This window comes from Pseudomonas sp. LB-090624, from assembly GCF_003205205.1.
GTDB lineage: Bacteria > Pseudomonadota > Gammaproteobacteria > Pseudomonadales > Pseudomonadaceae > Aquipseudomonas.
On record NZ_QJRL01000035.1, the window covers coordinates 1 to 45,903 of the forward strand.

General features: G+C 62.5%; 42 protein-coding genes and 1 pseudogene. 26 read left to right on the forward strand and 17 right to left on the reverse strand.

Features of this window, described 5'->3' with window-relative positions:
* The coding region (locus DMX11_RS22650; RefSeq protein WP_146146908.1) for an integrase core domain-containing protein at nucleotides 1-78 on the forward strand (78 nt) is incomplete at its 5' end.
* A gap of 60 nt (nucleotides 79-138) precedes the next feature.
* On the opposite strand, the gene serA is transcribed toward DMX11_RS22650, so the two are convergent.
* The gene (serA, locus tag DMX11_RS22655) at nucleotides 139-1,368 is read right to left on the reverse strand and encodes a phosphoglycerate dehydrogenase (protein ID WP_110747083.1); all 1,230 of its coding nucleotides are present in this window, start codon (nucleotides 1,366-1,368) and stop codon (nucleotides 139-141) included.
* A 171-nt stretch (nucleotides 1,369-1,539) separates the two neighbouring features.
* On the opposite strand from serA, the gene DMX11_RS22660 reads away from it, so the two are divergent.
* The 4 genes from DMX11_RS22660 to DMX11_RS22675 all read left to right on the forward strand — a co-directional run bounded on the left by DMX11_RS22660 (nucleotide 1,540) and on the right by DMX11_RS22675 (nucleotide 5,661).
* Nucleotides 1,540-2,946, forward strand: a complete 1,407-nt coding sequence (locus tag DMX11_RS22660; RefSeq protein ID WP_110747086.1) for an FAD-binding oxidoreductase — start codon at nucleotides 1,540-1,542, stop codon at nucleotides 2,944-2,946.
* 15 nt (nucleotides 2,947-2,961) lie between these two features.
* Entirely contained in the window at nucleotides 2,962-3,627 is a 666-nt protein-coding gene (locus DMX11_RS22665) for a fumarylacetoacetate hydrolase family protein (RefSeq protein ID WP_110747087.1), read from the forward strand.
* A gap of 120 nt (nucleotides 3,628-3,747) precedes the next feature.
* Nucleotides 3,748-4,668, forward strand: coding sequence for an SdiA-regulated domain-containing protein (locus tag DMX11_RS22670; RefSeq protein WP_110747090.1), 921 nt, complete (start codon nucleotides 3,748-3,750; stop codon nucleotides 4,666-4,668).
* A gap of 90 nt (nucleotides 4,669-4,758) precedes the next feature.
* Nucleotides 4,759-5,661, forward strand: coding sequence for an SdiA-regulated domain-containing protein (locus DMX11_RS22675; protein WP_110747092.1), 903 nt, complete (start codon nucleotides 4,759-4,761; stop codon nucleotides 5,659-5,661).
* Between the two features lie 104 nt (nucleotides 5,662-5,765).
* On the opposite strand, the gene rpiA is transcribed toward DMX11_RS22675, so the two are convergent.
* Nucleotides 5,766-6,440, reverse strand: coding sequence for a ribose-5-phosphate isomerase RpiA (gene rpiA / locus DMX11_RS22680; RefSeq protein ID WP_110747094.1), 675 nt, complete (start codon nucleotides 6,438-6,440; stop codon nucleotides 5,766-5,768).
* A gap of 134 nt (nucleotides 6,441-6,574) precedes the next feature.
* Between rpiA and ilvA the strand changes: the two genes are divergently transcribed.
* Nucleotides 6,575-8,089, forward strand: coding sequence for a threonine ammonia-lyase, biosynthetic (ilvA, locus tag DMX11_RS22685; protein ID WP_110747097.1), 1,515 nt, complete (start codon nucleotides 6,575-6,577; stop codon nucleotides 8,087-8,089).
* A gap of 38 nt (nucleotides 8,090-8,127) precedes the next feature.
* Complete coding sequence (locus tag DMX11_RS22690) at nucleotides 8,128-8,553, forward strand: DUF2269 domain-containing protein (RefSeq protein WP_110747100.1); 426 nt, start codon at nucleotides 8,128-8,130, stop codon at nucleotides 8,551-8,553.
* Nucleotides 8,554-8,620: 67 nt separating this feature from the next.
* Here the strand turns inward: DMX11_RS22690 and DMX11_RS22695 are convergent, their stop codons facing one another.
* Nucleotides 8,621-9,277, reverse strand: coding sequence for an HAD family phosphatase (locus DMX11_RS22695; protein ID WP_110747164.1), 657 nt, complete (start codon nucleotides 9,275-9,277; stop codon nucleotides 8,621-8,623).
* Between the two features lie 141 nt (nucleotides 9,278-9,418).
* Between DMX11_RS22695 and DMX11_RS22700 the strand changes: the two genes are divergently transcribed.
* Complete coding sequence (locus tag DMX11_RS22700) at nucleotides 9,419-9,898, forward strand: RNA pyrophosphohydrolase (RefSeq protein WP_110747162.1); 480 nt, start codon at nucleotides 9,419-9,421, stop codon at nucleotides 9,896-9,898.
* 22 nt (nucleotides 9,899-9,920) lie between these two features.
* Nucleotides 9,921-12,200: a phosphoenolpyruvate--protein phosphotransferase gene (ptsP, locus tag DMX11_RS22705; protein WP_110747102.1), complete on the forward strand. Its 2,280-nt coding sequence runs from the start codon at nucleotides 9,921-9,923 to the stop codon at nucleotides 12,198-12,200.
* Between the two features lie 59 nt (nucleotides 12,201-12,259).
* On the opposite strand, the gene DMX11_RS22710 is transcribed toward ptsP, so the two are convergent.
* Entirely contained in the window at nucleotides 12,260-13,006 is a 747-nt protein-coding gene (locus DMX11_RS22710) for an NRDE family protein (RefSeq protein WP_110747105.1), read from the reverse strand.
* Nucleotides 13,007-13,135: 129 nt separating this feature from the next.
* On the opposite strand from DMX11_RS22710, the gene DMX11_RS22715 reads away from it, so the two are divergent.
* From DMX11_RS22715 to DMX11_RS22725, 3 genes are read left to right on the forward strand one after another with little or no spacing between them, the layout of a single operon-like run.
* Nucleotides 13,136-13,918: a sulfite exporter TauE/SafE family protein gene (locus tag DMX11_RS22715; RefSeq protein ID WP_110747107.1), complete on the forward strand. Its 783-nt coding sequence runs from the start codon at nucleotides 13,136-13,138 to the stop codon at nucleotides 13,916-13,918.
* A 16-nt stretch (nucleotides 13,919-13,934) separates the two neighbouring features.
* Nucleotides 13,935-14,741, forward strand: coding sequence for a prolipoprotein diacylglyceryl transferase (gene lgt, locus DMX11_RS22720; RefSeq protein WP_110747109.1), 807 nt, complete (start codon nucleotides 13,935-13,937; stop codon nucleotides 14,739-14,741).
* A 49-nt stretch (nucleotides 14,742-14,790) separates the two neighbouring features.
* Nucleotides 14,791-15,762, forward strand: coding sequence for a thymidylate synthase (locus DMX11_RS22725; RefSeq protein WP_110747111.1), 972 nt, complete (start codon nucleotides 14,791-14,793; stop codon nucleotides 15,760-15,762).
* A 56-nt stretch (nucleotides 15,763-15,818) separates the two neighbouring features.
* Here the strand turns inward: DMX11_RS22725 and cadR are convergent, their stop codons facing one another.
* Nucleotides 15,819-16,262, reverse strand: coding sequence for a cadmium resistance transcriptional regulator CadR (gene cadR / locus DMX11_RS22730; protein ID WP_010955676.1), 444 nt, complete (start codon nucleotides 16,260-16,262; stop codon nucleotides 15,819-15,821).
* Between the two features lie 83 nt (nucleotides 16,263-16,345).
* On the opposite strand from cadR, the gene DMX11_RS22735 reads away from it, so the two are divergent.
* From DMX11_RS22735 to DMX11_RS22755, 5 genes are all read left to right on the forward strand, one after another.
* Nucleotides 16,346-18,565 (forward strand): heavy metal translocating P-type ATPase, encoded by a 2,220-nt coding sequence (locus DMX11_RS22735; protein ID WP_110747113.1) that lies wholly within the window; start codon nucleotides 16,346-16,348, stop codon nucleotides 18,563-18,565.
* A gap of 9 nt (nucleotides 18,566-18,574) precedes the next feature.
* Entirely contained in the window at nucleotides 18,575-19,444 is an 870-nt protein-coding gene (locus DMX11_RS22740) for a LysR family transcriptional regulator (RefSeq protein ID WP_110747115.1), read from the forward strand.
* 146 nt (nucleotides 19,445-19,590) lie between these two features.
* A complete protein-coding gene (locus DMX11_RS22745) occupies nucleotides 19,591-20,649 on the forward strand; it encodes a putative 2-aminoethylphosphonate ABC transporter ATP-binding protein (RefSeq protein WP_110747117.1) in 1,059 nt (352 codons plus the stop codon).
* A 1-nt stretch (nucleotide 20,650) separates the two neighbouring features.
* Entirely contained in the window at nucleotides 20,651-22,375 is a 1,725-nt protein-coding gene (locus DMX11_RS22750) for a putative 2-aminoethylphosphonate ABC transporter permease subunit (protein ID WP_110747120.1), read from the forward strand.
* A gap of 18 nt (nucleotides 22,376-22,393) precedes the next feature.
* On the forward strand, nucleotides 22,394-23,419 hold the full coding sequence (locus DMX11_RS22755) for a putative 2-aminoethylphosphonate ABC transporter substrate-binding protein (protein WP_110747122.1): 1,026 nt from the start codon (nucleotides 22,394-22,396) through the stop codon (nucleotides 23,417-23,419).
* Between the two features lie 121 nt (nucleotides 23,420-23,540).
* On the opposite strand, the gene DMX11_RS22760 is transcribed toward DMX11_RS22755, so the two are convergent.
* Together DMX11_RS22760 and DMX11_RS22765 are read right to left on the reverse strand one after the other, a co-directional pair.
* The gene (locus DMX11_RS22760; RefSeq protein ID WP_110747124.1) at nucleotides 23,541-24,905 is read right to left on the reverse strand and encodes a GTPase/DUF3482 domain-containing protein; all 1,365 of its coding nucleotides are present in this window, start codon (nucleotides 24,903-24,905) and stop codon (nucleotides 23,541-23,543) included.
* Nucleotides 24,898-26,289 (reverse strand): DUF2868 domain-containing protein, encoded by a 1,392-nt coding sequence (locus DMX11_RS22765; protein WP_110747126.1) that lies wholly within the window; start codon nucleotides 26,287-26,289, stop codon nucleotides 24,898-24,900. The genes DMX11_RS22760 and DMX11_RS22765 overlap by 8 nt, the downstream gene beginning before the upstream one ends.
* A gap of 54 nt (nucleotides 26,290-26,343) precedes the next feature.
* On the opposite strand from DMX11_RS22765, the gene DMX11_RS22770 reads away from it, so the two are divergent.
* Nucleotides 26,344-26,859: a dihydrofolate reductase gene (locus tag DMX11_RS22770; RefSeq protein WP_110747128.1), complete on the forward strand. Its 516-nt coding sequence runs from the start codon at nucleotides 26,344-26,346 to the stop codon at nucleotides 26,857-26,859.
* Between the two features lie 132 nt (nucleotides 26,860-26,991).
* On the opposite strand, the gene DMX11_RS22775 is transcribed toward DMX11_RS22770, so the two are convergent.
* Entirely contained in the window at nucleotides 26,992-28,383 is a 1,392-nt protein-coding gene (locus DMX11_RS22775) for an L-cystine transporter (protein ID WP_110747131.1), read from the reverse strand.
* 244 nt (nucleotides 28,384-28,627) lie between these two features.
* Here DMX11_RS22775 and DMX11_RS22780 point away from each other — a divergent pair, with 244 nt between their 5' ends.
* From DMX11_RS22780 to DMX11_RS22790, 3 genes and pseudogenes are all read left to right on the forward strand, one after another.
* On the forward strand, nucleotides 28,628-29,683 hold the full coding sequence (locus DMX11_RS22780) for a haloacid dehalogenase-like hydrolase (protein ID WP_110747133.1): 1,056 nt from the start codon (nucleotides 28,628-28,630) through the stop codon (nucleotides 29,681-29,683).
* A gap of 115 nt (nucleotides 29,684-29,798) precedes the next feature.
* Nucleotides 29,799-30,038, forward strand: a pseudogene (locus DMX11_RS22785) (DarT ssDNA thymidine ADP-ribosyltransferase family protein); the annotation flags it as partial.
* Nucleotides 30,038-31,126: a macro domain-containing protein gene (locus tag DMX11_RS22790; protein WP_110747137.1), complete on the forward strand. Its 1,089-nt coding sequence runs from the start codon at nucleotides 30,038-30,040 to the stop codon at nucleotides 31,124-31,126. The pseudogene DMX11_RS22785 and the gene DMX11_RS22790, both read left to right, overlap by 1 nt.
* 70 nt (nucleotides 31,127-31,196) lie before the next feature.
* Here DMX11_RS22790 and ilvD read toward each other — a convergent pair whose 3' ends face one another.
* Nucleotides 31,197-33,038, reverse strand: coding sequence for a dihydroxy-acid dehydratase (gene ilvD, locus DMX11_RS22795; protein WP_060544907.1), 1,842 nt, complete (start codon nucleotides 33,036-33,038; stop codon nucleotides 31,197-31,199).
* A 478-nt stretch (nucleotides 33,039-33,516) separates the two neighbouring features.
* On the opposite strand from ilvD, the gene DMX11_RS22800 reads away from it, so the two are divergent.
* Nucleotides 33,517-34,173: a magnesium transporter gene (locus DMX11_RS22800; protein ID WP_110747139.1), complete on the forward strand. Its 657-nt coding sequence runs from the start codon at nucleotides 33,517-33,519 to the stop codon at nucleotides 34,171-34,173.
* 59 nt (nucleotides 34,174-34,232) lie between these two features.
* Here DMX11_RS22800 and DMX11_RS22805 read toward each other — a convergent pair whose 3' ends face one another.
* Entirely contained in the window at nucleotides 34,233-35,429 is a 1,197-nt protein-coding gene (locus tag DMX11_RS22805) for a class I SAM-dependent rRNA methyltransferase (RefSeq protein WP_110747141.1), read from the reverse strand.
* 180 nt (nucleotides 35,430-35,609) lie between these two features.
* On the opposite strand from DMX11_RS22805, the gene DMX11_RS22810 reads away from it, so the two are divergent.
* Nucleotides 35,610-36,428, forward strand: coding sequence for an HDOD domain-containing protein (locus DMX11_RS22810; protein WP_177410781.1), 819 nt, complete (start codon nucleotides 35,610-35,612; stop codon nucleotides 36,426-36,428).
* Between the two features lie 3 nt (nucleotides 36,429-36,431).
* A complete protein-coding gene (gene mutM, locus DMX11_RS22815) occupies nucleotides 36,432-37,244 on the forward strand; it encodes a bifunctional DNA-formamidopyrimidine glycosylase/DNA-(apurinic or apyrimidinic site) lyase (protein WP_110747145.1) in 813 nt (270 codons plus the stop codon).
* Between the two features lie 126 nt (nucleotides 37,245-37,370).
* On the opposite strand, the gene DMX11_RS22820 is transcribed toward mutM, so the two are convergent.
* The 3 genes from DMX11_RS22820 to DMX11_RS22830 all read right to left on the reverse strand — a co-directional run bounded on the left by DMX11_RS22820 (nucleotide 37,371) and on the right by DMX11_RS22830 (nucleotide 39,792).
* Complete coding sequence (locus DMX11_RS22820; protein ID WP_003249063.1) at nucleotides 37,371-37,622, reverse strand: YfhL family 4Fe-4S dicluster ferredoxin; 252 nt, start codon at nucleotides 37,620-37,622, stop codon at nucleotides 37,371-37,373.
* A 108-nt stretch (nucleotides 37,623-37,730) separates the two neighbouring features.
* Nucleotides 37,731-38,210, reverse strand: coding sequence for a pantetheine-phosphate adenylyltransferase (gene coaD / locus DMX11_RS22825; protein ID WP_016489662.1), 480 nt, complete (start codon nucleotides 38,208-38,210; stop codon nucleotides 37,731-37,733).
* A gap of 151 nt (nucleotides 38,211-38,361) precedes the next feature.
* A complete protein-coding gene (locus DMX11_RS22830) occupies nucleotides 38,362-39,792 on the reverse strand; it encodes a coniferyl aldehyde dehydrogenase (RefSeq protein WP_110747147.1) in 1,431 nt (476 codons plus the stop codon).
* Between the two features lie 151 nt (nucleotides 39,793-39,943).
* Here DMX11_RS22830 and DMX11_RS22835 point away from each other — a divergent pair, with 151 nt between their 5' ends.
* Both DMX11_RS22835 and DMX11_RS22840 read left to right on the forward strand, forming a co-directional pair.
* Complete coding sequence (locus DMX11_RS22835) at nucleotides 39,944-40,609, forward strand: TetR/AcrR family transcriptional regulator (protein ID WP_110747150.1); 666 nt, start codon at nucleotides 39,944-39,946, stop codon at nucleotides 40,607-40,609.
* 35 nt (nucleotides 40,610-40,644) lie between these two features.
* Nucleotides 40,645-41,499: a sulfurtransferase gene (locus tag DMX11_RS22840; protein WP_110747152.1), complete on the forward strand. Its 855-nt coding sequence runs from the start codon at nucleotides 40,645-40,647 to the stop codon at nucleotides 41,497-41,499.
* A gap of 12 nt (nucleotides 41,500-41,511) precedes the next feature.
* On the opposite strand, the gene DMX11_RS22845 is transcribed toward DMX11_RS22840, so the two are convergent.
* The 4 genes from DMX11_RS22845 to rsmD all read right to left on the reverse strand — a co-directional run.
* Nucleotides 41,512-42,504, reverse strand: a complete 993-nt coding sequence (locus DMX11_RS22845) for a hydrolase (protein WP_110747154.1) — start codon at nucleotides 42,502-42,504, stop codon at nucleotides 41,512-41,514.
* Between the two features lie 60 nt (nucleotides 42,505-42,564).
* The gene (locus tag DMX11_RS22850; RefSeq protein WP_110747156.1) at nucleotides 42,565-43,938 is read right to left on the reverse strand and encodes a pitrilysin family protein; all 1,374 of its coding nucleotides are present in this window, start codon (nucleotides 43,936-43,938) and stop codon (nucleotides 42,565-42,567) included.
* Complete coding sequence (locus tag DMX11_RS22855) at nucleotides 43,931-45,232, reverse strand: pitrilysin family protein (RefSeq protein ID WP_110747158.1); 1,302 nt, start codon at nucleotides 45,230-45,232, stop codon at nucleotides 43,931-43,933. Before DMX11_RS22855 ends, DMX11_RS22850 begins: the two co-directional genes overlap by 8 nt.
* A 94-nt stretch (nucleotides 45,233-45,326) precedes the next feature.
* On the reverse strand, nucleotides 45,327-45,903 hold a 577-nt coding region (gene rsmD, locus DMX11_RS22860), incomplete at its 5' end, for a 16S rRNA (guanine(966)-N(2))-methyltransferase RsmD (protein WP_110747160.1).

A 45,903-nucleotide genomic window follows, 5' to 3' on the forward strand; every position in this document is an offset into this window, starting at 1 on the left:
GTGCAGATCTACAACACAGAGCGGCCTCACATGGCCCTGAAAAACAAAACGCCCGATGCGGTGCATCGGGCGTTTTGAGGTCTATCGGGCTACCTGAACAGGTGTAAACCTATTTCAGGACTAGACATGCAAGCAAACTTAGAACAGGACGCGGGAACGGATGGTGCCCTTGACCTGTTGCAGTTTCTCTTGCGCCAGGTCGGAGTACTCGGCGTCAACGTCGATTACCACGTAACCGACTTTCTCGTTGGTCTGCAGGAACTGACCGGAGATGTTGATGCCGTTCTCGGCGAAGACCTTGTTGATCTCGCTGAGCACGCCCGGGATGTTTTCGTGGATGTGCAGCAGACGGTGCTTGCCTGGGTGAGCCGGCAGGGCCACTTCCGGGAAGTTGACCGAGGACACCGAGGTACCGTTGTCGCTGTACTTGACCAGCTTTTCGGCCACTTCCAGGCCGATGTTGGCCTGGGCTTCGGCAGTGGAGCCACCAATGTGCGGGGTCAGGATGACGTTGTCCAGGCCACGCAGCGGGCTTTCGAACTCTTCGTCGTTGGAGCGCGGCTCGACCGGGAACACATCGATGGCAGCGCCGATCAGGTGCTTGTCCTTGATGGCGGCAGCCAGGTGGTCCAGTTCGACCACGGTGCCACGGGCGGCGTTGATCAGGATTGCGCCCTTCTTCATTGCACGGATTTCCTTCTCGCCGATCATCCACTGGGTGGATGGCAGCTCAGGCACATGCAGCGAAACGATGTCGGCCAGGCCCAGCAGCTCGTTCAGGCTGGTGACCTGCACGGCGTTGCCCAGCGGCAGCTTGGTCAGTGGGTCGAAGAAGTACACCTGCATGCCCAGGTTCTCGGCCAGGACCGACAGCTGGGTACCGATCGAGCCATAGCCGACGATGCCCAGTTTCTTGCCGCGGATTTCGAACGAGTTGGCCGCGCTCTTGATCCAGCCGCCACGGTGGCAGGAGGCGTTTTTCTCAGGGATGCCGCGCAGCAGCAGGATGGCTTCGGCCAGCACCAGCTCGGCCACCGAACGGGTGTTCGAGTAAGGCGCGTTGAACACGGCGATACCGCGCTCGCGGGCAGCTGCCAGGTCAACCTGGTTGGTGCCGATGCAGAAGCAGCCCACAGCGACCAGTTTCTTGGCGCAGTCGAAGATCTCTTCGGTGAGCTGAGTGCGCGAACGGATGCCGATGAAGTGGGCATCGGCGATCTTTTCCTTCAGCTCGGCTTCCGGCAACGAACCAGTGAGGTATTCGATGTTGGTGTAGCCGGCGGCCTTGAGGGTATCGACCGCGTTCTGGTGCACACCTTCAAGAAGAAGGAACCGGATCTTGCTCTTGTCGAGAGAAGTCTTGCTCATCTGCGTAAACCTGTATCCCGGAGAAAAAATGGCGAGGGGTGATGCCAGGCGCGAGGGCAGCCTTAGCATGAACAGCGGGAGGGCTATGCTAGCATACGCGACACAATCTGAGCTTATCCCGACAGGTGAAGAGTGCTCAGGGTGACTATGAATAAGTCGAGAGTTCCAGCGATGACCCACCCCGCTGTTATTGAAGAACTGATGACCCTGGTCGACCCTGGTAAGGTCCTGACCGACGCGGCTTCTCTCGAAGCCTACGGTAAGGATTGGACCAAGCATTACCCGCCAGCCCCCAGTGCCATCGTCCTGCCCAAGACGGTCGAGCAGGTTCAGGCGATCGTCCGCTGGGCCAATACGCACAAGGTGGCACTGGTGCCGTCGGGCGGGCGCACCGGGCTTTCTGCGGGCGCCGTGGCGGCCAATGGCGAGGTTGTGGTCGCCTTCGACTATATGAACCAGATTCTCGACTTCAATGCCTTCGACCGCACCGTGGTCTGCCAGCCAGGGGTGATCACCCGTCAGCTGCAAGCCTACGCTGAAGAGCAAGGTCTGTATTACCCGGTGGACTTCGCTTCCAGCGGCTCCAGCCAGATAGGCGGCAACATCGGCACCAATGCCGGCGGGATCAAGGTGATTCGCTACGGCATGACCCGCAACTGGGTGGCCGGGCTGAAAGTGGTCACCGGCAAGGGCGAGTTGCTGGAACTGAACAAAGGCCTGATCAAGAACGCGACCGGCTACGATCTGCGCCATATGTTCATTGGCGCCGAAGGCACACTGGGCTTCGTGGTCGAGGCCACCATGCGCCTGGACCGCGCACCGCGCAACCTCACCGCCATGGTGCTGGGCACGCCGGACTTCGACTCGATCATGCCGGTGCTGCACGCTTTCCAGGGCAAGCTGGACCTCACTGCCTTCGAATTCTTCTCCGATAAAGGCCTGGCCAAGATCCTCGCGCGTGGGGACGTACCAGCGCCGTTCGCGACCGACTGTCCGTTCTATGCCCTGCTGGAGTTCGAAGCCAGCACCGAGGAAGTGGCCAACCAGGCCCTGGCAACCTTCGAGCACTGCGTCGAGCAGGGCTGGGTGCTGGACGGGGTGATGAGCCAGAGCGAAACCCAGCTGAAAAACCTGTGGAAGCTACGCGAGTACCTGTCGGAAACCATTTCGCACTGGACCCCGTACAAGAACGACATCTCCGTCACGGTATCGAAGGTACCGGCGTTCCTGCGCGATATCGATGCCATCGTCGCCGAGCATTACCCGGATTACGAAGTGGTGTGGTACGGCCATATCGGCGACGGCAACCTGCACCTGAACATCCTCAAGCCAGAGCACATGAGCAAGGACGACTTCTTCGCCTCGTGCACCAAGGTCAACAAGTGGGTATTCGAGATCGTCGAGCGCTACCACGGCTCGATCTCTGCCGAGCATGGCGTGGGCATGACCAAGCGCGACTACCTGGGCTACAGCCGCTCAGCCGAAGAAATTGCCTGCATGAAGGCAATAAAGGCCGTGTTCGACCCTAACGGCATCATGAATCCGGGTAAGATCTTCGCTCCTGAACAAAAGCAGTAATCAAAGGAGTCGGCCATGAGTTACCAGCACCAGTACGTAGACGGCACACGCATCCACTTCCCGCTGGGCAAGGTGGTGTGCATCGGCCGGAACTATGCAGAGCATGCCAAGGAACTGGATAACCCGATCCCCACCGAACCGCTGCTGTTCATCAAGCCGGGGAGCTGCGTGGTGCCGGCTGAAGGCGGTTTCAAGATCCCGGCGGACCGCGGCTCGGTGCACTACGAGGCAGAAATTGCCGTGCTGCTGGGCAAGCCGCTGTCGACCCATCCGACCGAAGAAGAGGTCCTGGACGCCATTTCCGGTTACGCCCCGGCGCTGGACCTGACCCTGCGCGACGTGCAGGCCAAGCTGAAAGAGAAGGGCCTGCCGTGGGAACTGGCCAAAAGCTTCGACGGCGCCTGCGTGTTGCCGCCATTCGTCTCGGCTGCCAGCTTCGAGGATGTGACCGACATCCCGGTGCGTCTGACCGTGAACGGCGAAGTGCGCCAGGACGGCAACAGCGCGATGATGCTCAACCCTATCGTGCCGATGATTCAGCACATGGCGGCGCATTTCTCACTGCAGGCGGGTGATGTAATCCTGACCGGTACCCCTGCGGGTGTGGGGCCGTTCAATGTCGGGGATGAGCTGGTGCTCGAGCTGCCGGGTGTGAGCCGCTTCGAAAGCCGGGTGCTTTGAGCCAAGACCGGGCAGGTCTCTTCGCGGGCAAGCCCGCGAGGAGGACGGCCCTGTTTACCGATTTTTCACACCTCATCCGGATAATGCGCGCACCTACGTCCATTTCCCCAGGATCACCGCATGCCATCCTCCTCCAGCGTCCCGGTCACCCCTAAGCGTCGTTTCTACCTGCGCTGGCCCTTCGGCCTGGCCGTGGCGGCAGTGATCGGCTATGGCGTGGCCGTGGCCATGCACTGGGATGACCGCGGTGCACTGTGGGTAAGAGAAAGCTTCGAAAGCACCGCCGAGCGTAGCGAAAGCGTGTGGTTGCCGGATTACCAGGTCGATATCAATGCCAAGGCGTTACCGGGCATGGACGATGATGAAGCTTCGGACGTGGCTTTCAATCCGCACACCCGCACCCTGTTCGCGGTGATGGGCAAGAACCCGTTTCTGGTCGAGCTGAATCTGGATGGCGATGTACTGCGCAAGATCCCGCTCAACGGCTGGAACAACCCGGAAGGCGTCGCCGTGCTGGAAGACGGTTACCTGGCCATCACCGATGAGCGCCTGCACGACCTGACCTTGGTCAAGGTGGATGCACAAACGGCTTCACTTAATCACGATGACTTCAAAAGCTACGACCTGGGCCGGTCGGTAAAGAGCAACAAGGGCTTCGAGGCTGTAGCCTGGGACCCACTGCGCCAGCGCCTGATCATCGGCGAGGAGCGCCCGCCCAAGCTGTACACCTGGAACACCGATGGCCGTAGCCCGCTCAAGGGTGACAAGCAGCCGCTGCCCAGCGATGAACTCGACCTGCGCAATCTTTCGGCGCTGGGTGTCGACCCGCGCACCGGCCACCTGCTGGTGTTGTCGGCCGACTCCAACATGCTGTTGGAACTGGACGAGCAGGGCCAGCAGGTCAGCTTCATGACCTTGCTGGGCGGCTTCAATGGCCTTGGTGACACCATTCCGCGTGCCGAGGGAGTGTCCATGGACGACAAGGGCAACCTGTACATGGTCAGCGAGCCGGCGTTGTTCTATCGCTTCAGGAAAAACTGACAGCAGTTTCAGGCTTTTCGGATGCTGGCATTAAGCTTTACTTCAGTTGTTCGTGGTTAGATTCGCCATCCTTGTGTCGAGTCTGTCTTTATGCGTCGTTGCGTTCGCTTTTTCCTTGCCGTGGCCGTTGTCGGCCTGTTCCTGCTTGGCTGGGCCGGGCAGGAGTTTCGTCTGTACGAGCGTGGTTGGTTCAACCTCAAGACCTGGTGGCAGCCTGCCGAGCAAAGCATTGGCCTGGACCGCTACCGGGTGGTGGTGGAGGCGCAGCCGATCGAAGGGCTGGATGACGACGTATCGGCGCTGACCTACGACCCCGACCGCAAGACCCTGTTCACCGTCACCAATGCCCGTTCGGAGCTGATCGAACTGTCGCTGGATGGGCGTATTTTACGCCGCGTACCGCTGACCGGCTTCGGTGACCCGGAAGCCGTGGAGTATGTAGGGCCAAACAGCTACGTGATCACCGACGAGCGCCAGCAGCGGCTGATCCGCGTGCGCCTGGACGACGATACGCTGTTTCTCGATGCCGGCGATGCCGAGCAGCTCAGCCTGGGCATTGGCCTGAACGGCAACAAAGGTTTCGAGGGGCTGGCCTATGATTCGGCTGGCAAGCGCCTTTTCGTAGCCAAGGAGCGTGACCCGATGCTGATCTACGAGGTGCACGGCTTCCCGCATGACACCCCGGAAAAACCCTACGCCGTGCATGTGGTGCAGGACCGCAAGCGCGATTCACGGCTGTTCGTGCGGGACCTGTCGAGTTTGCAGTTCGATGAGCGCAGCGGGCATTTGCTGGCATTGTCGGACGAGTCGCGGCTGGTGCTTGAGCTGGATGTCGAGGGGCGGCCGTTGAGTACCTTGTCGTTGCGCAAGGGCTTCCAGGGGTTGCAGGCGACGGTGCCGCAGGCGGAGGGGATTGCGATGGATGAGGCCGGGACCATCTATCTGGTCAGTGAGCCGAACCTGTTCTATGTGTTCAGGCAGCCGACTGATTGATCGCCTGTCAGGGCCTATTCGCGGGTAAACCCGCTCCTAGAAGGTATCGCCACGGTTCCAGGCCTGTGGGGTACCTGTGGGAGCGGGTTTACCCGCGAAGGGTTTTACTCGGCCTTCAGGCTCTTCACGCCTTCAGCGGTACCCAGCAGCAGCAGATCCGCCGGCCGCGCCGCGAACAGGCCGTTGGTCACCACGCCAACGATGGCGTTGATCTGCGCTTCCAGTTCCACCGGGTTGGTGATCTGCAGGTTGAACACGTCGAGGATCACGTTGCCGTTGTCGGTGACCACGCCCTCACGGTACACCGGGTCGCCTCCCAGCTTGACCAGCTGGCGTGCCACGTGGCTGCGGGCCATCGGGATCACTTCGACCGGCAGCGGGAAGGAACCCAGTACCGGTACCAGCTTGCTGGCGTCGGCGATGCAGATGAAGGTCTTGGCCACCGCGGCGACGATTTTCTCGCGGGTCAGGGCCGCGCCGCCGCCCTTGATCAGGTTCAGGTGCGCGTCGCTCTCGTCGGCACCGTCCACATAGAACTCCAGTTCGCTGACGCTGTTCAGCTCATAGACCGGGATGCCGTGGCCCTTCAGGCGCTGGGCAGTGGCTTCGGAGCTGGCGACGGCGCCATCGAAGGCGGTCTTGTGCTGAGCCAGGGCATCGATGAAGAAATTGGCGGTCGAACCGGTACCGACGCCGACTACGCTCTTTTCATCCAGCTTGGGCAGAATGAAGTCGACAGCGGCCTGGGCGACGGCCTGTTTGAGTTGGTCCTGGGTCATGCGGGCTCCGAAAGGGGCAGGGGCGGTTTCAAAGTTGCCTAGTATAACGGCTCGCAGGGCTTTGCTGTGGTCGCCCGACGTAGCGCTGGGGTAGACTCCCAGCCCTTGTCCCGCGGCCCAGTGATGCTTTCCCGATGCTCGAACAGTACGTCAAGAAGATCCTCACCTCGCGCGTCTATGACGTTGCCGTCGAAACCCCGTTGCAGAGCGCCGGGCAGCTGAGCAAGCGCCTCGGCAACCAGATCCTGCTAAAGCGCGAAGACCTGCAGCCGGTATTCTCGTTCAAGATCCGCGGGGCGTACAACAAGCTGGCCCAGCTGAGCCCGGAAGAACTTGCCCGCGGCGTGGTCACCGCCTCGGCCGGCAACCACGCCCAGGGCTTGGCCCTGGCGGCCCGTGAAATGGGCATCAAGGCCACCATCGTGATGCCCAAGACCACCCCGGAGATCAAGGTCGAAGGCGTGCGTTCCCGCGGCGGCAAGGTGGTGCTGCATGGCGACTCCTTCCCCGAGGCGCTGGCCTACTCGCTGAAACTGGTCGATGAAAAAGGCTTCGTCTACGTCCACCCTTATGACGATCCGCACACCATCGCCGGGCAGGGCACCGTGGCCATGGAAATCCTGCGCCAGCACCCTGGCCAACTGGATGCGATCTTCGTGCCCGTGGGCGGCGGTGGCCTGATCGCCGGTATTGCCGCCTACGTGAAGTACCTGCGCCCGGAAATCAAGGTCATCGGCGTAGAGCCGGATGACTCGAACTGCTTGCAGGCAGCGATGGCTGCCGGTGAGCGCGTGGTATTGCCGCAGGTCGGGCTGTTTGCCGACGGCGTGGCGGTGGCGCAGATCGGCCAGCATACCTTTGATATCTGCCGCCTTCATGTGGATGAGGTCGTTACCGTCAGCACCGACGAAATCTGCGCAGCCATCAAGGATATCTACGACGATACCCGCTCGATCACCGAACCTGCTGGCGCATTGGGTGTGGCTGGCATCAAGAAGTATGTCGAGCTGTACGGCGTGACCGGCCAGACCCTGGTGGCCATCGATTCTGGCGCCAACGTTAACTTCGACCGCCTGCGCCATGTGGCCGAGCGTGCCGAACTGGGTGAAAAGCGCGAAGCGATCATCGCTGTGACCATCCCCGAGCGCCCGGGCAGCTTCAAGGCCTTCTGCGAGGCTATCGGCAAGCGCCAGATCACCGAATTCAACTACCGCAAGCACACTTCGGACGAAGCACACATTTTTGTCGGTGTGCAGACCCACCCCGAAAACGACCCGCGTGCAGCGCTGGTGCAGCAACTGATCGATCAGGGCTTCCCGGTTACCGACCTGACCGACAATGAGTTGGCCAAGCTGCACATTCGCCATATGGTCGGCGGCCATTCGGCCGGCGCCAGTGACGAGATGGTGCTGCGCTTCGAATTCCCTGAGCGGCCGGGCGCGTTGTTCAACTTCCTCAACAAGCTGGGCGGGCGCTGGAATATCTCGATGTTCCATTACCGCAACCATGGCGCGGCCGACGGGCGCGTGGTGGCCGGGCTGCAGGTGCCGGAGGAGGAGCGCCACCTGGTGCCGGCGGCGCTGGCCAAAATTGGTTACCCCTATTGGGACGAAACCGAGAACCCGGCTTACAAGCTGTTCCTGGGCTGAGCGGCTACGCTTGGCTTATCGCTCAAGGATGTGACGTCATGGAACACCTGACCACGCTCAAGACCCTGCATATCATCGCCACCGCCCTGCTGCTGCTGGGCGCTCTGAGCCTGGCGATCTGGACCGTGCGCGCCCGCCGCCAGGGCGATGCCGAGGCCTATGCCAAGCTGCTGCGGCGGCCGCTGGTGTTCGTCTGGGTGCTAATGGGGCTGTGCCTGGTGAGCATGCCGTTCACTGGCTGGTGGCTGGTGCACCTTGTCGGTTGGCCGCTGGGGCAGACCTGGGTGCTGGCTTCCAGCGTCATCTATACCCTGGGCGCGTTTGCCGTCTGGTGGCTGCTGGTGCGGTTGAACCGGTTGCGCAAGTCAGAAGTGGTGGGGCTACGGTTTACCCTGGCGCTGGCAGTGTTCAGTGGGGTCTGCTTCCTGTCCATTGCCGGGCTGATGGGGGCCAAGCCGGTCTGAGCGGCCCAGGTTGCCGGCACCGGTCTCATCGCGGCTTCACCCGCGGTGAGACCGGTGCAGGAAAATCTCAATCCCTGAGCGAAACCACCGGCCACCCACGCTTATCAGCCTCCGCCCGCAAGCTCGGGTCCGGGTCCACCGCCACCGCATGCGTGACCCGCTCCAGCAGCGGCAGGTCATTCATCGAGTCGCTATAAAAGTAGCTGTCCTCAAGATCGAAGCCGTTCTCCATCATCCAGCGCTCCAGTCGCGTCACCTTGCCTTCACGGAAACACGCTATATCGGTACTACGCCCGGTATAGCGGCCATCGCGCATCTCGCATTCGGTCGCCAGCAGCACGCGTACACCCAGGCGCTTGGCGATCGGCGCGGTGACGAAGCGGTTTGTGGCGGTAATGATAACCAGCTGGTCGCCGGCCTCGCGGTGCTGCTGCAGCAAGGCCAGGGCCTTGGGCAGGATGATCGGCTCGATGCAGTCGCGCATGAAGTCGCGGTGCCATTCGTCGAGTCTGGCCACAGGCGTCGCGGCCAGAATCTCCATGGAAAAGGCCAGGTAGGCCTGCAGGTCCAGGGTGCCATTGAGGTACTCCTGGTAAAAGTCATCATTGCGCTGCTTGTAGGCGACCGGGTCAAGGATGCCACGCCCGCATAGGTAGTCACCCCAGGCATGGTCGCTGTCGCCACCGAGGAGGGTATTGTCCAGGTCGAATAAAGCCAGGCGCATCGCGGTCACTCGCATCAGCCACAAGGTAGGCCCGCAGAATACGGAGTTTTCACGCAGCTGCACATAAGCTTGGCGGGCGCGTTGCTGCGCTCGCAAGCTTTGTGGAACAATGCGGTGACATGCGTTTGCGAGGTTGCTGCCGTGATCGACCCGGATGGTTTTCGCCCCAATGTCGGGATCATTCTCACGAATGATTCCGGGCAGGTGCTATGGGCTCGACGGATCAACCAGGATGCCTGGCAATTTCCCCAGGGTGGTATCAACCCTGACGAGACGCCGGAAGATGCCCTGTACCGCGAGCTGAACGAAGAAGTTGGCCTTGAACGCGATGATGTGGAAATTCTTGCCTGCACCCGTGGCTGGTTGCGTTATCGTTTACCGCAGCGTCTGGTCCGTACCCACAGCCAGCCGCTGTGCATCGGCCAGAAGCAGAAGTGGTTCCTGCTGCGCCTGGTGAGCAACGAACAACGGGTGCGGATGGACCTGACCGGCAAGCCGGAATTCGACGGCTGGCGCTGGGTGAGCTATTGGTACCCGCTGGGCCAGGTTGTGACATTCAAGCGCGAGGTGTACCGGCGCGCCCTGAAAGAGCTAGCACCGCGTCTGCTGACGCGCGACTGACGACGGAGTTCGACCCCGAGCCATGCTCAATACGCTGCGCAAGATCGTCCAGGAAGTAAACTCCGCCAAAGATCTCAAGTCGGCGTTGGGGATCATTGTCTTGCGCGTCAAGGAGGCCATGGGCAGCCAGGTCTGCTCGGTCTACCTGCTCGACCCGGAAACCAACCGCTTCGTACTCATGGCCAGCGAAGGCCTGAACAAGCGTTCCATCGGCAAGGTCAGCATGGCCCCCAACGAAGGCCTTGTGGGCCTTGTCGGTACCCGGGAAGAGCCGCTGAACCTGGAAAACGCCGCCGACCACCCGCGTTACCGCTATTTTGCCGAAACCGGCGAAGAAAAATTCGCCTCCTTCCTGGGTGCACCGATCATTCACCACCGCCGCGTGGTCGGGGTGCTGGTCATCCAGCAGAAGGAGCGCCGCCAGTTCGACGAGGGCGAAGAGGCCTTCCTGGTCACCATGAGCGCCCAGCTCGCCGGGGTTATCGCCCACGCCGAGGCCACCGGTTCGATCCGGGGCCTGGGCCGTCAGGGCAAGGGCATCCAGGAAGCGCGCTTCGTCGGTGTGCCGGGTTCGCCAGGTGCTGCCGTGGGGCGTGCGGTGGTGATGCTGCCGCCGGCCGACCTGGAGGTGGTGCCGGACAAGACCGTCGATGATATCGACGCCGAACTGAAACTCTTCGAAAACGCCCTTGAAGGCGTGCGCGAAGACATGCGCAAGCTGTCGGCCAAGCTGGCCACCCAGCTGCGCCCGGAAGAGCGGGCGCTGTTCGATGTCTACCTGATGATGCTTGAAGATGCAGCGCTGGGTGGCGAGGTGACCGAGGTCATCAAGACCGGCCAATGGGCCCAAGGTGCCCTGCGCCAGGTGGTCGGCGAGCACGTCAACCGCTTCGAACTGATGGACGACGACTACCTGCGTGAGCGTGCTTCCGACGTGAAGGACCTGGGCCGGCGTTTGCTGGCCTACCTGCAGGAAGCCCGTTCGCAGTCGCTGGTGTATGCCGACAACACCATCCTGGTCAGTGAAGAACTGACCCCGGCCATGCTGGGCGAAGTGCCGGAAGGCAAGCTGGTCGGCCTGGTCTCGGTACTGGGCTCGGGCAACTCCCACGTCGCCATTCTTGCCCGCGCCATGGGCATCCCCACGGTGATGGGCCTGGTCGACCTGCCATACTCCAAGGTCGACGGCATCGAACTGATCGTCGACGGCTACAAGGGCGAAGTGTTCACCAACCCGAGCGAAGTGCTGCGCAAGCAGTACAGCGACGTGGTCGAGGAAGAACGCCAGTTGGCCCAGGGCCTGGATGCCCTGCGCGAACTGCCATGCGTCACCCCGGACGGCCACCGCATGCCGCTGTGGGTCAACACCGGCCTGCTCGCCGACGTGGCCCGTGCGCAGCAGCGCGGCGCCGAAGGGGTCGGCCTGTACCGCACCGAAGTGCCGTTCATGATCAATCAGCGCTTCCCCAGCGAGAAAGAGCAGCTGGCCATCTACCGCGAGCAACTGGCGGCTTTCCACCCATTGCCGGTGACCATGCGGACCCTCGACATTGGCGGTGACAAGGCGCTGTCGTACTTCCCGATCAAGGAAGAAAACCCGTTCCTCGGCTGGCGCGGCATTCGCGTCACCCTCGACCACCCGGAAATCTTCCTGGTGCAGACCCGTGCCATGCTCAAGGCCAGCGAAGGCTTGAACAACCTGCGCATTCTGCTGCCGATGATTTCAGGTATTCATGAGCTGGAAGAGGCGCTGCACCTGATTCACCGTGCGTGGGGCGAGGTGCGGGACGAAGGCACCGATGTGCCGATGCCACCGGTGGGCGTGATGGTCGAAATCCCTGCGGCGGTGTACCAGACCAAGGAGCTGGCGCGGCAAGTGGACTTCCTCTCCGTCGGCTCCAACGACCTGACCCAGTACTTGTTGGCGGTGGACCGCAACAACCCGCGGGTCGCCGACCTGTACGACTACCTGCACCCGGCGGTGCTGCAGGCGTTGAACACGGTAGTGCGCGATGCCCATGGCGAAGGCAAGCCGGTCAGTATCTGCGGCGAGATGGCGGGTGACCCGGCGGCGGCAATCCTGTTGATGGCGATGGGCTTCGATAGCTTGTCGATGAACGCCACCAACCTGCCGAAGGTGAAGTGGATGTTGCGGCAGGTGAACATGAGCAAGGCCAAGGAGTTGCTGGTCGAAGCCTTGAGCCATGACAACCCGCAGGTTATCCACAGCTCGCTGCAGCTGGCCCTGAAAAACCTCGGGTTGGCGCGGATGATCGGGCCAGGGGCCAATAAAACCCTCTGAAATTCCGGGGCCGTTCCCGCAGGAGATCACCCACTCCTGTGGGAGCGGCCACATGGGCCTCAAACCCTGAGTTCAACTTCCCCCAAGTGCCCCCCAAACGGCCCGAAACTGCGTTCGATCAGCCGTCTTTGTCCCTGATCATCCACGATCAGCACCGTACTCGCCCGTGTCCCGTAGTTCTGACTGGCGATGAATACGCTCGACAGCAATTTCTCGGTCGCCAGCCCCACGCCTGTCTCGGGCAGGTCACCATCAGCTGCCGGCTCGTTATCGGCCAGCAAATCCAGCAACCGGCGCGGTTCTGGCGTTTCCAGCAGGCCCTCAAGCCCGCTACGCGCCTTCACCAACTTCGGCCACGGCGTATCCAGCCCTGCGTTGGACAGCCCGTACACCCCAGCCTCAAGCAGGCGCGGCGCCGCGTCCCGGGCATTCAGGTAACCCAGCTGACGCTCGTCACCTACCAACAGGTTGAACCCTGAATACTGGCCACTGCGGCTGGCCACCTGGTCCAGGTACGCGTCGACCCCAAGCGCTCCCTGTAGGTATGCTGCCACCAGTTCACCCCGCGAGCGGGGCCCCGGCGGCTGGCCCGGGTCACGAATGTTGGTCAGCGCGGCGAAGCGCCCCTGGGGACCTACCCCCAGCCAGGTACCACCGGCCTCCAGGTCGCGCCCGGCATGCACCCCAGGCGTCTCCTCCCAGGCCGCCAGGGGCTGGGTAGGGCGGGCATAGAATTCGTCGCGGTTGGCCGCCACGATCAGCGGCAGGGTGTGCCCCGGCCGCCAGGCAAATACGATCAGGCACATCGGTCGGGCCTCTGTGTTTTTTGTCACTGTACCCACAGCAGCTTGGCGGATCCATCCTGACACAGAGTTCACTAGAGCCCCGAGCCCGGGTTCCGTTACCATGCCGGATTGATTTTTCGGGGAAGCCGAATGGAATTCGTGCTCTATCTGCTGTTGGGCGCCTGTGCCGGTGTGCTGGCCGGGCTGTTCGGCGTGGGCGGTGGCATCATCATCGTCCCAGTGCTGGTGTTCAGCTTCACCTTGCAGGGCTTCGACGCTTCGGTGTTGACCCACCTGGCAGTCGGTACGTCACTGGCAACCATCGTTTTCACTTCGATCAACGCCGTGCGTGAACACCACCGCAAGGGTGCCGTGCAATGGCCGATCTTCGCCTGGATGACCCTTGGCATCCTCCTCGGGGCGGGTGTCGGCGCCAAGACTGCCTCGCTGATCCAGGGGCCGCTGCTGCAAAAGATCATTGGTGTATTCGCCCTGGTCATCGCCGCGCAGATGGCGCTGGACCTCAAACCCAAGGCCAGCCGTGGCGTCCCCGGCAAGCCCGCATTGATCGGCGCAGGCAGTGTGATCGGTTGGGCCTCGGCCATTTTCGGCATCGGCGGCGGTTCACTGACCGTGCCATTCCTGACCTGGCGCAGCCTGCCCATGCAGCAGGCGGTGGCCACGTCCTCTGCCTGTGGCCTGCCGATTGCCGTGGCCAGTGCCGTCAGCTTCATGCTGCTGGGCTGGCATGAGGAGCACCTGCCGGCCCACAGCCTGGGTTACGTGTACCTGCCGGCGCTGGTCGGCATTGCCGTGACCAGCATGTTTTTTGCCCGCTTCGGCGCGCGCCTGGCGCACAAGCTGTCGCCACGTTTGTTGAAACGCCTGTTCGCAGCCCTGCTGTTCTGTGTCGGCCTCAGCTTTTTGATTTGAATCGAGAGGAAGTTCCATGCTGCCTTACCCGCAGATAGACCCCGTGGCCGTTGCCATCGGGCCGCTGAAAATCCATTGGTACGGCCTGATGTACCTGATCGGCATCGGCGGTGCCTGGCTGCTGGCCTCACGCCGGCTGAACCGCTTCGACCCCACCTGGAGCCGCGAGAAGCTGTCCGACCTGGTGTTCTGGCTGTCGATGGGGGTGATTGTCGGCGGGCGCCTGGGTTACGTGCTGTTCTACGACCTGCACGCCTACCTGGCCAACCCGACGCTGATCTTCGAGGTGTGGAAAGGGGGTATGTCGTTCCACGGCGGCTTCATCGGCGTGATGCTGGCGGCCCTGTGGTTTGGCAAGCGCAACAACAAGTCGTTCTTCGAACTGATGGACTTCGTCGCCCCGCTGGTGCCGATCGGCCTGGGTGCCGGGCGTATCGGCAACTTCATCAACGCCGAGCTGTGGGGCAAGCCCACCGACGTGCCATGGGCAATGATCTTCCCGCCGTTCAGCGACCCAGCGCAGTTGCCGCGCCATCCGTCGCAGCTGTACCAGTTTGCCCTTGAGGGCGTAGCACTGTTCGTCATCCTGTGGCTGTATTCGCGCAAGCCGCGGCCGACCATGGCGGTGTCGGGCATGTTCGCGCTGTTCTACGGCATCTTCCGTTTCATCGTCGAATTCGTTCGGGTACCGGATGCCCAGCTCGGTTACATCGCCTGGGGCTGGCTGACCATGGGTCAGATTCTGTGCGTGCCGATGATCCTGGCTGGCCTCGGCCTGATCTGGTGGGCTTATAATCGCAAGCCCACGGCGAAACCCGCCTGATTATTCCCACGGCAGGGCGATCCCCTGCCGTTTTTGCTACAGGTAAGCCATGAAACAGTATCTGGACCTGGTCCGCGACGTTATCGAAAACGGCACGCTGCAGGGCAACCGCACCGGCATTCGCACCATCAGCCTGCCGGGCGCCATGCTGCGTTTCGACCTGCAGAAGGGCTTTCCGGCCATTACCACGCGCAAGCTGGCGTTCAAGTCGGCAATCGGCGAAATGGTCGGTTTCCTCCGTGGCGTGAAGAACGCCGGTGAGTTCCGCGAGCTGGGCTGCAAGGTTTGGGACCAGAATGCCAACGAAAACGCCCAGTGGCTGGCCAACCCGTTCCGCCAGGGCCATGACGACCTGGGCGAGATCTACGGCGTGCAATGGCGCCATTGGCCGGGCTACAAGCGTATTCCGCTGAGCAACCCAGCCGCCATCGAAATGGCCGAGAAGGCAGGCTTCCGCCGTATCGCACAGGACGAAGAGGACGGCGTCGCGTTCGTCATTCTGTACAAGGCCATCGACCAGGTGCGCCAGTGCCTGGACACCATTGCCAACGACCCGGGCAGCCGCCGCATCCTGTTCCACGGCTGGAACTGCGCGCAACTGGACGAAATGGCCCTGCCGCCGTGTCACTTGCTGTATCAGTTCCACCCAAATGTAGAGACGAAGGAGATTTCCCTTACCCTCTATATTCGCTCCAACGACTTGGGCCTGGGCACACCGTTCAACCTCACCGAAGGCGCAGCGCTGCTCTCGCTGTTCGGCCGCCTCACCGGTTATACCCCACGCTGGTTCACCTATTTCATTGGCGATGCCCATGTGTATGAAAACCACCTGGACATGCTGAACGAGCAGCTCAAGCGCGAGCCGTTGGAAGCGCCGAAGCTGGTGATCAGCGACCGTGTTCCGGCATTTGCCGAGACTGGCAAGTATGAGCCGGAGTGGCTGGAGAAGATCGAGCCGAGTGATTTCTGGCTGGAAGGCTATGAGCACCATGCGCCGATGACAGCGCCGATGGCGGTCTGATAGGCCTGCATTGTTTGAACTGGCCTCTTCGCGGGTTCACCCGCGAAGATTCTGGTTCAATGCCCGTGACTTCGCCCCACATGCGAATGTTCGGTATCCGGTACCGATACCGCCCCGTTCGTCTCCAGTTGCTGCAAGATCGCGCATTCACTCCCCTGCGCGTTGCAGCGCCGCCGCAGCTCCACCAGCTGCTCCTGCAATGCCACCAAGCCATCGATCCGCGCCTGAACATGCTCGATATGCTCGTCGATCAGCGCATTGACGCTGCCGCACGCGTCGTCGGGGCTGTCGCGCAGGCGTAGCAGGCTGCGAATTTCGTCCAGGGTCATGTCCAGCGTGCGGCAGTTGCGGATGAAGGTCAGCCGCTCCACATGGGCCTGGGTGTACAACCGGTAGTTGCCCTCGCTGCGCGCCGGCTCTGGCAGGAGGTTTTCCCGCTCGTAGTAGCGAATGGTCTCCACCGCGCAGTCAGTGGCTTTGGCCAGCTCTCCGATCTTCATCACCCAATCTCCAACAAGTGGCTTGACCCTATAGTGGCTACAGGGTGTTCACTTGGCAACAGGCTCAATTTAAGGATGACCCCATGAACCAGCCTGTCAGCCACGAACACAAGCACGACCACCACGCCCACGCCCACGGTTGCTGTGGCGCTGCCGCTGCGTCCGCCACCGTGCAACTTCGCGAAAACCCCAGCAGCCATGCCCGGCTCAGCCGTTTCCGCATCGATGCCATGGACTGCCCCACCGAACAGACCTTGATCCAGGACAAGCTGGGCAAGCTGGCGGGTATCGAACAGCTGGAATTCAACCTGATCAACCGCGTGCTGGGCGTGCGCCATACCTTGAATGGCACTGCCGATATCGAACGTGCCATCGACAGCTTGGGCATGAAGGCCGAGCCTATTGGCGCCGAGGACGACGGCAGTGCCAATGCGCCGCAACCTGGCAGAACCCGCTGGTGGCCGCTGGCATTGTCAGGTATTGCCGCGATCACCGCCGAAATCGTGCACTTTTCTGCACTCGCTCCGGAGTGGATGGTGGCGGCCCTGGCGCTGGTGGCGATCCTCGGTTGCGGCCTTGGCACCTACAAGAAGGGCTGGATTGCCCTGAAAAACCGCAACCTCAACATCAACGCGCTGATGAGCATCGCCGTGACGGGTGCGGTACTGATCGGCCAGTGGCCGGAGGCGGCGATGGTGATGGTGCTGTTTACCGTTGCCGAACTGATAGAGGCACGCTCACTGGACCGCGCGCGCAATGCCATCAGTGGGCTGATGCAATTGACCCCGGACATGGCCACGGTGCAGCAGGGTGATGGCCAATGGCGCGAAGTGGAGGTGCGTGAAGTGGCCGTCGACGCGTTGGTGCGAGTGCGCCCTGGCGAGCGTATTGGCCTTGACGGTGAAGTGATCAGTGGGCAATCGAGCGTCGATCAGGCACCGATCACCGGCGAAAGCCTGCCTGTTGAGAAGGGGGTGGGCGACAAGCTGTTCGCGGGTACCATCAACCAGGCGGGGGCGCTGGAGTTTCGCGTTACCGCCACTGCCGGGCAATCGACCCTGGCGCGGATCATCAAGGCCGTCGAGCAGGCGCAAGGTGCGCGAGCGCCTACCCAGCGCTTTGTCGATCGTTTCTCGCGCATCTATACCCCGGCGGTGTTTGCCGTAGCCTTGGCGGTTGCGGTCATCCCTCCGCTGTTCATGGCCGGCGCCTGGTTCGACTGGGTTTATCGCGCCTTGGTGCTGCTGGTGGTGGCTTGCCCATGCGCCCTGGTGATTTCGACCCCGGTGACCATCGTCAGCGGCCTGGCTGCTGCCGCGCGCAAAGGCATCCTGATCAAGGGCGGCGTGTACCTGGAAGGCGGCCGTCACCTGGATTACCTGGCCCTCGACAAGACCGGCACCCTCACCCATGGCAAACCGGTACAGACGGATGCCAAGGTTCTGCAGCCGCTGTTCGAAGATCGGGCGCAGGCCTTGGCCGCCAGCCTGGGCGAGCGCTCGGATCACCCGGTATCCCGCGCCATTGCCCAGTTCGGCAAGGCGCAGGGCCTGGCCTTTAGCGAGGTTGACGACTTTGCGGCCTTGGCCGGGCGTGGCGTGCGCGGCACCATCGACGGAGAGGTCTACCACCTGGGCAATCATCGCCTGGTCGAGGAACTGGGGCTGTGCTCACCTGAGCTGGAGGCCCGCCTGGATGCGCTGGAGCGTCAGGGCAAGACCGTCGTGCTGCTGCTCGACCGCTCTGGCCCGCTGGCGCTGTTCGCCGTGGCCGACACGGTCAAGGACAGCAGCCGGCAGGCCATCGCCGAGCTGCATGAGCTGGGTATCAAGACGGTCATGTTGACCGGCGACAATCCGCATACCGCCCAGGCCATCGCTGCCGTGGTGGGTATCGATCGCGCCGAAGGCAACCTGCTGCCTGCTGACAAGCTGACAAGCATTGAGGCTTTGTATGCCCGGGGCCATCGGGTGGGCATGGTCGGTGACGGCATCAACGACGCGCCGGCGCTGGCCCGTGCCGAGATCGGCTTTGCCATGGCGGCGGCCGGTACCGATACAGCCATCGAAACTGCCGACGTGGCGCTGATGGACGACGACTTGCGGAAAATCCCTGCCTTCGTCAGGCTGTCGCGCCAAAGCGCGGCGATCCTCATGCAGAACATCGTTCTGGCGTTGGGCATCAAGGCGATATTCCTGGCGATCACCTTTGCCGGCATGGCCACCATGTGGATGGCGGTGTTCGCCGACATGGGCGTAAGCCTGCTGGTGGTGTTCAACGGCTTGCGCCTGTTGCGCAAATAGGGGACGTGCATGCTGAGTGCTGAGCTGAAAGCCTTCTACATGGTGGCCCGTCTGGGCAGCATCACCCTGGCGGCGAAGAAGCTTGGCCTCAGCCAGCCCACGGTGACCACGCAGATTCGCAACCTGGAGAGCCAGTACGCCGTGGAGCTGTTTTACCGCGGCGGGCGGCGCCTGGTGCTGAGCGAGGAGGGCGTGCGCCTGCTGCCGATGGTCAAGGCATTGTTGCAGCAGGAGGCCGACATCGAGTTTGAACTGCGTAACAGCGGCCAGGCTCAGGGCAGCCTGCGCATTGCGGCCACGGCGCCTTACTACATTCTTGACCTGGTGAAGATCTACCGCGAACGCCTGCCGCAGGTGGAAGTGGCGGTAGAGATCGGCAACTCGCAGCAAGTGCTGGAGATGCTCGAGGACTACCGGGTGGATATCGCCGCCTCGTCGCAATTGCTGGAAGACGCCCGGCTGGTGCGGCGGGTGCTGGGCATTGACCCGTTGGTGGTGGCGGTGCACCGCAATCATCCGCTGGCGCGTCGGCAAGCGGTGTCGATCGAAGTGGTGGCCGGGCATTGCCTGCTGATGCGCGAGAAAGGCTCGACCACGCGCAAGCTGACTGAGCAGATGTTGCAGGCGGCCGGGGTCGAGGCAGGGACTGTGCTGGAAATTGGCAGCCGCGAGTCGATCCGCGAGGCGGTACTGCGCAACATCGGCATCAGCGTGATAGCCCGGCATGAAGTGCCGCACAACCCGGAGCTGCGGGTGCTGGCGCTGGAGAATGCACCGGTGATGCACGAGTACCTGTATTGCCTGAAAGAACGACGCCAAGCCCGGTTACCGGCGGCATTTCTGGGGGTGGCGCAGGAAGTGGCCGGTTCGCACCTCTGACAGCCCCAGCGTGACTGCCGGCGATCGTGCCCACCAAGGCCAATACAAAATCTGCCTATACCACTATCACCCGCTTTTGCCTTTACGCCACAGAACGTTCGCACAGCCTTCCTAGCATGGGCCCATCTCTTCGATGAGGCCTTGCCATGCACTCCACCACCTCCGGCGCACCGATGAAAGTGCGCAATATCCACAAGCGCTTCGGTGCTTTCACTGCGCTCAACGATGTCTCGCTGGACATCGCCGCCGGCGAACTGGTGTGCCTGCTCGGCCCATCCGGCTGTGGCAAGACCACGCTGCTGCGCTGCATCGCCGGCCTGGAGCGTCAGGACCGCGGCACGCTGTATATCGGTGAGCGGGATATCTCCGAGCTGCCGCCCCAGGCGCGTGACTACGGCATCCTGTTTCAGTCCTATGCGCTGTTTCCCAACCTGACGGTCGAGGCCAACATCGCCTACGGCCTGACCGGCAGGGGCCGCGAGCAGGCCCGCCAGCGGGTGGCGGAAATGCTCGAACTGGTAGGTCTTTGCGGTAGCGAAAAGAAATACCCGGGCCAGCTTTCCGGCGGCCAGCAGCAGCGCGTGGCCCTGGCCCGGGCATTGGCGCCGGCACCTTCGCTGCTGCTGCTCGACGAGCCGATGTCGGCGCTTGACGCCCGGGTGCGTGAGCATTTGTGCAGCGAACTGCGTCAGCTGCAACGCCAGTTGGGCATTACCACGCTGATGGTGACCCATAACCAGGACGAGGCGATGCTGATGGCCGACCGCATTGCGGTGATGAACAACGGCCAGGTCGAGCAGTACGCCACCCCGCAGGAAATCTACGACCAGCCAGCCACGCCGTTCGTGGCCGAGTTCGTCGGCCAAGGCAACTGGCTGCCGTTCCAGCGCAGCGGTGACAGCCATGCCCTGGTCGGCGGCCTGAACATGCGCCTGGCCCCGGACTCGGCCCAGGCCAGCAGCGGGAGGCTGTTCTGCCGCCCGGAGGCAATCACGGTCAACCCGGCGGTGCACGAAGAAAACCTGTTCCCGGCCAAGGTCCGCGAGATTACCTTCCTGGGTAACCGCTGCCGCATGAGCTTCGAACTCAAGGCCCTGCCAGGCCATTCCCTGATGGCCGAGCTGTCCCCCGAGGCAATGCCGCGCCTGGGCTCGCAGGATATCTGGGTGGTGCTGCCGCCGCAGAGCCTCCAGGTGTTTGCCTGAGATGGCCGCGCCAATGTCCCTGCCGTTGAGCCAGGCCAAAGCCACGCCGCGTGCTGGCGTCGCCCTGGGTGACCAGTTGTTCGTCGTCGGCGGCAAGAGCCTGCTGCTGATTCTTCTGGTGCTGGCAGTGTTGCTGCCGCTGTTGGCGATCTTCTGGCGAGGCTTCAGTGCTGAAGCAGGGCAGGGCGGCGGCCTGCTGGCGGCCCGTGAACTGTTCGCCAGCGACACTTTCCACTGGTTGCTCGGCAACAGCCTGTCGGTGGCCCTCACCGTCGCGGCCATCGTGGTGCCGCTGGCCTACCTGTTTGCCTATGCCCTGCAACGTACGCTGATCCCGGCCAAAGGCCTGTGGCGGGGGATATCGCTGCTGCCGCTGCTGGCGCCGTCGATGCTGCCGGCCATTGCCCTGGTCTATTTGTTCGGCAACCAGGGGCTGTTGCGTGGCTTGTTCAGCGACAACATCTACGGCTTCTGGGGCATCGTGCTGGGCGAGGCCATCTACACCTTCCCGCATGCGCTGATGATCCTGCTGTCGGCGCTGTCGCTGGCGGATGCCCGGCTGTTCGATGCAGCTTCCAGCATGGGGGCTGGGCCAGGCCGGGCGTTCACCAGCATTACCTGGCCAGCCACGCGCCAGGCGGTGTTCGCCGCATTCTGCCTGGTCTTCACCCTGACCATCACCGATTTCGGGGTCCCGGTTGTGGTCGGTGGCGACTATCAGGTGCTGGCACTGGAAGCCTACAAGGCGGTGGTCGGCCAGCAACAGTTCGGGCGTGGTGCGCTGATCGGCATGGTGCTGTTGATCCCGGCACTGTTCAGCTTCAGCGTCGATGCCTGGCTGCGTCGGCGCCAGGGCGAGGCCATGAGCGGACGCGCCCAGGTGTTCGAGCCCAAGCCGTCGCGCGGCCGTGATGCCTGCTTCCTGGCGATTGTGCTGCTGGTGTGTGCGGCGCTGCTGCTGGTGATTGGCATGGCCGTGTATTCCTCGCTGGTCACTTTCTGGCCCTATAACCTTTCATTGTCGCTGCGCCATTACCTGTTCGAGGACACCGCAGGCGGCGGCTGGCTGGCTTATCGCAACAGCGTGACCATGGCAATCTGCACCGCGCTGATCGGCAGTATCCTGATCTTCACCGGTGCCTACCTGATGGAGAAGACCCAAGGCCAGCGGCTGCTCAACCAGGCATTGCGCCTGCTCAGCTTCATCCCCATGGCCGTGCCTGGGCTGGTGCTGGGGCTGGGTTACGTTTTTTTCTTCAACCTCAACGGTAATCCGTTGCATGTGCTGTACGGCGGCATGGGGCTTTTGGTGGTGTGCACCGTCGCCCACTACCTGACAACCGCGCAGATGACCGCAACCACCGCGCTGCGCCAGCTCGACGGCGAGTTCGAGGCCGCCGCCCTGTCGCTGAAGGCGCCGTTGTACAAGCATTTTTTGCGGGTGACCTTGCCGATCTGCCTGCCGGCCCTGCTGGACATCATCCGCTACCTGTTCGTCTCGGCGATGACCACCGTGTCGGCAGCGATTTTCCTGTATAGCCCCGACACCCTCCTGGCCGCCGTTGCCGTGCTGAACATGGACGACGCCGGCAACGTTGGGGGTGCCGCAGCCATGTCCACCTTGATCCTGCTGACCAGTGCCGGCGCTTCACTGCTGCTGGCCGCAGCCTCACGCGGCCTGTTGCGCCGCTCCCAAGCCTGGCGCCAACGCGCCGCGACCGTCTGACCTGTAAGGAATCTACCCATGTACAAGCACCTTGCACTTGCCGCTGCCGCTTCCGCCGTGTTCAGCCTGCAGGCGTCGGCCGCCGATACCCAGCTGACGGTCTACACCGCGCTGGAAGCCGAACAGCTGAAGACCTACAAGCAGGCCTTCGAGAAGGCCAACCCGGATATCGAGATCAAGTGGGTACGTGATTCCACCGGCATCATCACCGCCAAGCTGCTGGCAGAAAAAGAGCGCCCGCAGGCCGATGCGGTGTGGGGCCTGGCGGCATCCAGCCTGGCCATCCTTGACCAGGGCGGCATGCTCGAAGCCTATGCACCCAAGGACTTGGGCAAGATCGCGCCCAATTACCGCGATGCTGCCAACCCGCCGGCCTGGGTCGGTATGGACGTCTGGGCCGCGACCATCTGCTTCAACACCATCGAGGCCGAAAAGCAGGGCCTGAGCAAGCCGGTGAGCTGGCAGGACCTGACCAAGCCCGAGTACAAGGGCAAGATCGTCATGCCCAACCCGGCCTCATCGGGTACCGGCTTCCTGGATGTAAGTGCCTGGTTGCAGACCTTTGGCGAGCCGCAGGGTTGGGCGTACATGGATGCGCTGCACCAGAACATCGGCCAGTACGTACACTCGGGCTCCAAGCCGTGCAAGCTGGCGGCGGCGGGCGAGTTCCCGATCGGTATTTCGTTCGAATACCCGGCCGTGCAGCTCAAGCGCCAGGGTGCGCCGCTGGATATCGTGCTGCCCAAGGAAGGCCTGGGTTGGGAGATCGAAGCGACTGCCGTGATCAAAGGGTCGCCCAAGGCGGATGCGGCCAAGCGCCTGGCGGATTTCTCGGCCAGCCCGGCGGCCATGGAGTTGTACAAGCAAAACTTCGCGGTATTGGCTGCGCCGGGGGTTGCCAAGCCACAGACCGAGTTGCCGGCGGACTATGAGCAGCGGTTGATCAAGAATGACTTTGCCTGGGCCTCGAAGAACCGTGACCAGATCCTGGCCGAGTGGCGCAAGCGCTATGACGGCAAGTCGGAGAAGGTGGCAGCGCAGTGATTGGGTGAGGCTGGTGTGTGTCCGCCTTGAGGTTTTTGTCGCCTGTTAGATCGAGCGCCGCCCGCGCGGCGCTCGATCTCACAGGTGACACCTCCTTCAAGGCATGCACCTCGCATCCCCCTCAAATCTGCGAAACCAGTGCCTCCAGCTGTTCCTGTCGCTCAGCCTGATTCAGCTTCGCCCCAGGATTCAGGGTGGACCACTGCGGATGCGCCCGCGCTTTGACCAGCGCCTCTGGCAACTTGCCCTCGCGCCAGGTCTTTTCATCCAGCTCACCCAGCCTGATGCTGTCCTGCGCCGCATGCCCGCGGCTATCCAGCGCCACCATCAACTGCTGCTGACGCAACGCCAGCAAGCGCAATACGGTGTCGTCAACGGTCAGTTCCCGCTTGCCCTTGAGCTTGCCCATCAACCGCGCGCCATAATTGCGTGCTGTTTGCAGCGCGCCACCGGCTATTGCCCCCGCCAGCGCTGCCGCGCCCAAGGTAAGCCCTCCAACCAGCAGATCGACCCCGGCCCCGGCCGCAGCCCCCGCCGCCACGCCGCTGCCCAGGCGCACGCCCAGCAGTTTCAAGGTCTCGGGATTGAACAGGTCATCGCCCCAGCGGCCATCCAGCAATGGCAGGTCGTTGGCATGAGCATCCTCGCGGCGGAAGGCATAGAGCTTGAGCAAGGCTTCGACGCAACGCTGTTCACGGTGGCGTATGTCTTGGCGCAACGCTTCGATCGCCCGGGCTTCGGCAACTGGCTCGGCCTCGACGCTACGCCGGCAGGCGGCGCAGTCCAGCAACAGCTCGGCAATCAGGCGCTTGCCGCTGTGCTGGCGGGCCAGGCGCTGCGCCTGTTGGTCGTCGATCAGCCGCTGCAGCGCAGGGCGGGCGTTTTCCAGCAGCAGGGCCAGGCTTTCGTACAAGCGGCGCTCGCCATCCTCTGGCGGGGCCACGCTGTCGAACCGCACCAATGCGTGAAGCCCAAGCCGTGCAAGGGCTTCACGCCATTGCGGCTCGCGGTGCTGGTGGCTGGCGACGAAGTTGAGCACTGGTAACAATGGCTTGCCGCAACTGGCCAGCACTTCCAGTTCGTCACGATATTTGGCCAGCACCGGCTCGCGTGCATCGATCACATACAAGCCGGCATCGCTGGCCAGCAACTGGCGCAGCACTTTGGCCTCCTGTTCGAATCGCTGGCGCGCTTCGCTGCCCTGCAAAAAACGCTCGAGACGGGCCGGACCGTCCAGGCGCTCGCCCGGGCGCTCCAGGCGTTCGAGGTAGTCGAGCAGGGCAATGGCGTCCTCCAGGCCCGGCGTGTCGTAAAGCTCCAGCAAGGGTTCGCCGTCCACTGAAAGCCGCGCGCCTTCGACATGGCGAGTGGTACTGGGGCGGTGGGATACTTCGCCAAAGCCGACGTCGCGGGTCAGGGTGCGCAGCAGCGAGGTCTTGCCGACGTTGGTGTGGCCGACCACGGCCAGTTTCAGTGGCTCAGTCATGGCCATGCTCCAGCCAGGTCAACGGTGAGGTGTCGGCATGCTGCAGGCCAAGCCGGTCGAGGGCTTCGTGCCAGTCACCAAGGCGCTGGGCATCGAGCGCCTGGCCAGGTGCTGCCTGCAGCAGCCAGATACGGGTAGCCCCGGCATTACGTGCCAGCTCGGCGAGCAGCGCCAGGCTGCCGCGGTCGGGCGAGCGGCGTGGGTCGCAGGCGATGGCCAGGCGTGCCGGCGGGAAGCGACTGAGCTGCTCCAATAGCCGGTTGCGTGATTCGCGGCTGTCGAGCACGCCGGCATCGGTCACGCTTTTGGGCAAGGCGGGCGGCCATGGACGTTGGTCGTCCAGCTCCAGGCCGACCAGCAGGGCGCCGCTGCTACCACCTTCCAGCTGGCCTGCGGCAAACTGCGGCAAGGCTTGCGGGGCGGCGTCCTGCACCCCGATGCGCTCGCTGCGCGGCATCAGCGCTTCGCGCAGTTGTGCGTAACCGGGCAGGCTCAGGTCCAGCGTGAGGCGCTGACGGCCTTGGCGCCAACGCCAAAAGCACAGCCCGGCCAGCAGCAGGCGTGGCAGCAGGCCGTACACCAGCACCACGCCTAGCAGCCAGCTGGCCCAGGCCTGACGCGCCAGGTCGAGGGCCGGCAGGCTGTCGCCGCTGGCTCGAATCATGGCTACATCGGGCACTGCAAAGCCCAGCAGCGAGGGCACGGCCCCCAGCACCTGGGTCAGGTGAATGAACGGGTCGGCAGCGAGCAGGGTGGTTTCCCAGACAAAGCCATAGCGCCGAGTGGCCAGCAGGGCCAGCAGCATGCCCAGCGCGCACAGCATCGCCAGCAGCCACAGGGCATGCACCAGCAGGCCGAGCAGCCAGCGGTTCAGGCGCTGGCGTTGCAACAGCACCAGCAGCGCTGGCGCCAAGTGCGCAGCCTTGGCATCGCGGGCAAAGCGCTCGCTCAGCCACAGCCACAGGCGGCCCAGCCCCGCGCCATGCTCGCCGCTCAGGGCAAAGCCGATGGACCAGCCCAGCAGTGTCAGCAGGTTCAGCCCGAGCAGGCTGCCCAGTGCCCAGAATACGTTGACCGGGCGCTGGCCGTCGCCGAGGGCGGCCAGTGCCAGGCCGGCGCCGCTGAGCACGGCGAGCAGCAGCAAAGCCAGCAGCGCCAGGCGCGCGCCCTGCTTCCAGTGGCGCAGGGCGGTGGTGATGCCGTCGCGCTCTGCCAGGAACAGCGCCCGGCTTTCGATGCGTGTCGCCAAGTCGCCGCCGAGCTGGCGCGCATGGCGGTTGGCTTCCTGGTCTTCCAGCAGGCCGGCATGTTCCTCGCGCAGGCGGACCGCTTCGGTGAGCCAGCGCTTGTCCAGTGATGTCGGTGCAGTCACAAGGTCTTCCATTGCACAGGTCAGGGCAGAAGCATAACCCACACGGCCGGTGCTATCCTCGCTGGCATGAATACATCACTCCCCCTCAGCCTGATCGCGGCTCACGCCGAGAACCGCGTGATCGGCATCGACAATTCCATGCCCTGGCACCTGCCGGGGGACTTCAAGTACTTCAAGGCGACCACCCTGGGCAAGCCGATCATCATGGGGCGCAAGACCTGGGACTCGCTGGGGCGGCCGCTGCCCGGGCGGTTGAACATCGTGGTCAGCCGCCAGGTAGGGCTGCAGCTCGAGGGTGCCGAGGTGTTCGGCTCGTTGGAAGAGGCGCTGGTGCGCGCTGAGCAGTGGGCGCGTGAGAAAGGCGTCGACGAGCTGATGCTGATAGGCGGCGCGCAGCTGTATGGGCAGGCGCTGGAGCAGGGCCTGGTCAGCCGCATGTACCTGACGCGGGTGGAATTGGCGCCAGAGGGGGATGCGTGGTTCCCGGCGTTTGATGAAGGGCAGTGGAGGCTGACTTCTAGCGAGGCACAGGCTGAGGCAGGTAAGCCGGCTTATCACTTCGAGGTTTGGGACAAGGTTTGAGGTTGTCGGGGCCAGCTTTGCAGCCCTGCGCGGGTAAACCCGCTATTACAGACGACTGCTGGCTGTTCAAATTTTGAGCAAGACCCGAAGTGCTTTGTCGCGTAAGGGGCGCAACGCGCCCCTGGCGAGCTGTCAGGTATGGCTCAGCTCGGCATGCTCATCGCCGGCCAGCACTGCCTTGTCGGTTTCTTTCAGCAGTTGGCTGGTCACCACGCCCGCCGTCATCGAACCGTTGACGTTCAGCGCCGTACGGCCCATGTCGATCAGCGGCTCCACCGAAATCAGCAACGCCACCAACTCTACCGGCAGGCCCATGGCCGGCAGCACGATCAGCGCGGCGAAGGTGGCGCCGCCGCCGACCCCGGCAACCCCTGCCGAACTCAGCGTGACGATGGCCACCAGGGTGGCGATCCACAGCGGGTCGAAGGTATCGATACCCACCGCTGGCGCGACCATCACCGCCAACATGGCAGGATAGAGACCGGCGCAGCCGTTCTGGCCGATGGTGGTGCCGAACGAGGCGCTGAAGCTGGCGATCGACTGCGGCACACCGAGGCGACGGGTTTGGGCTTCGATGTTCAGCGGGATGCTGGCAGCGCTGGAGCGGCTGGTGAAGGCAAAGGTCAGCACCGGCCACACCTTGCGGAAGAAGCGCAGTGGGCTCACGCCGGTGGCGGCGAGGATTACGGCATGTACCACGAACATCAGCGCCAGGCCCAGGTATGACACCACCACGAAGCTGCCAAGCTTGAGGATGTCTTCCATGTTCGAGCTGGCTACCACCTTGGTCATCAGCGCCAGAACGCCATACGGGGTCAGCTTCATCACTACCCGCACCAGGCGCATCACCCAGGCCTGCAGGGTGTCGATGGCCGCCAGCGCGCGCTCGCCTTTCTCGGCATCGTCCTTGATCAGTTGCAGTGCAGCCAGGCCAATGAACACGGCGAAGATCACCACGCTGATGATCGAGGTCGGTTTGGCCCTGGCCAGGTCGCCTACTGGGTTGCTGGGGATGAATGACAGCAGCAGTTGCGGGATATTCAGGTCGGCGACCTTGCCCGCGTAGTCGCTGTGGATAACTTGCATGCGTGCGCTTTCCTGGGCGCCGGCTACCAGCCCCTCGGCGCTGAGGCCGAACAGGTTGGTCAGCACGATGCCGATCAGTGCGGCAATGGCGGTGGTCAGCAGCAGCGTACCGATGCTCAGCACGCTGATGCGGCCCAGCGACGAAGCGTTGTGCAGGCGTGCCACGGCACTCAGGATCGAGGCGAAGATCAGCGGCATGACAATCATCTGCAACAGGCCGACGTAGCCGTTGCCCACCAGGTCGAGCCAACCGATGGTGGCCTTGAGCACCGGGTGGCCAGCGCCATAGAGGGTATGCAGGACCAGGCCGAAGACCACGCCCAGCAATAGGCCAAGCAGCACCTTCTTGGCCAGGCTCCAGTCTGTGCGGCGGGTTCGTGCCAGGCCTAGCAACAGGGCCAGGAACGCCAGCAGGTTAAGTGACAGCGGCAGGTTCATTGAAGCTCCAGCAGAAAAAAGCAGAAATGGCATCGCCTCTGCGAGCGATTCCGAACGGAAATGCTAACAGCCTGAAAACAAACGACTTTATACCCAAATAGAATTTGCATAGTCGTTTATGGAATAACGATGTGTCGCAAATTGCAATAAACACGGCGTTTGCTGGTGCATGGAGGTCGTTATCAAGGGTTGTGGATGGAGGTTGTTGCACTAGCGTTTCTGGGTCATTTCAGGAGATTCGCACATGAAAGTCGCTGTGAAAGCCGCCGCCATCGGCCTGTCCCTGCTGTTCAGTATCGAAACCTTCGCCACCGAGCTGAAGCATTGGCCGGCCGAGGCCGCCAAGCAGCTAGACAGCATGATTGCCGCCAACGCCAATAAAGGTAACTACGCGGTGTTCGACATGGACAACACCAGTTACCGCTATGACCTGGAAGAAGCCTTGCTTCCGTTCATGGAAAACAAGGGCCTGCTGAGCCGCGACAAGCTCGACCCTTCGTTGAAGCTGATGCCGTTCAAGGACACTGCCGAGCACAAGGAAAGCCTGTTCAGTTACTACTACCGGTTGTGCGAGATCGACGACATGGTCTGCTACCCGTGGGTGGCCCAGGTGTTTTCCGGCTTTACCCTCAAGGAGCTCAAGGTGCAAGTGGATGAACTGATGGCTTTGACCAAGCCGATCCCCAGCACCTATTACGAAGGCGACCAGATCAAGGCTATCGAGGTCCAGCCGCCCAAGGTCTTCAAGGGCCAGGCCGAGCTCTACAACAAGCTGATGGAGAACGGCATCGAGGTCTACGTGATCTCTGCTGCCTCCGAGGAGTTGGTGCGCATGGTCGCGTCAGATCCCAGGTACGGCTACAACGTGAAGCCGCAGAACGTGATTGGCGTGAGTCTCCTACTCAAGGACCGCGCCAGCGGCCAGCTGACCACTGCGCGCAAGCAGATCGGCGCTGGGCACTACGATGCCAAGGCTAACGAGGGCCTGGAGCTGACCCCTTACCTGTGGACCCCGGCCACCTGGATGGCGGGCAAGCAGGCGGCGATCCTTACCTACATCGATGAATGGAAGAAACCGGTGCTGGTGGGCGGCGACACCCCGACCAGCGATGGCTACATGCAGTTTCATGGCGTGGATGTGGGCAAGGGCGGCATCCACCTGTGGATAAACCGCAAGGCCAAGTACATGGACCAGTTGAACGGGATGATTGCCAAAAACGCGGCGGCACAGGCCAAGGAAGGATTGCCGGTGACTGCGGACAAGAACTGGGTGATCGTGACGCCGGAGCAGATACAGTAGGAAATCCGCGGTGTACTTCGCCCGGTCGAGCTCTGGCAGGTATGTCGATGGGAGGGGTTCATCAGGATCGGCTTGATGAGGTGTTCGTACTGGTCGCCGTCGAGCGCAGTCATGGGCTAAGAAGGACAAAATTGACTGGCAGATTCTGCAGTCCAGGGATTTCAAGCGTGACCCTGATGATCCACGAAAAATGGAGCGCTATCAGGCTGAGGCCTTGATCCATGGGCACGTGCCGGTAGCTGGCCTTCTGGGGATTGTCTGCTACAACGAAGCATTGCAACGTCGTGTCGACCAGGAGGTCCGGCAACGCCAACTGGATCTCTCCGTCTATGCTCGACCTGGGTGGTATTTCTGATGATTCGCTTCACGAAAGGTAACCTGCTGGAGGCAAACGCCGAAGCGCTGGTTAATACAGTCAACACCGTAGGGGTGATGGGAAAAGGCATTGCGCTGATGTTCAAGGAGCGCTTTGCTGAGAACTATCGCCTCTATTCGGCTGCCTGCAAAGCGAACGAAATCGTTACGGGAAGGATGTTCATCACCGAGGTTCGTGAGCTAGATGGCCCGCGATGGATCGTGAACTTTCCTACCAAATGCCATTGGCGCAAGCCTTCTCAGATTGCTTGGATTACCGAGGGACTGCATGACCTGCGGAATTTCATTGTTGCCAATAATGTAAGCTCCATAGCTATTCCTCCGCTAGGGGCGGGTAACGGAGGGTTACCTTGGGCTGCTGTCCGTGAACAAATCGGGCTGATTCTTGGAGACTTGGACGCCGATGTACTGGTTTTTGAGCCCATTGGTCAGTACCAGAATGTGTCCAAGCGCAATGGTGTCGAAAAACTGACCCCTGCCCGAGCGCTCATCGCAGAACTGGTTCGTCGATACTGGGTTCTCGGAATGGAGTGCAGCTTGCTGGAGATCCAGAAGCTGGCCTGGTTCCTGGAGCGTTCAGTTGAGTACTTCACGCCGAATGATAACCCGCTCAATTTCAAGTTTGATCCCCACATCTACGGTCCATACACTCATCGACTAGTGCATTTGCTGAACGATCTTGATGGGAGTTATCTGCATTGTGAAAAACGTATCGGTGATGCAGGCCCACTGGATGTGATCTGGTTCGATGAGGGTCGTAAGGCCTTCGTTGATACGTATTTGAACAGTGAGGCAAAAGCATACTTGCCAGCGTTAGAGTTCACCGCTGAGCTGATCGACGGCTTTGAATCACCGTTTGGCATGGAGCTTTTGGCCACAGTCGACTGGTTGCTTTATCGGGATGGGGTGACGCCGACGGTTGAAGGCGTTCGAGAAGGCTTGAAGAATTGGTCGGGCGGTAAGGAAGCCGCCGTCCGTAAGAGCGGACTCTTCGATGATGATTCTTTGGCGGTTGCTCTCAAAAAGCTTTCAGTGTTCCGGGCTCAAGAAAATGCGCAAGTGCATTGATTGATCTAATTGGAAATGGAGAACCGGCGCTCAAGGCGCCGGTTCTTGTTTCAGGCGGGCCTAACGTGCTTTACAGCCCTTCAAGCATCGCCTTGTTACGTACTGCACCCTTGTCGGCACTGGTGGCCAGCAGGGCATAAGCCTTCAGTGCGGTAGTCACCTTGCGTGGGCGTACTTCTGCCGGTTTCCAGCCTTTCTTGTCCTGCTCGACGCGACGTTCGGCAAGCTCTTCGTCGCTGACCAGCAGGTTGATCGAACGGTTCGGAATGTCGATCAGCACCTTGTCGCCGTCACGTACCAGGCCGATCGCGCCGCCTGCAGCAGCTTCTGGCGAGGCGTGGCCGATCGACAGGCCCGAGGTACCGCCCGAGAAGCGGCCGTCGGTGAGCAGGGCACAAGCCTTGCCCAGTCCCTTGGACTTCAGGTACGAGGTCGGGTAGAGCATTTCCTGCATGCCCGGGCCACCTTTCGGGCCTTCGTAGCGGATGATCACGATGTCGCCGGCCTTCACTTCATCAGCGAGGATGCCACGCACGGCGCTGTCCTGGCTCTCGAAGATCTTTGCGGTGCCTTCGAACACGTGAATCGACTCGTCGACACCGGCGGTTTTCACAACGCAGCCATCCAGGGCGATGTTGCCGTACAGCACGGCCAGCCCGCCTTCTTGCGAGTAGGCGTGCTCAAAGCTGCGGATGCAGCCGTTTTCACGGTCATCATCCAGGGTCTCCCAGCGGGTCGACTGGCTGAATGCGGTCTGAGTCGGGATACCGGCAGGGCCGGCTTTGAAGAAGGTGTGCACGGCTTCGTCATCGGTCTGGGTGATATCCCATTTGGCGATGGCTTCTTCCATGCTGCGGCTGTGCACGGTCGGCAGGTCGGTGTGCAGCAGGCCGCCGCGGGCCAGCGAACCGAGGATGCTGAAGATGCCGCCGGCGCGGTGCACGTCTTCCATGTGGTACTTCTGGATGTTCGGCGCCACTTTGCACAGCTGCGGCACTTTGCGCGACAGGCGGTCGATATCGCGCAGGTCGAACGCCACTTCACCTTCCTGTGCCGCTGCCAGCAGGTGCAGGATGGTGTTGGTCGAACCGCCCATGGCGATGTCGAGCATCATGGCGTTCTCGAACGCCTTGAAGTTGGCGATGCTGCGTGGCAGGACCGACTCGTCGTTCTCGCCGTAGTAGCGCTTGCACAGCTCGACGATGGTGCGGCCGGCCGTGAGGAACAGCTGCTCGCGGTCGGCGTGGGTGGCCAGGGTCGAACCGTTGCCCGGCAGAGCCAGGCCCAGGGCTTCGGTCAGGCAGTTCATCGAGTTGGCGGTAAACATGCCGGAGCACGAACCGCAGGTCGGGCAGGCACTGCGCTCGTATTCAGCGACCTTCTCGTCGGAGGCCGTGGAGTCGGCCGCGATGACCATGGCATCGACCAGGTCCAGGCCGTGGCTGGCCAGTTTGGTCTTGCCGGCTTCCATCGGGCCGCCAGAAACGAAGATCACCGGGATGTTCAGGCGCAAGGCGGCCATCAGCATGCCGGGGGTGATCTTGTCGCAGTTGGAGATACAGACGATGGCGTCGGCGCAGTGGGCGTTGACCATGTATTCCACGGCGTCGGCAATGATCTCGCGGCTTGGCAGCGAGTACAGCATGCCGTCGTGGCCCATGGCGATACCGTCGTCGACCGCGATGGTGTTGAATTCCTTGGCCACGCCACCGGCGCGTTCGATTTCGCGGGCGACCAGCTGGCCCAAGTCCTTCAGGTGCACGTGGCCCGGAACGAACTGGGTGAACGAGTTGGCGATGGCGATGATCGGTTTCTTGAAGTCTTCGTCCTTCATCCCGGTTGCGCGCCACAGGGCACGGGCGCCGGCCATGTTGCGGCCTTGGGTGGAAGTCTTGGAACGATAATCAGGCATGAAACACTCCTGGCGGCTTAATCAGGTCACAAAAAGGGGAGTGAGCTTCTCTTGTCCTTTGTGCCGCAGGCCGGTTGCCACTGGCACGGATGGGGCCGAAGACCGCGCGGGATCGCCGCGTGCTTGGCCAGAGCTCATAAACCCGCCGGGGATGACTGGCGATGAATAGGCCGATTCTACACCGCTGGCGCGGCGAGGGAATGAAGATGTGCCTGGGCGGTGACTTTGGCCTGTTGGCCGGTACTTGTAGGACGCTTCCGAAACGGGGTGCAAGGGGCTGACCAGCCGGCTCCGAACGCCTATTATCCGGCCGCCGCATGTGCGGTATCACGAGACACATCCTCAATGGACCTTCCCAGTTACCGGTTCTACCCGAACCTGCAATCTGGCACTGAGCGCGCCGCCGCCAGGGCTGCCGAAGGCTTGAGCCCGCAAGGCTGAAGTCTGTAGGCGCCTGCGTTGGCGCCTGGAGAACTTCATGCAACATCAAATCGATAAAAACATCCTTCAGCCGGACACCCTGGCAGCCCTCGAAACCCAGCGGCGCGAGGTGACCGAGGACTTCCACAAAGGCGCGTCGATCACGAACCACGTTGGCAACCTGCGGGATGCGACACTGGGGCTGCTGTACCGCAAGCGAGTGCTATGGCTGGTGTTGCTGGTGTTCGGCAACCTGTTTTCGGGGGCGGGTATTGCCGCCTTCGAAGAAACCATCGCCGCACACATTGCCCTGGTGTTCTTCCTGCCGTTGCTGGTGGACAGCGGCGGCAATGCCGGTGCCCAGTCGGCAACGCTGATGGTGCGCGGGCTGGCGACAGGCGAGGTATTCATGCGCGACTGGTGTCGCATGCTGGGTCGCGAATTCGGCGTGGCCCTGGCGCTGGGCTGCACCATGGCATTGGCGGTAGCGTTTCTGGGAGTACTCCGCGGAGGCCCGCAAATTGCCCTGATCGTCGCCAGCAGCATGGTCGTGATCGTGCTGGTCGGCAGCCTGATCGGCATGAGCCTGCCGTTCCTGCTAAGCCGTTTCAAGCTGGACCCTGCCACCGCCAGCGGGCCGCTGATCACGTCGATTGCTGATGCGGCAGGGGTGCTGGTGTACTTCGGCATTGCGACGCAGGTGCTGGATATCTGATGCGGTTCTGAACGGGCTTCACCGGCCATTGGGGGCGGTGAAGCCCGTACATCGCTGTATCAGCTGTTTGGCAGCAAGCGGCAGGTGATGCTTTTGATGTAGCGGGTTTCGGCGATGGCCGGGTGAACCGGGTGGTCAGGGCCCTGACCGCCGCGCTCGAGCAACTGCATGTTGCGGTCCAGGTGACGGGCGCTGGTCAGCAGAATGTTGTGCAGGTCGTCCTCGGGCAGGTGCATCGAGCACGAGGCGCTGACCAGGATGCCATCCTTGCTCAGCATGCGCATGGCCTGTTCGTTCAGGCGGCGGTAGGCCGCTTCGCCGTTTTTCAGGTCTTTTTTGCGCTTGATGAAGGCGGGTGGGTCAGCAATGATCACGTCGAAGCGCTCTTCGGCAGCCTTGAGCTCGCGCAGGGCCTCGAATACATCACCTTCGATGCAGGTGAGCTTCTCGCTGATGCCGTTCAGCGCGGCGTTACGCTCCACACCATCCAGGGCAAAGCCCGAAGCATCGACGCAGAATACTTCGCTGGCGCCGAATGCGCCGGCCTGCACGCCCCAGCCACCGATGTAGCTGAACAGGTCGAGTACACGCTTGCCCTTCACGTAGGGGGCCAGGCGCGCACGGTTCATGCGGTGGTCGTAGAACCAGCCAGTCTTCTGGCCTTCACGAACCGGGGCTTCGAACTTGACACCGTTTTCTTCCAGCGGCACCCAGTCTGGCACTTCGCCGTAGACGGTCTCGACATAGCGCTGCAGGCCTTCGGCGTCACGGGCGGCGGAGTCGTTCTTGAACAGGATGCCGCTTGGCTTGAGCACTTGCACCAGGGCAGCGATCACGTCGTCCTTGTGCGCTTCCATGGTGGCCGATGCCAGCTGTACCACGAGAATGTCGAAGAATCGATCGACCACCAGCCCAGGCAGCAGGTCGGAATCGCCGTAGACCAGGCGGTAGCAAGGCTGGTCGAACAGGCGCTCGCGCAGCGAAAGGGCGACGTTCAGGCGGTGTACCAGCAGCGACTTGTCCAGTGGCAGCTTGATGTCGCGCGACAGCAGCCGGGCGCAGATAAGGTTGTTCGGGCTAAGGGCGACGATGCCCAGTGGCTTGCCGTTGGCTGCCTCGAGAATGGCCTGCTGGCCGGCCTGGAAGCCTTGCAGTGGGGTCGCGCTCACATCGACTTCGTTGCTGTAGACCCACAGGTGGCCGGCGCGCAGGCGGCGGTCGGCATTGGCTTTGAGGCGAAGGCTGGGCAGGGACATGACGTCGCTCCGGGAAAAAGAGCGGGATTATAGCGTGTCTGCCTGGTCTTCGCCTTCAGAGGTGTAGTGCCTGTCAAGGCGAGCCCCAGGGGGGTAAAATCGCCGGTCCTAACCGAGTATGCACGTATGTCCCAAGAACTCAGCGCCGAACAGATCCAGCAAGCCTTGCAAGGCATCACCATCCCGCCGCAACCGCAGATCATGGTCGACCTGCAGTTCGAGCAGTACATGCCTGACCCGGACCTGGAAACCATCGCCAAGCTGATTTCCCAGGACCCGGGCCTCTCGGGCGCCTTGCTCAAGCTGGTCAACTCGCCGCAATTCGGCCTGTCCAACAAGATTGGCTCGATCCAGCGCGCGGTAAACCTGCTGGGTAGCCGGTCGATCATCAACCTGATCAACGCCCAGTCGATCAAGGGCGAGATGAGCGACGAGACCATCGTCACCCTCAACCGCTTCTGGGATACCGCTCAGGACGTGGCGATGACCTGCCTGACCCTGGCCAAGCGCACCGGCATCCAGGCCGCGGACGAGGCCTATACCCTGGGCCTGTTCCATGACTGTGGCGTGCCGCTGATGCTCAAGCGCTTCCCCAACTACATGGATGTGCTGGAAGAGGCCTACGCCAAGGCCGACGGGGAAACGCGGGTGGTCGACACCGAAAACCGCGCGTTCAACACCAACCATTCGGTGGTCGGCTATTTCACCGCCAAGTCCTGGCGCTTGCCCGAGCACCTCAGTGCGGCCATCGCCAACCACCACAATGCCCTGGCGGTGTTCCGCGACGAGAGCTGCCGCAATACCCAGAATCAGCTGAAGAACCTGTTGGCGGTGCTGAAGATGGCCGAGCACATCTGCGCCTCCTACCGGGTGCTGGGCAACCAGGTGGTGGACCACGAATGGAACGTGGTCGGCCCGTTGGTGCTCGATTACATTGGTTTGTCGGAATACGATTTCGAAAACCTCAAGCAGAACATTCGCGAGCTGGGCGGGCACTGACACATGCCGGAATTACCTGAAGTAGAAACCACCCGGCGCGGTATTGCGCCGCACCTGGAAGGCCAGCGCGTCAGCCGTGTGGTAGTGCGCGACCGGCGCCTGCGCTGGCCGGTCCCCGAAGACCTCGATGTGCGTCTTTCGGGGCAACGTATTGTGAGTGTCGAGCGGCGCGCCAAGTACCTGCTGATCAATGCGGAGGTCGGTACGTTGATCAGCCACTTGGGCATGTCGGGCAACCTGCGCGTGGTCGAGCTGGGCTTACCGGCGGCCAAGCATGAGCATGTGGATATCGAGCTGGAGTCGGGACTGATGTTGCGCTACACCGACCCGCGCCGCTTTGGTGCCATGCTTTGGAGCCTGGACCCACTGAACCACGAGTTGCTGTTGCGCCTGGGGCCAGAGCCGCTGACCGATCTGTTCGACGGTGAGCGGTTGTTCCAGCTGTCGCGTGGGCGGTCGATGGCGGTCAAGCCGTTCATCATGGATAACGCGGTGGTGGTGGGGGTAGGCAACATCTACGCCACCGAGGCGCTGTTCGCCGCGGGTATCGACCCACGGCGCGAGGCGGGCGGGATTTCCCGGGCGCGTTACCTGAAGCTGGCGATCGAGATCAAGCGGGTGCTTGCGGCGGCGATCGAGCAGGGCGGGACCACCCTGCGCGACTTCATCGGTGGCGACGGGCAGCCGGGGTACTTCAAGCAGGAATTGTTCGCCTACGGGCGCGGTGGACAGCCGTGCAAGGTATGCGGCACGACGTTGCGCGAAGTGAAGCTGGGGCAGCGGGCGAGCGTGTACTGCCCGCGTTGCCAACGATGAACCGTTCGCTGCAAGCCTATTGCAGTAAATGTGCTGTCACGCAGAAAACACCGCTCCCACAGAGTCCCTGCCAAATCAATAAGTCATGTTTTGTTCTATGGGAGCCGTGCGGAGAAGGGCAGGTGATCAGCCCTTGCCAGTGATCCGGCGGTACTTGGCCATCAGCTGTTCTTCGGTCTCTGGGTGCGCTTCATCCAGCGGGATGCAGTCGACCGGGCAGACCTGCTGGCACTGCGGCTCATCGTAGTGACCCACGCACTGGGTGCACAGGTTAGGGTCGATCACGTAGATCTCTTCGCCTTGGGAGATAGCCTCGTTCGGGCACTCGGGTTCGCAGACGTCGCAGTTGATGCAATCGTCGGTGATGATCAGGGACATGGGGACTCCGGCCGGGGCGCGTTGCCCGGGCATATTCAACGCAATGGGCACAATTGTGCCGCATTCGCGCCCGCAGTGCACGTGGGCGCGATGATCAGGCGCTAAAGATTACTTCTTGAAGCGTTCGGTCAGCGCCTCGGCCACCACCGGGTGGACGAACTTGCTGATATCACCACCCAATGCGGCTATTTCCCGGACCAAGGTCGAGGAAATGAACGAATAACGCTCCGACGGCGTGAGGAACAGGCTCTCGACATCAGGAGCGAGCTGCCGGTTCATGTTCGCCAGCTGGAACTCGTACTCGAAGTCGGACACCGCACGCAGGCCGCGCAGAAACACATTGGCGCCCTGTTCCTTGGCGAAATGCGCCAACAGCGAAGAGAAGCCGATGACTTCGACATTGGGCAGGTGCTTGGTGACCTCACGGGCCAGCGCTACCCGTTGTTCCAGCGGGAACAGTGGGTTTTTCTTGGGGCTGGCAGCCACCGCGATAATCACGTGGTCGAACAGGCGCGAAGCGCGCTCGACCAGGTCGCCATGGCCTTTGGTAATGGGGTCGAAAGTACCCGGGTACAACACTCGGTTCATCGCGTCATCCTGGCTGGAGTGCGTTGGGGAGTCGGATGGTAGCGCAGCGACGGCGCCCCGGCCAAGTCGTGCGGCCGGCTGATGGCACTATAGACAGTGGGCGTATTCGTTGTCATGCGCTGTGTGCTGGCGGGCGACCAGCGCTTTGCTCTTAACGGATGAACAACCTGTAGACCAGGCGCTGCAGGGCTTTGCCATAAGGCGGGTAGATCAACCGGGCGGCGTTGATGCGTTGCTTGGCCAGTACCGCCTTGGCCTTGCTGAAGGTCAGGAAGCCTTCATGGCCGTGGTAGTGCCCCATGCCGGAAGGCCCGATGCCACCGAATGGCAGGTCGTCCTGGGCCACGTGCAGCAAGGTGTCGTTCAGGCATACGCCGCCGGAATGGCTGTATTGCAGGACATGTTGCTGTTCGCTGCGGTCGTAGCCGAAGTAGTACAGCGCCAACGGCCTTGGGCGCTGGTTGATGTACGCCAGCGCGTCATCGAGAGTGTCGTAAGGCACCAGCGGCAGCAACGGGCCGAAGATTTCATCCTGCATCACCCGCATGCTGTCGTTCACCTTTGTCAGCAGGTGCGGTGGCAGTCGCCGGCCTTGGCGTGCTTCGTGGGTGTACAGGTCGATCACTTGCGCGCCCTTGCTGCGGGCGTCCTCCAGCATATGCTCCAGGCGCTTGAGCTGCCGAGGGTTGATGATGGCGCTATAGTCGGGGTTGTCGGCGATGTGTGGGTACATGCGCTGCACGGCATTGCGATAGGCATCGGCGAAGCCGTTCAGGCGCTCGCGTGGCACCAGTACGTAGTCGGGTGCGACGCAGGTCTGGCCGGCGTTGAGCGTCTTGCCGAAGGCGATGCGCTCAGCGGCGGCACCCAGCGGCACGCTGGCCGAGACGATGGCCGGGGACTTGCCGCCCAGTTCCAGGGTCACCGGGGTCAGGTTTTGTGCGGCTGCCAGCATGACCTGACGGCCGATGCTGGTGGCACCAGTGAACAGCAGGTGGTCGAAGGGCAGGCGGGCGAACGCCTGGCCAGCCTCGACCTCGCCAAGCACGACGCTGACCAGGTCTTCGGGGAATACCCGCTGCAGCAGTGACTTCAGGGCCAGCCCACTGGCGGGGGTCGCCTCGCTGAGCTTGAGCATCACCCGGTTGCCGGCGGCCAGTGCGCCGGTCAACGGGCCGATGGCGAGGAACAGCGGGTAGTTCCACGGCACGATGATGCCGACCACGCCCAATGGCTGGTACAGGACCCGTGCGCTGGCCGGCTGGAACGCCATGCCCACGGTCCGTCTGGCCGGGCGCATCCAGCGCTGCACGTGGCGTTCGGCATGGCGGATGCCTTGCACTGACGGCAGCAACTCGGCCAGCAAAGTCTCATCGGCGCTGCGCCCGCTGAAGTCTGCATCAATGGCCGCGATCAGTTGCTGCTGGTCTGCCAGCAGAGCCTCGCGCAGGCTTTCAAGCCACTGCCGGCGCTGGGCTGCAGGGGGCATGGGGTTGCCGGCAAACGCCTGGCGCTGGGCGGCGAACGAGGCTTCGAGTTCGCTGTCGGAATGCACAGGAGGCGAGGCAATGGTCGAGTTCACGGCGGTCTCCCGGCTGGGCTTGAGGTCTCTGGAGCCTATACTTTGATTGGTACCATAGTGCGACTATTTTCATGCAAGGCAACGGTGCATCAGCGGCGTGAATCGCCGTAAGATGACCCTTTGTCGAAAGCCCGCAGACTGGGAGCTGAGCATGGCCCCGCGCATGAAGACTCGAGAGCGCATCGTGCAGAACAGCCTGGAACTGTTCAATCAGCAGGGCGAACGTAGTGTCAGTACCAATCACATTGCCGCGCACATGGAAATCTCGCCCGGCAACCTGTATTACCACTTCCCCAACAAGCAGGCGATCATCGCCGTGTTGTTCAGCCAGTACGAAGCGCTGGTGGACAGCTTCCTGCGCCCGCCACAAGGACGCGCAGCCACGGTGGAGGACAAGCGCTTCTACCTCAAGGCCCTGCTCGCGGCGATGTGGAACTACCGTTTCCTGCACCGTGACCTTGAGCACCTGCTGGATAGCGACGCAGAGCTGGCCGGCCGTTACCGGCGCTTTTCCGAGCGCTGCCTGCACCGGGGCCAGGCGATCTACCGTGGCTTCGTCGAGGCTGGCATCCTGGTCATGGCGCCGGCGCAGATCGAATCGCTGACCATCAATGCCTGGATCGTGCTGACCTCATGGGTACGTTTTCTCAGCACCACGCGTGAACATTCCGCGCACCTGGGTGAAGAAGCCTTCAAGCGCGGCGTCTATCAGGTGCTGGTGCTGGAACTCGGCTTTGTCACCGATAACGCACGCAATGCCGTGGACGCGCTGTGCCAGGAATTTCACGTTCCGTTCAATCAGGCCCTGGAGCTCTAGCCCGGGGCCTTTGTGCCATCGATCAGGAGATTGTCATGCCGCTTGCGCAATTGATCACCCCGCAGCAGTTGGCCGAGCGCCTGGACTCGCCCAAGTTGGTGATCCTCGACTGCCGCTTTGCCCTCGAGGATGTGGACTATGGCCAACGCAGTTATGCCCAGGGGCATATTGCGGGCGCGCATTTTGCCGACCTGGACCGTGACCTCAGTGGGCCGGTGAGCAAGGGCCGCACCGGGCGCCACCCGTTGCCCGATGCGCAGCGGCTGGTTGCGCGCCTGCGTGAGTGGGGCCTGGACAACGACAGCGAGGTGGTGCTGTACGACGATGGCCCTGGCGCCTTTGCCGCCCGCGCCTGGTGGCTGCTGGCCTGGCTGGGCAAGCGCAGCGGCGTGGCGATTCTCGATGGCGGCCTCAAGGCCTGGCACGCGGCGCATCTGCCGCTGAGCCTGGACCCACCGCCCAGACGCGAAGGCACCTTCAGCGGTGAGCCTGACGCCAGGCTGCTGATCGATGCCGAGCATCTGGGCAAGCGCCTGGGCAGTGCTGACCTGACGTTGATCGATGCACGTGCCTTGCCGCGTTTTCGCGGTGAAGTAGAACCGATCGACCCGGTGGCAGGGCATATTCCAGGTGCCCGATGCGCAGCGTTTACCGACAACCTGGGCGCTGATGGGCGCTTCTTGCCGGCGGACCAGCTCAGGCAGCGCTTTGCCGAAATGCTTGCCGGGCGGGCGCCGGAACAGTTGGTGTCTTACTGCGGATCCGGGGTGACGGCTTGCCATAACCTGTTTGCCTTGGCGCTGGCGGGCTACCCGCTAGGCAAGCTGTATGCCGGGTCGTGGAGTGAGTGGATCAACAATCCCGCGCACGGCGTGGCTACGGGCGAATAGATCCCGCTCGGGCTAGGTACCTTCGACCAGCCACTGCGGAATCCGGCGCTCCAGGTAATACCCCGGATTGCGCAGGCTGCCGTCCACAAAGCCCACATGCCCGCCACGGCTATGCAGTTCGAAGCGGGTTTGCGATGCCAGTTCACGGGCTGTGGGCAAGCTGTGGCAGGACACGAACGGGTCATCGCTGGAATGGATGATCAGCGTCGGCGTGCGGTTCTGGCCCAGGAAGAAATGGCTCGATGAGCGACGATAGTAGTCGTGCACGTCGCGAAACCCGTTCAGGGGGGCGGTAACCCTGCCGTCGAAGTCCCAGAATGTGCGCAACTTGGTCAGTGGCCCCAAGCGCTGCAGCGTCGCCAGCCGGTCATGTTGGCCGTTGGCGTGAAAGTGCTGCTGCTTGAGCTGTACATACGCCAGCATTTCGCGCATGAAGTGCGCTTGGTAAACCTTGGAGAAACCTTGGCCAATGCGGTCGGCACAGTGGTCCAGGCGAAACGGCACCGATACTGCGACCGCCGCCTCCAGCTGGCTGGCGACCCCGCTCTCGCCCAGGTATTTCAACAGAACGTTGCCCCCCAGCGAGTAACCCACCGCATACAGCGGCGCCAGTGGGCGCTGGGCGCGCAGGTGGCTGACAATTTCGGCCAGGTCCTCGCTGGCGCCGGAATGGTAGCTGCGGGGCAGGAGATTGGGCTCGCCCGAGCAGCCGCGCCAGTTCGCTGCCACACTGGCCCAGCCGCGTGCGTGCAAACTTTGCTGCAGGCCTTTGACGTACGGCGAATGGGACGAACCGGTCAGCCCGTGCAGCACCAGCACCAATGGCACATGCGGCTGGTGCGGGCCGTGCCAGTCCAGGTCGATGAAGTCACCGTCGGCCAGCCACAAGCGTTCGCGGCTACGTGGCAGGTCCGGCAGCTTGCGCCACAATGGCCCCCACAGCGTTTGCAGATGGGGGTTGGACAGGCCGAAGGCTGGGTGGAACGTGGCGCTGGTAGTGGGCATGCTGGGCGACTCATGTTGTGCCTGCCTAGAGTGCCATGAAACAGCGCCACAGTACCTGCGCTATTGGTAGACGGCCGGCAACGCTTGCTGCTCGGCTTGAGGGCCGACACTGACCAGCACCTTCTGGTCCAGGTCGAGCCGGCGCTGCATGACAGCGCGAAGGTCCGCTGGGGTCAGCCTGCCGATGCGCTCGATGTAGGTGTTCAAATGGTCCGCGGGCTGGTTTTGATGGGTGATCTGCGCGAGCAACGCTGCCAGGCTCTTGTTTTGCGCTATCCCGCGTAGCTGTTGCCCGGCCAGACGATTGCGCGCCAGGTCCAGCTCGGCCTGGGTCGGGCCTTGGTCGATGAAGTCGCGCAGCAGCTCCTCTACCAAAGCCTGCGAGCCTTGCACGTACGCAGGGGCGATTTCCCACGAGATGGTCAACAGGCCACCGGCACTCATGGGCGACACTCGACTGTAGATACCGTAGGTCAGCCCACGGCGTTGGCGCATTTCCACCATCAGGCGGGACTCGAGGTCTGCCCCCAATACCTCGCTAGCCAACACCAGCGCTGGATACTCCGGGTCATTGGCGGGTACGTTCATGGGTACTGCCAACACCAATGCACTGCTGGCACCCTCCTGCTCGATGTTCACAGTTGCACTGGCTGCTGCCGGCACGGCAGGCAGCTCAACGGCGGACCAGCCCTGGGGCAGGGCCTGGCTTATTTGCTGGGCAATGTCTTGTGCATCAGCAAGCGAGAGGTCCCCGACCAACACCATTTCCAGGTTACTGGCGGAATAAGCACGCTGGTGGAATGCCCGCAAGTCCTCAGGGGTGACAGTTGCCATACCCTCGGCTGTGCTGCCCCACGGGTTGCCGTAGGGGTGCCCCTTGAACAAATGGCGGAAAACTTCGCTCCGGGCCCTGATGTCGGGGCGCCGTTCTCGTGATGCATTGGACTGCAACAGCTGGCGCTTCACCGTCTCCAATGCAAGGGCTGGAAAGGCAGGGCGTGCGGCAAGATCGATGAAAAGCGCCAAGGCAGGATCAAGCAGGGCTTTGCTGCTCAGGCTGCGCAGGCTCAATGTCGCGTGCTCCAGGCGGACCTGTTTGTCCATGATCGCGCCCAGCCGCTCCATGCGCTCGGCTTGCTGGGCGGCGGTGTAAAGCTGGCTGCCCTCGTCGAGCATATACAGCGTCAGGGCTGCCAGGCCGGATTGCAGGGTGTCTTGGCTTGTGCCGGCCTTGAACCGCAATACCACATCGACGATAGGTAACCCACGTGCTTCGACGAACTTCACACCTGCGCCTGTTGCTGTTGTCCAGGCTTGCACATGTGTCTGATGGGGGGTGAGCTGGTTCAGGTCCAGCCCCTGGGCAGAGATCAGGCCGCCAAAAATATCATCGCCATCGGCCGTCTGCTGGGGCTGCGCAATAGTGTCACTCATCAGCGCTCTCCTTGGTGTGCATGAAAGTAATAGCGGCTCGGTCTTCGGTGAGGAAGTCCAGGGCAGCCTGGCCAACGTGTTCGGCTGTCACGGCGTTGATGGCCTGCCGTTCATCGTCCAGCGTCACGGGGTCCAGGCCGCAGCTGGCCTGCTTGCCGATGGTTTCTGCCTGTTTGCCGATATCGTCCATTTCGAACATTCGCCTGGCCAGCAGCCGCGCTTTGGCGCGTTGAAGGCCTTCCTTGGAGGGGGCTGAGTGGCGGAACGCATTGATTTCCAGCATCAGCCTTTCGGCTGCTGCTTCTGGCGTAACCTGTGGGCTGCAGAAGGCGTAGAGGGTCAGCAGGCTGTCGCCCCGTTGCCAGGGCTCATAATCTGACCGGATCCCCCGCAGTAGCGGTTCCTCCAACACCAACCTGCGTTGCAAGGTGCTGGCTTGACCGTCGGCCAGGATGTCGGGTAGCAGCCTCAGTGCATAAGCTTGCTCATCAGACTCGGCGGTACATTGGCTGGGGAGGTTGAAACTGAGGATCACGCCCGTGTAGAGGCCTTGCAAGCGCAGGGTCTGGTAGCGCCGTACAAGACCGGGCGGGGCTTTGTGGGTTTGTCGCAGCGGCAGGCGATTGGCGGGGATCGCTGAAAAGTGCCGGGTTACCAGAGTTTGCAGCTGTGGCAAGGCAATGTCGCCGGCTACCGCAAGCGTGGCGTTGTTAGGGTGATACCAGCTTTGGTACCAGGTACGTGCTGCAGCCAGCGTCATGTGGCCAAGGTCCGCTTTGTGACCGATCACTGGCGTGCCGTAGCCGCTGTTGCCATAGGCCAGTAGCTGGTGATGCTCCAGGGCCAGCGCGAGAGGGGTGTTATCGATATTTTCACGTCGCTCGGCCATGACCACCGCCAGTTCGCGAGCGAAGGGTGCGCTGTCGAGGGTAGCGCTTGCCATCACGTCGGCCATGGCTTCCAACGCAATTTCCAGGCGATTGCTGGGCAAAGTAAGCGGGAAGATTGTGGCTTCTTGGGCAGTGAATGCATTCGGATTGCCACCCAGGCGGGCCATTAGCGCGGAGTACTGGCCGCCGGCCAACTTGCTGCTGCCTTCGAACAGCAGATGCTCCAGTGCGTGAGAAAGGCCGGTGTGGCCTTCAGGCTCATTGCTGGAGCCGACGTGATACCACAGTTGCGCACTGACCAGCGGCGCGCGCCTGTCTTCACGAAGGTACACACGCAAGCCATTGGCCAGTGTAAAAGCGCTTACTGCGCTGGTGGGCGCAGGCGGGGAAGGGTTTCGGGGCATGGTTGACGCGCTCCTGCAAGAATCGAAGGAGAAGCTTCAGCCATGCCCCAGGCCGGTTGGCGGTAACTAAATACACCAGCCCCGGGTTACGTGGTCAGGCCCGCTGCCAAAGTGCGTAGTGCACCTGGCCAGTCTTTTTTTCACGGTGCAGGCGCCAGTTGCCTGGCAGCTGCAAGCTCGACGGCGCTGCCTCGCTTTCGGTGTAGACCCACGCCTGTTCACTCAGCCACTGGTGTTGCTCTAGCAGGTTGCACGTGTTGGCCAGCAGATCCTGGTTGAACGGAGGGTCGAGGAACACCACGTCGAACTGCTGCTTGGCCGGGCCTTGCAGGTAGCGCAAGGCATCGGTCTGCAAGATCTGCCCGCGCGGGCAGCGCAGGATCTCGAGGTTGTTCTTGAGGTTGGCGATGGCCGCCGGGTTGCTGTCCAGCGCCACCGCATCTTCCGCCCCGCGGGACAGGGCTTCGAGCACCAGGGCACCGCTGCCGGTGAAGGCGTCCAGCACCCGGGCGCCCTCGATGTAGGGGGCCAGCCAGTTGAAGACGGTTTCGCGCACGCGGTCGGGCGTTGGCCGCAGGCCTTCGCCTTCAGGCACCGCCAGGCGGCGGCTGCGCCACTCGCCAGCGATGATGCGCAGGTGGCCCTGGCCCTTGCTTTGGCCTGTTTGCGGG

Excerpts from the sequence above, each read along its gene's own strand:
- DMX11_RS22660 (WP_110747086.1), top strand. The coding sequence starts at position 1,540 with ATGACCCACCCCGCTGTTATTGAAGAACTGATGACCCTGGTCGACCCT.
- DMX11_RS22805 (WP_110747141.1), bottom strand. The coding sequence starts at position 35,429 with ATGTCCCTGCCCAGCCTTCGCCTCAAAGCCAATGCCGACCGCCGCCTG.
- DMX11_RS22690 (WP_110747100.1), top strand. The coding sequence starts at position 8,128 with ATGGAACACCTGACCACGCTCAAGACCCTGCATATCATCGCCACCGCC.
- serA (WP_110747083.1), bottom strand. The coding sequence starts at position 1,368 with ATGAGCAAGACTTCTCTCGACAAGAGCAAGATCCGGTTCCTTCTTCTT.
- ilvD (WP_060544907.1), bottom strand. The coding sequence starts at position 33,038 with ATGCCTGATTATCGTTCCAAGACTTCCACCCAAGGCCGCAACATGGCC.
- mutM (WP_110747145.1), top strand. The coding sequence starts at position 36,432 with ATGCCGGAATTACCTGAAGTAGAAACCACCCGGCGCGGTATTGCGCCG.
- DMX11_RS22670 (WP_110747090.1), top strand. The coding sequence starts at position 3,748 with ATGCCATCCTCCTCCAGCGTCCCGGTCACCCCTAAGCGTCGTTTCTAC.
- cadR (WP_010955676.1), bottom strand. The coding sequence starts at position 16,262 with ATGAAGATCGGAGAGCTGGCCAAAGCCACTGACTGCGCGGTGGAGACC.
- ptsP (WP_110747102.1), top strand. The coding sequence starts at position 9,921 with ATGCTCAATACGCTGCGCAAGATCGTCCAGGAAGTAAACTCCGCCAAA.
- DMX11_RS22850 (WP_110747156.1), bottom strand. The coding sequence starts at position 43,938 with ATGAGTGACACTATTGCGCAGCCCCAGCAGACGGCCGATGGCGATGAT.
- DMX11_RS22750 (WP_110747120.1), top strand. The coding sequence starts at position 20,651 with ATGGCCGCGCCAATGTCCCTGCCGTTGAGCCAGGCCAAAGCCACGCCG.
- DMX11_RS22725 (WP_110747111.1), top strand. The coding sequence starts at position 14,791 with ATGAAACAGTATCTGGACCTGGTCCGCGACGTTATCGAAAACGGCACG.
- DMX11_RS22835 (WP_110747150.1), top strand. The coding sequence starts at position 39,944 with ATGGCCCCGCGCATGAAGACTCGAGAGCGCATCGTGCAGAACAGCCTG.
- DMX11_RS22820 (WP_003249063.1), bottom strand. The coding sequence starts at position 37,622 with ATGTCCCTGATCATCACCGACGATTGCATCAACTGCGACGTCTGCGAA.
- rpiA (WP_110747094.1), bottom strand. The coding sequence starts at position 6,440 with ATGACCCAGGACCAACTCAAACAGGCCGTCGCCCAGGCCGCTGTCGAC.
- DMX11_RS22855 (WP_110747158.1), bottom strand. The coding sequence starts at position 45,232 with ATGCCCCGAAACCCTTCCCCGCCTGCGCCCACCAGCGCAGTAAGCGCT.
- DMX11_RS22775 (WP_110747131.1), bottom strand. The coding sequence starts at position 28,383 with ATGAACCTGCCGCTGTCACTTAACCTGCTGGCGTTCCTGGCCCTGTTG.
- ilvA (WP_110747097.1), top strand. The coding sequence starts at position 6,575 with ATGCTCGAACAGTACGTCAAGAAGATCCTCACCTCGCGCGTCTATGAC.
- DMX11_RS22695 (WP_110747164.1), bottom strand. The coding sequence starts at position 9,277 with ATGCGCCTGGCTTTATTCGACCTGGACAATACCCTCCTCGGTGGCGAC.
- DMX11_RS22665 (WP_110747087.1), top strand. The coding sequence starts at position 2,962 with ATGAGTTACCAGCACCAGTACGTAGACGGCACACGCATCCACTTCCCG.
- DMX11_RS22675 (WP_110747092.1), top strand. The coding sequence starts at position 4,759 with ATGCGTCGTTGCGTTCGCTTTTTCCTTGCCGTGGCCGTTGTCGGCCTG.
- coaD (WP_016489662.1), bottom strand. The coding sequence starts at position 38,210 with ATGAACCGAGTGTTGTACCCGGGTACTTTCGACCCCATTACCAAAGGC.
- DMX11_RS22755 (WP_110747122.1), top strand. The coding sequence starts at position 22,394 with ATGTACAAGCACCTTGCACTTGCCGCTGCCGCTTCCGCCGTGTTCAGC.
- DMX11_RS22780 (WP_110747133.1), top strand. The coding sequence starts at position 28,628 with ATGAAAGTCGCTGTGAAAGCCGCCGCCATCGGCCTGTCCCTGCTGTTC.
- DMX11_RS22770 (WP_110747128.1), top strand. The coding sequence starts at position 26,344 with ATGAATACATCACTCCCCCTCAGCCTGATCGCGGCTCACGCCGAGAAC.
- DMX11_RS22735 (WP_110747113.1), top strand. The coding sequence starts at position 16,346 with ATGAACCAGCCTGTCAGCCACGAACACAAGCACGACCACCACGCCCAC.
- lgt (WP_110747109.1), top strand. The coding sequence starts at position 13,935 with ATGCTGCCTTACCCGCAGATAGACCCCGTGGCCGTTGCCATCGGGCCG.
- DMX11_RS22710 (WP_110747105.1), bottom strand. The coding sequence starts at position 13,006 with ATGTGCCTGATCGTATTTGCCTGGCGGCCGGGGCACACCCTGCCGCTG.
- DMX11_RS22745 (WP_110747117.1), top strand. The coding sequence starts at position 19,591 with ATGCACTCCACCACCTCCGGCGCACCGATGAAAGTGCGCAATATCCAC.
- DMX11_RS22840 (WP_110747152.1), top strand. The coding sequence starts at position 40,645 with ATGCCGCTTGCGCAATTGATCACCCCGCAGCAGTTGGCCGAGCGCCTG.
- DMX11_RS22845 (WP_110747154.1), bottom strand. The coding sequence starts at position 42,504 with ATGCCCACTACCAGCGCCACGTTCCACCCAGCCTTCGGCCTGTCCAAC.
- DMX11_RS22715 (WP_110747107.1), top strand. The coding sequence starts at position 13,136 with ATGGAATTCGTGCTCTATCTGCTGTTGGGCGCCTGTGCCGGTGTGCTG.
- DMX11_RS22760 (WP_110747124.1), bottom strand. The coding sequence starts at position 24,905 with ATGACTGAGCCACTGAAACTGGCCGTGGTCGGCCACACCAACGTCGGC.
- DMX11_RS22800 (WP_110747139.1), top strand. The coding sequence starts at position 33,517 with ATGCAACATCAAATCGATAAAAACATCCTTCAGCCGGACACCCTGGCA.
- DMX11_RS22790 (WP_110747137.1), top strand. The coding sequence starts at position 30,038 with ATGATTCGCTTCACGAAAGGTAACCTGCTGGAGGCAAACGCCGAAGCG.
- DMX11_RS22765 (WP_110747126.1), bottom strand. The coding sequence starts at position 26,289 with ATGGAAGACCTTGTGACTGCACCGACATCACTGGACAAGCGCTGGCTC.
- DMX11_RS22740 (WP_110747115.1), top strand. The coding sequence starts at position 18,575 with ATGCTGAGTGCTGAGCTGAAAGCCTTCTACATGGTGGCCCGTCTGGGC.